This is a genomic window from Bacillus cereus group sp. MYBK30-2 (assembly GCF_051915945.1).
GTDB lineage: Bacteria > Bacillota > Bacilli > Bacillales > Bacillaceae_G > Bacillus_A > Bacillus_A paramycoides.
Genome location: NZ_JBQAFR010000008.1, coordinates 1 through 57,671, shown reverse-complemented (window position 1 = coordinate 57,671; position 57,671 = coordinate 1). Strand labels below are relative to the sequence as shown.

Here is a 57,671-nt window from a genome sequence, read left to right as displayed (position 1 = left end):
AAGCATTGGAAACTTGGCGGTATTCACCTATCTTATTGTTTAGCATTGGTATTTCAAGCGTTGGAAGTTGGGTTTACTTTATCACTCTAAACCTTATCGTTCTTAACATAACAGAGTCGGCCATTGCTGTATCTGGTTTATATATTATTAGGGGCTTTATCAACGCTGTTTACTAATATTTAGTCAGGAAATCTTGTAGATCGTTTACATCTAGTATCTTTTCTGTCTTCTATTCTTTTTAATGCATTCATAAATTTTATCCATGACAAACGCTTCATGTTCTGTCCAAATGGCTTCAGCTTCTTCTAATGTAACTACTCTAACTAGTTCCTCAATTGCTGTATCTTTAACTAAAAATGTAGCTACAGCTCCTGTAGATGTTGAATATTTACTGATAACTAAATTAATAATGTTATCAATCCCTAATACACTATTATTATGAGACTTATTCTCAATTTGGCTACTTGGGTTTGGTATTTCTTTATCAGACAGTTCTTTTAATCGGGAATTTAGAGTGAATTCTACATAACCGATTGGAGAATCAATATCTGAACGAAAACGTATATCCTCAATTATTTCTAATACAGTTTCTTTATGAGCCTCCCATTTTTTAAACACTTTAGGAAACACTTTTTCTTTACAGCGTTCTTCAAATCTTTTAATTTTTTGTTCAAATGTATTGGGCTGTTGAAATTTATCTAATTTCTTTTCAAAATGAACTAAATTGTGATCTTTCTTTTTCTGGCTACGGATAATAAATTTAATTTTTTGTACTTTCCTACCTAATTTAATTTCTTCATATTCAAAAGAAATATCTGTTTTTTGGTCCAATTCTTTTTGAGAAGGTTTCAATACACGTTGCTTAAAATTTGCATAGTTGGGGTATATATCCATCGCATCTAAGTAATACCTTAAATTTTCGAGACTAATTGTACGCTCCTTTAAATCTTCATATTGTTTAAGTAGTTCATAAATACGTATAGCGTATGTACTTTTCAATTTAATAACATTAGCTAGTCTATAGCTTGTAAACTTGTTGCTTAATTCTAATAAAAATGGCTTTAATAACGGATCGAAACGCATATCAATTGTTCCTTTATTCCTGTTATAAATTGCTGAAGAAAGCCAGGATACCTGTATCAGCTCTTCCCCAGCCCGAATTTCAATTACTTTTGATAATAATTCCTTTGTAATTTTACTTAACTCCGAATATTTAGTAGATCCATTTAGACCAAGTAGATCATGAAAATGTTTAATGGGGAATGTGTAAGTTTTAAAATCCCAATCATTGGGTTCAATATTACTAGCCAAACAAAGTAACATTTTTTGTTCCACTAAATTCAAACGTGAATTTGCTTCAATCAAAGTATTTGATTTTGAAACAATATTATTCTCTTTAATCTGTAAATCTTGATTTTTAGACATATCTACATACGTCCCTTCTTTCCTACCTCTACTGCTCTACTAACTATAACAAGTATATAACCAAATTTGCTATCTTTAGAACCATTTTCGCTTTAGTTAAGCAACCAAATTTGCTATCTTTAGAGCCATTTTTGCTTTAGTTAAGCAACCAAATTTGCTATCTTTAGAACCATTTTTGCTTTAGTTAAGCAACCAAATTTGCTATCTTTAGAACCATTTTTGCTTTAGTTAAGCAACCAAATTTGTTATCTTTAGAACCATTTTTGCTTTAGTTAAGCAACCAAATTTGTTATCTTTAGAGCCATTTTCGCTATAGTTAAGCAACCAAATTTGTTATCTTTAGAACCATTTTTGTTATGGTTAAAACCACATTTGTTACCTTTAAAACCATCTTTGTTATAGTTAAGCAACCAAATTTGTTATCTTTAAGACCATTTTTGTTATGGTTAAAACCACATTTGTTATCTTTAAAACCATTTTTGTTATAATTAAATGTCATAATCCCTTATGTATCAAGATATTTCATGCTCTTAAAACATATAAACATATAAAACATATAAAACAATTAATATATAAAACAAACAAAACATACAATGTTGAATGAATAAGAATATACTTGTTATCATTTTTTAAATAAAATTCCCACGTCATATAACCAAATTTGTTATCTTTATTTTACTTAGACATGTAAACGTCAATTAATTGCAAAACTCTTCGGACATACTTAAGTATAAAAAAGCCCTGAAAAAGGGCCCTTATGAGTTTCGCAAGAAAGGAATGTCTCCTACTATAATATACGTTTGTTTCAATAGAATGTGAAAAAAATAGGCAAATGTTTCATTTTGTAGAGAAGTGAGGTGGCTTAATCGGAATAGGGTGTATCGTTGGACGGTGTCCGTTGTGTGAAGATGCTATTTATGAAGATAAAGACTTAGTACCACGAACTTCTTCAGGAAAGTGCTCAGTAGCTAAAAAATAATAGCGAGAATAACCCGAATTGAGACTTCCACGACTAAAATCGCGAGCCCTAATCCTAACGAATTAACGGCTGGGATTCTTGAATGACAGAGCATTCGCATTCCATTTCTGTTGTAAATAGATTCCTATCTGTATATTTCTACAAAAAGAATCATATTTTCTGTGAATTATGATATAAATTTATCTTAGGTTGATGGTGATGTCGGCAGAATCCCGTTTCTTAATAAACGATGATCCCGCTCCATAATGTTATTTAGATATTTGACTTGTCTGATTGAGCTGCCTACGGGTATCTTTTTTTCTTTTTTTCAATTCTATAATTGCTATCGGAAAGATTGAACTCTGGCCTACTGTGATAACGCGAGGCTTAGAAACATGAAAAGACCGCAAAGCTTTTTTGAAAAAGTACTTTGCAGCCATATGATTTTTTTCTTGTTTAAATAAAAGTCAATTGTATTCCCTTCTGAATCAAAAGCACGATACAAATACGCCTAATTACTTTTAACCTTCACATGTGTTTCATCAACTCTTCAGGAATCGTTCATTGATTTCAAATGTATATTGGCTGAACCCTTTTCCACAAATTAATTCTTACTTGTTCTGTTTTGTCCATATATAAGATTAAGAAGCTGCATATATTCATCCTCTTGCCCGATATCAAATCGTTTCCCATCAATCATTTTTCCATATACTTTTTTAGTCATAATTAAAGAATGAATTGCATCTGTTAATTGATATTCCCCCCCAACACCAGGTTGAATATTTTTTAATAAAGGAAAAATATCAGGTGTAAAAACATATCTACCAAGTACGGCAAGATTAGATGGAGGATTTACTTTCGGCTTTTCGATAATATTTGTAATACTAACACAATTTTCTTTTACAGCCTTCCCTTCAATAATACCATACTTCTCTAAACATTCATCTGGTACCGTATGAATGCCTATTACACTATTTTTCGTCTCTTTATAAATACTAATCAACTGATTTAAAGCGGTTTCTTTATCCGAAACTACAATATCATCTGGCAAGAGTACAGCAAAAGGTTCATTACCAATAAATGTTTCACCTAATTTTATCGCCTCACCAAGTCCTCTCGCATATGGCTGCCTTATATAATGGATTTGAACATTAGGGATAGCAAGCCCTTTTAACAGATGTGATTTTTTTTCTTTTTCTAAAAAAGCCTCCAATTCTAATGAATAATCAAAGTAATCAACTATTAAATCCTTTCGGCTAGAAAGTACAATTAATATTTGCTCAATGCCTGACTTCACAGCTTCTTCTACAATATAATGAATCGCGGGTTTATTCCCTATTGGAAACATTTCTTTTGGAATCACCTTTGTAATTGGAAGACTCCTTGTGCCGTAACCAGCGGCTGGAATGATTGCTTTTTTAATCACTAACCTCTCTCCTTCACTTATTTAATATATTTATATTCATTCAACGCCTTACCTGCTCATGACGAAATCAAAAGGGGCCTTTACCTTTTTTTCTTTTTCCCTGCTTATATGAATAGGCATTTCACTTGTCACCAATCCAAGTTGTTCATCAATATACTGTAACAACTAGTACTAAGTACAGAAAGGTGACTATCATATGAATATATGTATTATAGGCTCTGGTTATGTTGGGCTCACATCAGCGGCGGTATTAGCAGAATTGGGTCATAATGTTATTTGTGTAGATAAAGATCAAGATAAAATTCATTCTCTCCAAAAGGGAGAATGCCCTATTTACGAACCAGATTTAAAAGAACTTATTCGAAAAAATCAAAATCGATTACAATTCCGTTGTGATATCGATAAGGCTATTCGACAATCACCTGTTATTCTTATCGCTGTAGGAACTCCTTCTACATCAAGTGGAAAGACGGATCTAAAATATCTTTATTCCGTTATTGATATACTAGTTCCAGCCATAACATCATATAAAACAATTATTACGAAAAGTACAGTTCCACCAGGTACAAATCAGCAATTATATGAAACACTCATTAAAAGTGGAGTTTCATCATCCCTATTCAATATTGTTTCTAATCCAGAATTTCTTCGCGAAGGTTCTGCTGTCCGCGATATGCTTATTCCAGATAGAACTATTATAGGTATCCAAAAAGATGACACAAAGTCGTTAGAAATTATGCAGGATATATATAAAGGGATTAGCGCACCTTTCCTTTGCACTGGATTAAACGAGGCGGAGATGATTAAATATACATCCAATGCATTTTTGGCTACAAAAATATCTTTTATAAATGAAATTTCTCGAATTTGTGATGCATATCACATTGATGTTGTTGAAGTGGCAAAAGGAATTGGCTATGACTTTCGAATTAACCCTCATTTTCTTCAAGCGGGAATGGGGTATGGGGGATCATGCTTCCCAAAAGATTTACATTCACTCATCTATACAGCAAATGATAGGCACGTAGCAGTTCCTATTTTACAAGCTGTACAATCCATTAACTCCACACAGATAGATCTCTATGTTGAAAAAATCAAAAATACTATAAAAGAACCCTCTTCAAAAAAAGTAACTGTTTTAGGAATTTCCTTTAAACCAAATACTGATGATATTCGTAGCTCCCTCGCTGTACTACTTCTTGAAAAGTTAATCCTTCTTGGCTACGATCTACATGCTTATGACCCAAAAGCTTTTCTCCCTCCACATTTAAAAAAACAAGTTACACAGCATGAGAACCTAGAATCCTCAATTACAAATTCTGATTGTATTATTATTGCTACGGAATGGAATGAATTTAAAACACTTAATTGGAAACAAGTCAAACAAGTTATGAAGGGATGCACAATCGTGGATGGACGTAATTGCATCGAAAAAGATGAAATAGAAAAATACGGATTACACTATATAGGAGTGGGTCGGTCATGAAAATCCTTGTAACAGGAGCCGCTGGTTTCATTGGCTCTCATTTGTGTCAAGCGTTACTTAAAAATGATGCATATCATGTAGTTGGAATTGATCATTTCATCGGTCCTACTCCAGCTATTTTAAAAACAGATAATATCCAATCTCTTCAATTGAATTCACGTTTTCAATTCATACGAGAAAACATTTTAACTACAGATTTATCGCAATTATTACAAGATATAGACGTAGTTTATCATTTAGCTGCTATACCCGGTGTCAGAACGAGCTGGGGAAAAGATTTTCAGGATTATGTAACAAACAATATAATGGTTACACAACATTTACTTGAAGCCTGTAAACATGTAAAATTAGATAAATTTATTCATATATCAACATCTTCTGTTTATGGTGAAAAATCTGGCGCGGTTTCTGAAGATTTATTACCTACCCCTCTATCTCCATATGGTGTTACAAAATTAAGTGGTGAACACTTATGTCATGTTTATCACAAAAATTTCCACATACCAATTGTTATTTTAAGATATTTCACAGTGTATGGGCCAAGGCAACGTCCTGACATGGCATTTCATAGATTAATTAAACAATTGTTAGAAGATAAACCTCTCACGATATTTGGTGATGGAACACAAACACGTGATTTTACCTATATCGATGACTGTATACGAGGAACTGTGGCCGCTTTAGAGACAAAAAAAAATATAATAGGTGAAATTATCAATATCGGTGGAAAAGAACAAGCATCCATTTTAGACATTATTTCTATGCTAGAAAAAATATTAGGTAAATCAGCAACTAAAAACTTTCTAAAATCAGTTCCTGGGGAACCGAAACAAACATGGGCAGATATATCTAAGGCCAGTACATTACTACAATATTCTCCAACCGTTTCTCTATTCGACGGTCTGGAGGCAGAATATCATTATGTAAAACAATTATACAAAGGAGATTAATTTATTAAAATTGCATATATATGTACAGAAAAATTACCATCTCCAGCGTTTAAAGGTGGAGCAATTCAAATGATGATTGATGGGGTGTCTTCCTATATAAGTCAAGAGTATGAGCTTACCATTTTCTCTATTTCAGATCCAAGTCTTCCAGAGCAAATAACATGAGATAATGTCAATTACATGTATTTTCCTCAAAAAGAATATGAGCAGAATGTTATAAGGACACTCCAAACCAATACCTTTGATATTATACATGTCTTTAATCGTCCCAAAAATATACCTCTATATAAACAAGCTTCTCCACACAGTAAATTTGTATTATGCAGGCAATCTTATTATTGAAAAGGTTACCGCCATCGTGACTGTTAGTAACTATATTAAACAAACTGTGATTGAGAGATTTCCACAAGCTGAAGATAAAATTTCTACTGTCTACTCTGGTGTTAATTTAAAACAGTCCCCTTCTATCTGGACACCAACAGGGCAAAAAATAAGAAGTGAATTTCGTACAAAATACGATATCCAAGATACAAAAGTGATTCTATTTGTTGGCCGATTATGTGAAAATAAGGGTCCACATTTACTCATTCACGCTATGAAGAAAATTATTCAAACACATAAAGATACGGTGCTTGTAATTGTTGGTGGTAAATGGTTTAGTGATAACAGAGTAAATAAATATATTAGAAAATTATATAGAATCGCTAAACCAATTAAAAAGCACGTAATTTTCACTAAATTTATTCCGGCAGATCAAATTCATAATATGTTTCTAATGGGGGATATATTTATTTGTAGCTCACATTGGAACGAACCATTGGCACTCGTTCATTATGAAGCAATGGCTGCAGGAATCCCAACTATTACAATAAACCGTGGGAAAAATGCTGAAGTTATAACAGATGAACATAACGGCTGTCTAGTAGAACAATATACTAATCCAATGGAGTATGCCAGACTCGTCCATGTCTTGTTATTTCAACGAGAATTTGCACAATGGATTGCTGAAAACGGCAGAAACGTTGTGGAAAAAAATTTTACATTTAAGCATACAGCAGAAAAACTACATCAGGTATATAAACAAGTAGCAGAATCCACTAATCAGCCTGCTAGAAATATTATGCGCCCCCTCAAAATTCAAATAATTTGAACTACTCATCATTTAACGTCCCGAAGGGCTGTTTGAAGTAGGAGATTCCTAAGTATGGAAACCTAACGATTTTAATTGAGTAAGCTATCCCTGTAGTTCCTACGGTTAAAAGAGGGATAGCTTCGTTTCTAAGATTTAGTCCTGCGTTACCATCTCTATCGTGATGTGTGCTACAAGAAAGGCAATCCCACTCACGAAGATTTAGATTTTTAACATCTTTATTTTGATAAATGTAACTCGAACATAGCTGATTAGAAATAAACGTTTTTGATACAACTACAACCTGCTTCCCGTACCATTTTCTTTTTTAATTGAGTAAGCTCGTCAGAAAAAATGATACGTTAATCCTTTCTCTATCTTTTTATAAGAATAACTTTATATAACAGAAAAACGATTAAATACAAAACGACTACAACCAATGAGTCTCGCAATTAAGGCTTTTTGTTCTTGATTTGGGTAAATACGAAATTTGTATGCCTTATTGATTAATATGGATTGTATCTCGCTTTTTTGTAAGGTTCCTGTATTAATAACAAAGGTAGGCTTACGCCTACCAACACTCATCTCCTACCTAAATTTGACGTTTTACACCTTCACATTTTTGAGGAAGGAGTCTTCTGTCGGAAAAAGATAAATACATGTATTTGATGCAAGAGATATATGAAGGATTTCTATCATGTATATGTTGAAGAATAAAAAACGCTTGGAAACCAAGCGTTTTTTTATTGCTCATTATTTTACTCGTCATCATCATCGTCATCTTCTTCTTCTTCTTCGTCATCATCATCTTCGTCATCTTCTTCATCTTCGTCTTCTTCATCTTCGTCTTCTTCTTCGTCATCATCATCTTCGTCCTCTTCTTCATCCTCTTCCTCTTCTTCGTCTTCGTCTTCGTCTTCGTCCTCTTCTTCATCCTCTTCCTCTTCTTCGTCTTCGTCCTCTTCTTCATCCTCTTCTTCTTCGTCTTCGTCCTCTTCTTCTTCCTCTTCTTCGTCTTCGTCTTCTTCATCTTCGTCTTCTTCATCTTCGTCTTCTTCATCTTCGTCTTCTTCATCTTCGTCTTCTTCTTCGTCTTCGTCTTCGTCCTCTTCGTCTTCTTCATCTTCGTCTTCTTCTTCGTCCTCGTCCTCTTCGTCTTCTTCATCTTCGTCTTCTTCTTCGTCCTCTTCTTCGTCTTCTTCGTCCTCTTCTTCTTCGTCCTCTTCTTCATCCTCGTCTTCGTCTTCTTCTTCGTCCTCGTCTTCGTCTTCTTCTTCGTCCTCTTCTTCATCCTCGTCTTCGTCTTCGTCTTCTTCTTCGTCCTCTTCTTCTTCGTCTTCGTCTTCTTCTTCGTCCTCTTCTTCTTCGTCTTCTTCTTCGTCTTCTTCGTCTTCTTCTTCGTCTTCGTCCTCGTCTTCTTCTTCTTCGTCTTCTTCGTCTTCTTCTTCGTCTTCTTCGTCCTCGTCTTCGTCCTCTTCTTCTTCGTCTTCTTCGTCCTCGTCTTCGTCCTCTTCTTCTTCGTCTGTAAAGATAACTTCTGTTTCATCAAGATATTGAATTTCAACCTCTACACCATTATGTGTGCCAGATTGAATCATTTCAGTTAGAGATTTTAGAACTTCCTGTATATCCTCATCCGAATTAACACTAAAGCCATTCTCAACATCTAGTTTTATTTTTGCTCTTTTCACATCGGCCATTTACCTAACTCCTTCGATATAGATTTATATATACTATGTTGAAAGAATATGAAAAGCTTAATATATTTGCGGAATTTTCATTATTCGTTTTCCTTAGCGTTCTTTACTAATTTCGCTAGCCATGGACTTTTTGATGATTGATCGTGAGGAATAATTTTGACTTTTACTTTCAGCTTTTTTATTTCAGTTAAAATGACCTCATTTTGTTCCTGGTTTCGCTCTTCTAGCTCTATTACATTTTGAATCCCTTCATCATTTATTTCATCAATTTTTGTAGTTTTTGGCGGGATTTGCTTTTCTAGCTCTATCAATCCATTTTTGGGTAACTCTACTGCTAGCCATGGACTTTTTAATGGTTGATCGTGAAGAATAATTTTGACTTTTACTTTCGGCTTTTCTATTTCAGTTAAAGCGACCTCATCTTGTTCCTGGTTTTGCTCTTCTATTTCAGTTAAAATGATCTCATTTTGTTCCTGGTTTTGCTCTTCTAGCTCTATTACATTTTGAATCCCTTCATCATTTATTTCATCAATTTTTGTAGTTTTTGGTGGGATTTGCTCTTCTAGCTCTATCAATCCATTTTTGGGTAACTCTACTAATTCTATTTCTTTAATAATCACTAAATTCTCTAGTACAGAAGATTCATTTAGTACAATATTTTTTTGTTGCTCATACTCGGACAATTCCCATCCCATTGGTCCAGGTGGAGAAAACACAAATTTCTCTAAATCTAAAATAGGAATCACTATCTCTTCCAGTTCTGGCTTCATTTTATTTCCCCCCACTATTGCTCTTGATTTCGTGGTAAATATCAGAAAAATTTTGTAAAAATTCTTCCTTAGAATCTTCAAGTGCAATGATATTTTGCAATGCCCAAATATACTTTTCATCAGACCAAGAACGCTTTTGTCCTAAATAGTATTTATGTGCAATTGAACAGAATAAGTGAGGAAACGATAAATCGGTCCAAAGAACACGAAATTGTTTTTCTGATAAGGAATTTTCCGAGTTATAGGCACTTAACATATGAATTGCTAAATTAGTATCCCAAACTGACATTTTTTTCATTACTTTGTTTAAAATAATACGTAGGTCTCTTACGGGTAAATCACTTGTAATAGAATGTAGCTCTTTCATAAACATAGCATCATCTATTTCTGCAAATCTTGCCAAAGTAAAATCCTGCTGACAAAAACTTTTAGATGCAATAACTTCTTTTGTCCATTGGTCATAATATGGCTCATTTATTTCTTGTAATGCTTTCTTACCACGTGCTAACATTTTATCGGCGTACTCTAAAAACATAGTTGAAAACAAATCATTTGGAAAAGAGAGTGCAATCCTTTTGTTTCCTTCTAATTCTTGTAATTTCCATCTGAATAATTTATGCCATTTTCCTAATCGACTTCGTATTTTACTTTCCTGCATCGGAATATACCCTTCCGATGCTTGATGAAATTTCCCTGCATATATTAGTACCTTCTCTAATTGTTCTTTATTATAATAAATGACTTCTTTCCCTTGATGTTTATCATATAGTACATACGCATACTCATCAGATCCAATACAAAATCCCCCTCTTTTTGTTTGGTGAATTTTTGTAATTGGTAATCCATTTTGAAGGAGATGTAAATGGGCTCCAGCAATAAATAGCATCCTTTTTGGGTGCATATGTGCTTGTTTTAATATTTTTAATCCTTCTTCTGTTTCAACTTCCCAAATCGTTCTCCCACTTCTGCTTGACTGGAGAATGATATTACTTACTTCAAATGGATAAAAGCTAAGTACCTTTTTTAAATGTTCACTCTCTAATCCAGTTGTTTCTTCCAATTTTCATCAGCCCCCTCTTAAATTCTATAAAATTTCCCCATACACTTTCATTAGATCCATGGCAACTCGGTTCCAACTAAATTCTTTTTCAACTTTCGCACGTCCATATTTCCCCATCTGTTTTCTGTTATTTTCGCTATTCAATAGATTAATTATTTTTTCTGCATATGCATCAGGATTCTCAAAGTCACTGACAATATATCCATTTTTCCCTTCTTCAATTACCTCAGGGTTACCACCTCGGTTGCTTGTAATAATTGGTAATCCCGCTGCCATTGCTTCGTAATGTACCCTAGCAAGAGGCTCTTGCCACTGTGAAGAACAGACAAAAATATCTGACATAGCGTAAAGTGTTGAAATATCCTTCGGCTTAACAAATTTAATAAAGACTACATTTTCTGGAAACATTGCGCCTAAGGTATATAAATGTTTTACATAATTATTTACATTGTCATCTCCAAACCATTTTGAACCAATAAAAACCATTACAATGTCTGGATTTTCCTCAATGATTTTAGGGAGAGCTTGTAGCAAAACATGAGGACCTTTTACTTTGCTCAAGCGTCCAACAAACAAAACCACTTTTTTATTTTGTAAATTTAACAGTTTTTGTACATGATTTTTAACTTTTGTACCATTCACGGTCCATGAAGGATAATATTCATTTACATCTACACCAGAATATACTGTTTTTGTCTTAGGTTTTGCAGTTTGAAAGCGCGAGGTTATTGTTTTTCCTATATAATCACTAACTGTTACAATTTTGGAAACAGCTGCAATACATGCTTCGCCCTCTTTATCACTTATCTTTTCATATGCAAACATTTCATTATGCACACTTAACACAAATTTGGTCTGTGGTGCCGCCTCACGTAAAATCGTAATCCAATTGGGACGATTACATAAATGAACCACATCATACTTTTCCTGTTTCAAATGTTTAATAATATAAGGCAGATATTCCTCTTCTGGAAAACGTATATACCTTACACCACCATTTTTTTCTTCTGGTTTTAAATTAGGATCTGTTATAGAAATAACTGTCACATTTTTTCCATTTGAAGCAATAATGGAAGCAACAGAATCTATATAAATTTGAATAGCTCCACCTCGTACAGCTGGCACAGGTAGCTTTTCAGTAGATATTATCGCAATTTTCACTTAATCTCCCCCCTGTTTCATAAAAATGCAATCCTCTTCATATATTACGAAGAAACCCTTATGTTTGTGAGTTATCAATTATTTTTCATTCTTTATAATTAAATTTGGTAAACATTACTTTTTCTTCTTAAAGGCAAATGGCTAGAACAAAAATGGCCATATACCATACAGTAATAAGAGAGTATAAAAGGATGGTGACATATTTGGAGAATCACAATGAAGATGCGGTATATACATTATCACCCGAAGAGGAGCAAAAATTAGTAGTATTGGCAGAGACAATGATTAAACATTGGGATATTGATGCGACTACAATCGAATTAGTACAAGGTGGACAACTGGCCTTAGTCTGGAAAATTCATACTACAGATGGACCATTTTGCTTAAAAAGAATTCATCGCCCTGAAAAAAAAGCCTTATTTTCCATTCATGCTCAAGATTATCTCGCCAAAAAAGGCATGCGTGTTCCAAGCATAATTCCAAGCAAACTGAATCAGTTATATACAAAACACGGTCCATTTTTATTTGTTGTTTATGAGTGGATTGAAGGAAGACCGTTTGAGCTTACAATGCAAGAAGATCTTGAAATGATTATGAAAGGTCTAGCGGATTTTCATGTAGCTTCTATTGGCTACAAACCGCCACCAGGCATACCTATCTTTACAAAGCTGGGACGTTGGCCCAATCATTACATTAAAAGATTTCAGCAGATGGAAATTTGGAAAACTTTATCCACAACTATGCCGGATGACCCATTTTCACAATTGTACTTAGCTGAAATTGATGCTTTCATTTTAGAAGCAAAACATACACACCAAAGACTATTGGAATCTGAATATACAAAATGGACTGATGAATTACAAACATTCCCAAATTTATGTCATCAAGATTATGGAACAGGAAATTCCTTATTAGATCCAAGTAATCAAATTTGGGTAATTGACTTAGATACAGTTTCTTACGATCTCCCTATTCGAGACTTGCGTAAAATGATTATTCCTTTACTAGATACAACTGGTGTTTGGAATGAAAACCAATTTCAAATTATGATTAACGCATATGAGTCAGTTTCTCCTTTAACAGCAGAGCAGAAGAAAATTATGTTTATTGATATGCTATTTCCATACGAGTTATATGATGTAATTCGTGAAAAATACGTCAGAAAATCACCATTACTTGCTGACGAACTTGCTGGAGCTATGGAATATGAAAGGATAAAGTCAAAAGCTTTAAATATATTAATAGAGGAATTTTAACGAACTTCAGCCAGAATTCTCCTTCCTCCACGCGCAGCATAGGTGGGAGATGAATGGCCCGACCTAACAAAAGTACTTCTGAGTGGTAAAGCATCGTAAAATTTGTTTATAGTAGAGTTATTGGAACAAACATTCGGAGGTGACGACATAATGAAATTGAACTACAGGTTTGAAATCTATCCTACAGAAGAACAACAACATACATTAGAGAGATGGATTTCCATTTGTCGTCAGCAATATAACTCCGCTTTGCTAGATAAACAACGATATTATAAACAAAAAAGACTTAACACGGTATGAATTACAAGATCAGCAAAAACTTGATAAAAAGATATATCATTTCTTAAAAGAGGTTCCTTCGCAACCTCTTCAAGAAGTGTTTGCGCGCTTGGAAAAAGCCTATAAAAAGTTCTTTAAAAAGGATGCTAGCTATCCAAAAAGGAAAAGTTTTAAAGAATATCGTTCTATTACTCTTACTCAATTTGGTATGTTCAAATATAAAAAGAAGGATGGTTCGTTGTGTACAAGCCGTCGTATGTGTTCTCTCACAAAAGGCGGTAAACTTCTTATCTCGAAATTAGGGGTCATTGATATCAAATGGCACCGTAAATTAGATGGTCGCGTTAAACAAGTTGTCATAAAGCATCAAGGGAACCGTTGGTTTGCGATTTTTTGTGTTGAAAAACACGTAAACCAAGGTTCTATTTGTAATGCAACTAAAATAACTGGTATTGATGTAAGCATCAAAAAATTTGCGGTTCTATCTAATGGAGAAGAAATTCAAAATCCTACGTTCCTACGCAAAGAAGAGCGTAAATTAAAACGTGCGCAATGTAAACATTCAAAAATAAAAAAAGGTTCGAAGAACTGGTACAAGCAAGTAGCCAAAGTACAACAAATTCATACGAAGATAGCGAATCAATGTAAGGATTTCTTGCACAAACTAAGCTTCAGATTAACCAACAGCTAGGGTGTAATTTGTATAGAAGACCTAAAAATCAAAAATATGGTACGTAACCGTCACCTAGCAAAATCCATCCACAATGCAGCGATTCACATTGAAAAAGCCGGCTTAACGCAAATTGCGTATCAGCCAGCTTATTAAATGTACATAACATCTATATAACTGTAGGGCAAGGTCTTGTCCGAACAGTATAATCTACGCCTGTGGAGAGCGTGTAAGACCGGATCTCGTAAGGGATAGGCAATGCTTGTAGAATCAGGAAGCCCCCACTTCAAGCGGTGATAACCGGTAAGTGGGGGGTAGTTCACTAGAGACATTTAACTTACACAGACTGTACAATTCCAAACAAATTATGTACAAACCAACTTTATTTTTGATGGAGTAGCTATTCCTGATTATGGAAGATATATTCAACAAAAATCCTTAAGTGCCCTTGAAAGATTATGAGTATAAAATAAATAGCAATGCTTTTCCTTTTCACATGGCACAGCTCTATTGCGGAATACATGTCCCTCTGAAAAGGAGTTGGTAGAATAGCCCCTTCAATATAGTATGTTTAACAATTCCTTATGTGCAAATAAAAAGAGCATCCACAATTGTTGGATGCTCTTATATATAAAGTGGCTTCCCCCACACTCCAGTATATGCTTGTCATTCTCACAAGGTGTAAACAAAAAGACAACTTATTCAGGCGCCTTCTCAAAATACAAGGGGAAACTCTAACGTACAGATTAATATTTCCCGATGTCACCGCTATTATATGCTTGATACATTTTCGATTTAATTTTGCTATATAATATAATTAAAAATCACTCGTTACCCTATTATTTTTTACATTTTAACGAGAAAACTATTCTGCATCACCAATTGCTTGAATAGACTCAAGTCTAACATTAATTTTGTTCGGAAAACCTATAATATTACCAGTTGAATTACTTGCTACTTCTATATTTGGTCCAATAACAGTAACTAAATTTCGACTCACATTCATTATAAAACCTCTAATATGAATTCCTTCTAAAAACAATACAGTACGTAAATGAAGCAACTGATAAGCATATAAAAGTTCTCTAATCTCATTTGTAAATTCTGCAAAATTATTACTAGAACTATTCACTACTGAATGATAAGAAGAAGATCCCTTTGATTCTAAAGAGGTGTTAGAGGACATTTTTGATTTTAATAAAACATCAGAAGATTGTTCTGATTCTAATACAGTATCAAAACTCCTTCTTGATTTAAATGGAGCGATAAGAGGAATCGGATTTATATCAAACAATCTAAATTTACGTTTGTTATTATCAGAATTTAAACAAAACTGACACATCTATATCCCCCCTATAATAAGTTATGTATTATATAGTAAGCACATTATATAAAAATGTACTGGGTATTTATAATACCCAGTACATTTTTAATTTATTATGCTCCTCGATCATCACTTACCGCTAAAATGCTACTAATCATAACACTAATTTGGTTTGGATTTTCAAGAGCCCCACCATTTGCATTACTTTCTACTTCAATAGCTTCCCCATTACCACGACGAAGAGTAACAAAATTTGTTCCAATTTGTGTAATAATTCCTTCTACGTGAAATGATGGTAAAAATAATACAACTCTCGCCCCTACCAATTGAAATGCTTGCAACAGAGTTAGAATTTCAGTATTATCCATATTATCCATTCTCTATACCTTCCTTTACTTTTAATTTGGACACCTAACAATGTAATTCTATTAAATTAACTTATTATTAGTTATCAAAATAGAATATGTTCGAGCATAAGAATTGAAATAGACAAGTTGGCAAATTTTTTCAATAACATATTATTGGTATGTAATGTTTAAGGGATAATATATAAAAAGATCTTTATTAAACAAATTTCATAATTAAATAAAAAATCCACACTTAACTAGACTCATATACTCACACCATCCTTTCTAGACGAGCATAAAATGTACTAACGAACGAAAGGGGGTAATATTATGGGTTTTGGTTTTGGTGAAGGTTTTGATTTCGACAGATGTGATGATCGGAGAGATCATCACAGAAAAGAAGAAAATAAAAGACAGGAGAATAAAAATCCAGAATTATTACAATTCTTAAGAACATTAACTCCTGGTACTTGTATTGTTATTCAATATGATCGTCAACCGCCTACAAGTGCAACATTCCAAGGCTTTCAAGGAAACAACGTCATTATTTTATCTGACTTTGATTGTTTCCCAGGATTAGCACGTATTGCGGTTAATAGAATTAACGTAATCTCTATAAATTCACCTGATTGTGATCGTTTCTGTTGCAAACGTCGCAGACATTGCAGAGAATGTGATGAGCATGAGCATAAACATGAGCGTAGAGATGATTTTTAAAAATTAATTAATAGAAAAATCTTTCCTTTAATTTTTAAGCCAACTTGCAAGAAAAACACCTAACTGAACATAAATAACAAACCATTTTATATATCGGACATATACTATTGTAAGGTCGGCATCCAAATGACCCAAATAAATACCCATGCCAAGAAATAAAACTACAAAGTATTTCTTGGCACCTTCTACATAAAATATTAACAACAATAAATTTAATAAAAAAAGAGCACCCATGGCAGTGGGCGCTCTTTTTTTGATAAGGAGTTTTAACTGCGTATCAAAATAGAATAAAAGCGGTTGAACTCGTCCTACACTTTAATATATGCTTGTTCTTCCCGAAAGGACACCTTAATTAGGTGTCCTTTCGGGATCTAAGGGGTAACTACATGTTAGAAAAGCCTTTCTGTATCATTGTATGATTATCAATTCAAATAGGTTATAAAAGAGTTTAGCTCAATACAGGTCACGGCCTGTTATTCTTCAAATGAACAACTTTCAGATAAAGTCATGTTCTAGTTAACTCATATAAAATTGTTACAAAATAAAAGAACGTAATTAGAAAAAAATTCAAAGTTACGTTCTTTTATTTAATATTAATTATTCATTTTCTTTATTAAAATCTCTAATATCATCCTTAAAGATTTTCTCTATTTTTCCATCTAGAATAGGTCTCTTCTATTATAATCGATAACGTTTTTAACCGCACTGTCTAAAAGAATTTTCCTCCCTCAAAAATTCTTGAAGGGACGAAAGTCCCGATTTTAGATAGGAGATAAACTGTTCGTAAAAGCCGGATTGGTAAAGGCTAATAATTAGTGTGGGATGAAGAAAACACCCCCTGATTAAAGTTTCACTTTATTTTTTTCGTAATTGATGAAGCCTTTTCTTCACCCTTTTTACAAAACTTGAAAAAACGGTGGAAATACGCATGATATTAATATAGGTAATATCCCTTATTGCTATTTCTTGTGTATTACTACGTTTCCTTAAATAAATATGTTCATTCGTAACTTTTGTAATCCGCCCTGTATAAACTTCTTTTTGATCGTATAGTTTTATATATGTCCCTTCCCATAATTGCAAATGATTTATAAATGCTTCTTCAAAAAATTGTTGTTTTAAATTCACTTGTTCTGCTACGGTTTTTCCAAACTGCAGCATCAATTTTTTTCGGAGATTTTCATCATATATTAAGTGCTGATGAGATGTAGAAATATTAGGTATTGCATACGGGATATTCGCGTTTTGAATCGCTGTATATGGGATAAAAATACGCTCCATTAATGTTGTAAGCACAACAAAATCTCGGCCAATTTCATTTACTTTCGCTACTGTATGTAAGCTACTCCCACCCCGATTCGAAAAAACTTCCACGCGCTGATAACGTTTATGCTTAAAAAATTTCATTAGCATCATGACTTGTTTTCGCTCTGGTAAGCATTCACCAAGTACTTTTAAATTAGCACCATGCATGTATTCTTGGAGCATCTTTAATTCATGAGTCGGTAAAGCACTAGCTGGAGATGTATATCCTTCTTCTCTTTTTTCACTATAATCGAAAACAAGACGATCCTTATCACGAACTTTTATTATGTCCTTCTGCATAAAAACCTCCTATTTCTTCATTCATCATAGATATTTTATGATGGTAACTCATAGTTTAGTATGGAGGTGAAAACACAAATGAATTTTTTAAATGCAATTCTTTTATTTAGCTATTTTTTTATAGCAGCTATTTCATACGTCTACTTATACAAATCTCGGCATCTGATTGGTTATCACTTAGGTATGAATATTGCAATGTTATCTAGTACAGCTATTGGTTTATCTGTCGGTGCCGTTCTCGGATCACAATTCCCTTTAGATGAAGGCGTCATTACAATTGTCACAACGATAATCGCTGTTACTGTTGGCATTGTATTTGGAGCATTAGTTGATTATCAAACACTGCTAACAGGTGTAGCAAGCGGTATTATGTCTGGACTCATGGGACCTATGCTCGGTTTACATTCAACACAGCCCGCTTTCTTAATTATTTGCACAACTATAGTCGTATTTTTATCTTTCATTTTGCTACGCTTTTCCGTTCGAAATTAACGAGTTTTTAGTGGAGGAGCGATTTAGTTATGTGCAAACTTCTTAGATGGAAACATATAATCATTTTATTTAGTTTTATCTGTCTTTTTTTTCAAACAAAACATGTTTTTGCAGAAACAAACATCATACAAACAACTCCTAAGTCAAATCAGAAATTAACAAATTCTCCATCAAATCTTTCAATGACTTTTTCAGCTCAAATCAATACAGAAAAAGCTACTGTTCAAATTTTTGATGAAAAAGGAACGAATAGGGTTAAAGAATCGATTGAATTTTCGAATAACGAAGCAACTTTATCTATACATTTACCTCCATTAACAAGCGGTGTTTATACAGTTATTTACTATATACCTTTGCAAAATGGGGAAATAATTCGTGATTCTTACATATTTACAATTGATACACTGTCAAAAGACAAAAAAAAACAGTCCATCTTTTCATTTCTTTCACTCTTTCAACTTAAGTATGATTCTCAATTTTGCGGAAATATTTTCGCAACCGTTTCAAACAACACTTGGATTACACTTCTTTATTTGATGAACATATTTCATTACGTTAGTATCATTATGTTAATTGGATGGATTATTTGGGGAAGTTTGCTTAAATCTACTGATTCTACACCCCAAAAAAAATATCAAACTAATCTGTTTATTTTCCAATTATTTTTTTTGCTCGTGACATTACTTTTACTTATAATCCAATCTATTAATACAATTGATTTCAATATGAATCAAAAAATATTAGCAATACCTATAGATATATTGTATGGAGTTTCCTGGATTTTCTTACTTTCACTTGCTTTCATGGGCTTTTTCTTTCTTTCTCGCTCAAATGTAGTCCGTATTTTATGGATAATTCTTATACTGTTTATTAAAAGTATGACAGTCTATACTTTAACTATATTCCCATCTCCTTTTACAATATTTTTTGAAAATATCTATTTATATATTGTTACTGTTTTAGGAGGAGGTTATTTATTTATGGCTGCTTTTCAAAAGCAACTCTTTGTTCAATCACTTCTCCCTAAATTCCATCTATATGCTTGTATTTTGGCAGCCATTTTATTCACCTATAATCTGTTTATTTATTTTACTTATATAAATTTAAATACATCTGGAGCAACTTTCTTCACAATTCAATTACTAACCATTCTCCTTTGTTCGATACACCTATACATGTTTATCAAACAGAAAAAAAACACCTTTCTTTCGCTTTGTTTTCAGGCAATTCTATTATTATGTAATATAATAATTCACGACTGGATAGGAATATATAATCATCTATTTTTGTAAAAAAACACCAATAAAGTACGAATATTTTTTCACATCATTTTTTATATTTGAGATAGAACGCAATTCTTTTTAATTGGAAGGGGGCTTGATATAATGCTGAGGGAATATCATGTGGTTGCCATTCCAATTCGCATTGTTATTAACAACTATGGCGATCACGATCCTGAGGGTAAGATATATGTTTTAAAAGAAAATGTCAGTAAAGTAAAAAAGCTCGTAGAGGAAAATCCTTTTTCAACAGTAGACCTCGTGCAACCACTCGTTATTCGTGCCAATGTAGGAGATACCGTAAAAGTAACCTTTGAAAACCAATTACCTTTTAGCACTTCCATGCATATTCAATTAGCAGAGTACGATGTACAGACTTCAGATGGAGCATTTGTTGGAAATAACAAAAACACTACTGTTCCACCTGGTCAAAAACGAATCTACACTTGGGAAATCATCCGTGAAGAGATTCACCTTTTCTCTGATTTAGGCAATCCACTTTCCAGCGAAGAAGGAAGTAATGTACATGGCTTATTTGGGGCATTAATCGCACAACCAAAAGGGTCTACATGGACAGATCCTATAACAGGCTTACCTATTAACAGCGGCGTTTACGCTGATATCCATAATCCACTATTACCTTCATTTCGGGAGTTCGCATGGTTTTTTCATGATGAGATGGAAGTAAAAGATTTAACAGGAGCAAAACCAATTGATCCCCATACATTACAAAACAGTGCGACACACTCCGTTAACTACCGGTCTGAACCAATGCGAAATCGTGCTCGCCTTATCCAAGAAGGTATTGTTTGTCCTGATTGTGAAGGTGAAGAAGTTCATCATGATTCCTGGGTATTTGGTGATCCAGCCAGCCCTATTTTACGTGCTTATGTAGGAGACCCTCTTAAAATTCGTGTTATTCATGGCGGGATAAAAGAAACACATGTCTTTCATTATCACGTCCATCAGTGGCTATTTGAACGTAACAATATCGATTCATTAGAGGTCGATTCATTATCTATCAGTCCACAAAATTCGTTGACCGTTTCACCTTTATACGGTGCCGGAAGCTTACAAGGTGCATTTGGCGATGTTATTATTCATTGTCATCTTTATCCTCATTTTGGTGAGGGAATGTGGGGAATGAATCGTATTTTTAATACATTACAAGACGGAAACCAATTTTATCCAAATGGTGTCCCTATTGCAGCATTACAGCCGCTTCCTGATCGACCAATTCCACCTGCGCCTACACGCGAAAAGCCCGGATTTCCAAACTTTATTCCTGGTGTTTTTGGTTGTAAAGCTCCCCGTCCACCACTTGGAATTGTAGGTGGCCGCAAATCAACAGAGCTTGAAATCAATCAATTTGATCCAAACGCTCGTCCGGGTGCCGTATTTGTGAACCCTTGTCCCGAAGGCACAAAAGTAGAACGGGTTTTTAATGTCGTTGGTATTCAAGTACCTATTATATATAACGAAGAAGGCTGGAATGATCCAGAAGGTCGTATATTTGTATTAGAAGAAGATGAAGAAGATGTGTTATCTGGTCGTAAAAAACCAGAACCCTTTGTCATACGTGCGAATGCCGGTGAATGTATTCGTATTAACTTTACAAATAAGTTTCCAGAAACATTAGGCGGAAATGCATTTCAACTTGTAGAACGAACATATGAAGCAGCTACTCACGTACACTTCGTCAAATTCGATCCTCTCGTTGCCGATGGTGCTAATGTTGGCTGGAATTATGATAGTAGCGCTTTACGAGGTGAAACAATTCGAATGCAGTGGTTTGCAGATGTTGAATTGAAGGCTGTTTTCTTTCATGATCATTTATTTGCGAATTCACACCAACAGCATGGTTTATTTGGAGGAATATGTATTGAACCAAAGGGATCACAGTTTCTCGATCCTCGTACAGGAAAAATTTTACCGTCTGGTACACAAGCAATCATTACAAATCCACTCATACCTGATTTTCGTGAATTTGCCTTGTTTGTTCATGATTTTTCGCTTTTATTTGATCGTAGGGGTAAACCACTTAATGCACCTGAATTTTCAGGTTCTGAGGGTGACCCTGGCGTTATGGCAATTAATTACCGAAATGAACCGCTATCAGCACGATTAACAAATCCTGAAACTGACCCAGCTTTTGTTTTTAGCTCTTTCCTTCATGGAGATCCTGTGACACCATTATTACAAACTTATAATGGTGATCCAGTACGCATTCGATTATTTCAAGGCGCCCATGAGGAATCTCATAGCTTTAACTTACACAGACAACGTTGGCGTAGAAATCGTCCGGATTTAGAATCAGAATTTACTCAACAACAAACTATTGGAATATCAGAAGCTTTTACAGCGGAATTTGCGGTTGAAGGCGATGGCGATTTTGATATGCTGTACTATTACGGTGGAATTGATGATATTTGGCTCGGAGCTTGGGGAATTTTCCGGACATTTAAAGAGCGGGTTCCGAAGCTATTCCCTCTACCAGACCGACCGCAACCACCAAAAAGAACAAAACCATTGCCAAAACCTACTGAGGAGCAACCTCCACCAGCAACAGATCCTGGTGAGCCTTGTCCACCAAATGCACCAGTTCGAAAATTTGAAGTTGTTGCATTTCAAACCAAAATTAAATATAACAAAGCTGGTGATAATGATCCCGTTGGTATTATTTTCGCTTTAAAAGAAGATGTTGAAAATATAAAGAACGGGAAAATAAATCCCGAACCACTTATATTACGTACGAATACCGGTGAATGTGTAGAAGTTACTCTCCACAATCAATTAACAGAGCCATTTCATAACGAAGGAGAACTTCATGGTTATCCAGAAGTGCCCGATGAAGATATTATTTTCACACCATCCAGACGAATTTCTCTTCATGCACAAATGGTCGCATATGACGTTCTTGGCTCAGATGGTGCTACAGTTGGATTTAACCCTGATCAAACCGTAGCACCAGGGGAAAGTATTACGTATCGTTGGTTTATTGATCGTAATATTGGTGCTTGTAATCTCTGGGATATGGCTGATTTACGTAATCACCGGCACCACGGAGCTTTTGGTATGCTAATTACAGAACAAACTGGCGCTCTTCATCTCGATCCTATAAAGCGCACGCCAATCCGAACGGGTAATCAAGCAGTTATTTCACATCCACTTTTCCCAGAATTTCGCGAATTTGCTTTATTAATGCATGATGGTGTTCGCCTTGTAGATAAAAATGGCAATCTTATTATTGATCCCGAAGTAATTTTTATAGCACCGGAAGAAGGACTAGAAGATCCAGAAGATCAAGGATCTCGCGGCTTTAACTACCGCTCAGAACGTATCATTCATCGCTTAAAGCAAAATCCAGATGTTTCAGCAGTATTTAGTACAAAAATTCACGGAGATCCTGCTACACCAATCTTTTTAGCACATGTAAATGATCCAATTATCTTTCGTTATACTTTCCCTGCTGACAAACCACGAGCACATGCTTTTACAATACACGGACATTCATGGCTTCGAAATGAGACTAATTTAGACTCAACCTATATCGCTGTCCAAGGAGAAAACAGCGTTGGTTCCAGAGCAAATTTAGTCATTGCACATGGAGCTGGTGGTCTAAACGGCAGACCTGGAGATTATATGTACCGTTCGGGTAATATTCGCTGGGACATTGAACTTGGTATGTGGGGGATACTTCGGGTACTAGGAAAGAGTAATAACAAACTCCCCCCTTTACGAAATCCCTAAAAAATAGGCTATCCCTGCTTTTTAGGGATAGCCTTCATATTCTCTGTATCAAATACACTCTAAATCACTTCTTCTGCATCAGGTTAATCAATCACAATTACATCTCCATCTTTAAAACGAATTTCTCTTATATTTACCCATAGTATTGTCACTATTACTTTTCGTTTCTGCAATACGCCGATAAAATCTGTTCCCACTTCTTGAATCTTCCCAACAATAACCTTTTCATCATTCTCATCACAACGTATTGTTACTTCTATTCTATTTCCGATATTTTTTAAAAGCTGGAAATTTAATCTTTCCTTTAAACCATTAAAATTCAATGGGACCAACTCTTTACATATAGGATTTCTATTACCTATCGATTTGTTCACTTGTGATTCTTTAACAATGGGGACTTCTATTTTTTGCTCTAAAGTATTCTGTTCCATTTTCCGATTTTTACCTTCTAAACTTTCTTTCTTTTTTACTGATCCAGGAATATTTAAATTTTGTTTATCAGACCGCAAAAGACAACCTCTCCTTTGACTCATTCTCTTCTTAGCTTATGAAAAATTGAATAAAAAAGAGACATACCAAAAACAAAAGGTGGTTTTTTCTTTTTATGGAAATAAAAGTACAAACCCCTGCATAATAATAAATTGATAGTAAAAATTCATAATGAAAGGGGGATATGCGTATTTTCTCTTGGTACATACCATGAGATTTAACGCTATACGTATGTCAAAAAACAAATCAAAACAACAACATGAAAAACGACCACCTGAAACAGTAGATTGTTCACCACCCAAAAAAATCCCTTTAGAAAATACAGCAACTCTGCCTGAAAATCAAGTATTTGTCGATTTATTAGGAAAAAACATTTTATTGTCTACACGTTCTGATCAACTAAATCTTTTAGGGCAAACATTTCGTCCTATTTTCACTGGGAAAATTGTAAAAGTAACAGATGGCTTCATTACACTTTATCCTGTCATCATTAAAATGAATAATGCACCATTTTTTCAATTCCCTACACCTCTCAATTTTGCAATTGAAATGATCGTCTTCTTCTTACCCTTTGATCCTAATACTAAGTTTCCAATTCCATAATAATAAAGGTGGTGTAAAAAATGAAAAATCAAGATCAACTTAAAGAGAAAAATCCGCTTCCTCCGGTGTGTAGAAGCTCAGTTAACAATTCTTTAATTAATGAATTACGCCGTGCTAATGTTGCACAAGAATTTGAAAACCACATCGGTTCTCGGGTTTTCATTCTAATTGCACAATTCCCTTTTATGATTATCGGTACCATTGTTGAAGTGCAGGGGGATTACGCTTTTATTAAAATTGAAACAACTCATATTAATGAATTTGATAATATGACGGGTCGTGTACATATTGACGAGATTGAAGTATTCTTTATTGAAGACGGGAAATTTAAGATTCCAAACATTCAACAAATCCCAGGAGTTTAAGCTAGCAGGCTATCCCACTTGTAAAGAGCAGGTGATAGCCTTTTTTTCGTATGCAACGGGATGAATGATGACACAGAAAGTATGACAACTGCATTTATTATACTAATCATATTTTATGAAACGAAAGGAGCCCTCAACTTATGAAAATGGACAACCCAAACCCAATATGGACTCCAACTTATTTTAATACCACTCCCTGTCCTCCATTATCTACTTGCTTTCCGGATGCCCCACCGGTCTTCCCTTCTCCTAACAGCTCACTTCCACAAGAAGAATTAGATCAATTACAAGTGTGCATTGAAGAAGCAAATAACTTACTCCATATTATTTCAAATCCAAGAGATCCAGAAAACACAAGAGCTTTACAGCTTTTTCTTTTAACACTTCGTGGTTTAAAAGTACAAGCAATTATTGCATGTGACAATACACAGGAAAAGCAAATAGGCACTTTAACAAATGCAGGGAAGGATTTCATTGAGTTAACCAACGAAAAAAAAGGAAAAATACTGATCCCATTTCTACAACTTTGTTTATTGAAACGGGATTGTAATCAAAATCCTATACCTCAACCTTTACCATTTAACTTTACTCCACCTATTCGACAAAATTTAATATTACATTTTGGAAAAACAGTAGCAGCAAATCCTCTTTTAATTAATACTTTCTTTGGTATTTCTTTAGCACTTTACTTACAAGGATTTATTGGAAAGAAAATCACAATTCGACTACAAAATGAAGAAAACCTTATACAAGGGGTTTTAATTGATGTTCAGGAGGAAAATGCAGATAACGATTTAAGACCTCCAGCTAAAATAAAAATAAAAGTTGCTAATAAGATTGTAGACGTTGATTTAGATGCCGTATGTTTTATTTCCGTCTGTTCTCGGTAAAATGATTAGCAAAGTCAAGTGCTTTTTAGCTACGCCAAACCGAAATTCATCTCCCACCTACCGTTGGGCTATTGCCCTACACACGCTTGAGGAAGGAGAATTCGTTAAATCTATAGGATGTTTACACCATCTGAAAAAAATTTATTTTATAGGTGATCAAACATCCTATGATTGCTAATCAATCATCATTAACTCCTTGATTACTTTAATATTATTAAGGGTCTCCTCATCAGTTAGTAAGAAACTAAGAACCATTTTATTATGATGATAAGTCTGTTTATAGTCTTTTAGCTGAAAGTAGCAAAACGCTAATTGTTTATGCGGTAACCACCTTTTAAAGGGTTGTTGTTCAATGAAATGAACGGAATTAGCTGAAGGTGCTTCTATAGCTTGTTTATACCAATAGGCAGCTTGAGAAAACTGATTATTCTTAAGAAAGAATTCACCTAGGCGACAGCTGAATTCCGGTTGAGGAACATCGTATTCTAAAGACTGAAATGTGATTTCTTTTTCTTTTTTAAAATTTCCGATTAGATGATAACAACTGGATAATTTATGCATAACAAAAAGCCTGTGTTCTAATTGGATATCTTTGTAGTCTAAGAACTTGTTATAAAATTCAATGGCTTGTTTATATTTTTTTATGTTTATGTAATTCTCTGGCATAATGAAATATATCGTGAACTGTCATTTTACCTTTATTCTTTTTCAAAAATTGTTCATATAGTTTGAGATTTCGATCTGATTCATTATTGGTATAATTTTTTTGGTTCTGGTGCAAAAATATTTGTTAGAAACATAGAGTAGACATTTTCTCTTCATTTCTATCTTATGAAGCTAAGCCAAACAATTTATGAATAAATTGTTTCTGGTTTTGGACAGACTTGTCCGGTAAAACAAGTTGCCTCTTTTTCATCATATGCATGGCTTCAACACCACTCAATATAGAGATTGCTGTTTTATATGACTTTAATCCTAACATAGAACAAACTCGTCTTTTAATAAACCGGTGATCTTGTTCCACTATATTATTGAGATATTTAACTTGCCTTAGTTGTATGCCTTCAGGCATATGTTTCTCTTCTTTCAATTCTTGAATCGCTACAGGATAGGCAGAGTTCTTATCTACTGTTATTACACGAGGTTTAGAAACATACGAAAAAGCCAAGGCCTTCTTGAAAAAGCGCTTGGCTGCTTGTTTATCTCTCGATTTACTTAGATAAAAATCAATTGTATTACCCTCTGAATCAACTGCACGATATACGTACATCCATTGACCTTTTACTTTAATATAGGTTTCATCGACTCTCCACGAATCATTTGTTGATTTAAGATGATGTCGTACTTTCTTTTCTAATTGAGGACCATATTGATGAACCTACCGCATAATGGTTGTGTGAGCCATTGATAATCCTCTTTCCTCCATCATTTCCACCAGATTACGTAAGCTCAAATTGTACCGTAGGTACCACCTTACTGTTAGTAAGATGAGTTCAGGCTGATAATGCTTCCATTTAAACAAATTTTCCCTTTCCATGTCACGCACCTTTTCTAGAGTAGTACTATCAATATGTCCAAGTTTAAGAGATTTTTTGCACCAGAACCAGTAAAATTGTTGTCTCCGAGCTTACATCAAACCATCTCAGTGTATTCCATGTAAATAAAAATGGTACGGTTACAAGACCAGTCGTTAATGATTCTTACAGTCAAGGACCATTGGGGGCTTATTTTTTATCGTCTGGAATCCTCTTAGTTACAGAAGCAGTTTCAAATACACTGTCATCTTATTCATTGAGCAACGACGGTATCATTCATGTGATCAGCGGCTTTGTACCAAACGGATATATAACTGCTTGTTGGATTGTAACAGCGAAGGATGAACGTTTCACCTACACTATCAAAACCTTTAGCGGCACCATCCCCACCTACCGAATCGATCGCGATGGAGCACTGTCGGTGGTAAGGGCTATTACCAGTACAGTACACCGTCAGGTACAAGTACCAGGTCTTCCGATGGATGTTGGAGTGAGTAAAGGTGGAAGGCAATTTTACACCCTTAATGGAAATCAGGGTACAGTTTCAGGATTTAATATCCAAGATGATGGTAGTCTAGTAAGATTGCAGGTTGCTGGCTGGACTAACTTCCCTTACTTTGGATCGCAAAGTTTAGCTGTTCTTTGATTGGGTTCACCATACTGTGTGGAATAGAAAAATACAAGGGTTACATAGTACACCACAAATCACACTGGAATATATTGAAATAAACAAAGAAAAAAAGATGATATATTAGACAACTTTTATCTTTAAATAAAAAATCCACACTTAACTAGGCTCATATACGCACACCATCCTCTCTAGACGAGCATAAGATGTACTAACGAACGAAAGGGGGTAATATTATGGGTTTTGGTTTTGGTGGAGGTTGTGATTGCGATAGATGTCATCGTCGAAGAGAAGATCATCGAAGAGAAGATCATCGAAAAGAAGATCATCGAAAAGAAGATCATCGAAAAGAAGATCATAATCCCGAGTTACGACAATTTTTAAGAACATTAACTCCTGGTACTTGCATTGTTATTCAATTTGATTCTCAACGACCTACAAGTGCAACATTCCAAGGTTTTCAAGGAAACAACGTCATTATTTTATCTGACTTTGATTGTTTCCCAGGATTAGCACGTATTGCGATTAATAAAATTAACGTAATCTCTATAAATTCACCTGATTGTGATCGTTTCTGTTGCAAACGTCGTAGACATTGCAGAGAATGTGATGAGCATGAGCATGAGCATAAACATGAACGCGAACATGATCGTAGAGATGATTTTTAAAAATTAATTAAAAGAAAAACCTTTCCTTTAATTTATAAGCCAATTTGCAAGAAAAACACCTATTAAAAAATAGGTGTTTTTCTTTTCTAAATGTTACCCAACTGAACATAAATAACAAACCATTCCATAAAGCAGACATATACTATTGTAAAGTCGGCATCCAAAAGACCCAAATAAATACCCATGCCAAGAAATAAAACTACACAGTATTTCTTGGCACCTTCTACATAAAATATTGACAACAATAAATTTATTACAAATGTACAAGCCAATTACCAAATTATTCATATTATATAACTAAGGATTAATAGATCCTATACCACCAACCCATAAAGTTACCTACGTATATTTAAATGTCCAAATGTACAAACCTAATTAAAAATCTACACATATAATGTACCCTACCTTTCTATTATCTTATTAAAGGAATTTATTTTTATATAAATTCCTTCTTTTTTAAGTATTTGAATACTTAATTTAATCTACATAACATAATCAATCCCAAAATAATTAATATAATAATCCTTAAAAAAAAATAAGATAAGGGCCCTCTCCCTTATCTTTTACTGGTATTTATTTAAAATACTATTAAACTACTCGTCGGACACTAATAACATCTAGACTTGTCACATTAAGGTTCGCATTATTATCAACCCAAATAAGAAATCCATCCTCTACACGAAGAAAGACCCCTGTTCCATCGATCTGATCTCCACCGGAAAAAACATTAATTCTGTCGCCTTCTCGTATACCATCTAATCTTCTTCGTCCTTCAAAATTACCCACTTCTCTCACCTCCTCACATTCACATTATTTAAAATACTATTAAACTACTCGTCGGACACTAATAACATCTAGACTTGTCACATTAAGGTTCGCATTATTATCAACCCAAATAAGAAATCCATCCTCTACACGAATAAAGACCCCTGTTCCATCGATCTGATCTCCACCGGAAAAAACATTAATTCTGTCGCCTTCTCGTATACCATCTAATCTTCTCCGTCCTTCAAAATCACCCACTTTTCTCACCTCCTCACAGTCTCTTCTTTTTCTTCGGTTTCTATTACGTTCATCACATTCACATTATTTAAAATACTATTAACGTACTCGTCGGACACTAATAACATCTAGGCTTGTCACGTTAATGTTCGCACCAGCATCAACCCAAATAAGAAATCCATCCTCTACACGAATAAAGACCCCTGTTCCATCAATCTGATCTCCACCGGAAAAAACATTAATTTTGTCGCCTTCTCGTATACCATCTAATCTTCTTCGTCTTTCAAAATTACCCACTTCTCTTACCTCCTCACATTCTCTTCTTCTTCTTCGGTTTCTATTACACTCATCACATTCACATCTACGTTCAAAAGACATTTAACATAACCCCTTTTTCCTAAAAATTTATTTACACCATATTTTATGAAAAAAGTAAATTAATTGATTAGACTTTTTTCCTCTATCAAACATCCAATTAACTAATTTATAAAAAAAAATTACTAATTCCAACAATTGTACAAGCCATTTTTTATTACTTACATAGATTAACAATGAGATGATAATCATCTTACTATACTCCAAAACCCTAAATTACCTGTTCGGTAACTATCTTTAAAAAATAGAAAAAGGGACAGTTTTTCAACTGTCCTTTTTTCTTATTTGTAAAGATATATTTTAAAAATTAAACACCCCTTACTAATAAATACATACATTATATAGTGCTCCAACACACTACTAAAAAACACTCCACTAACAAAAAAAGAACTTATTTTCTATCTGTCAAGAATTTAAGTTCTTTTTTAACTATTTAATATCCCTTTATTTTCATATTAATATATAATTTTCTTTCCTTGATGCTTTTCCTCTTCGATGGGCTAATTGGTATCCTGGTGGATTCCGAAGATGTTTTTTCTTTTTACGCTTCATCTCATTAATCTCTTGTTTAATCCATCCACGTAAAGATCTAGAAACTTTTTAATCAGTTGCTAATTGTCTTAATTTGGTACTTCCCCCTGCTCTTCCTGCATTTTTAACTACGGCTTTGGCAGCTTTAACTTTAACTCTACCTCCACCAACTATACCTAAGGTTCCAGCTATTAAGATTTGTTTTCTACTCGCACCAGACTTATAAGCTTTATACGCATCATATGCTGTAAAACCTGCACCTATTGCAAACCATACCCAGTGCCCATCGGGATCAACATCCATTACAGAGTTATTATCCACATACTTATCAAGGTTTATTAAGTTAATTTAATCAAACTTTATTCCAAGGCTACAAATATATCAAAGACTGTTTTCTTCTCATAGCGATGAGACTTTCGCCCATTTTTATGCAAGAGATTGAACAAACAAAGGAAGATTTTTGATAGTTCTTGGGCATTTTGTTGTAGAGATTGAAATATAAATAGTAATCCTTAATGATTTAGATTGCTTTACATTCACTTAGTTCTCGCTTCTTTTTGTTGAGGAGTAATTGGCGCATTTTGTACACAGTAGAAGAATAAAATTGTTGATGAAGTAAATGTGCTAAAAGTTGTTGTAAAAACTGAACAGCCTGAGAATTAAAGCATTGATTGAGTCTTTCTGGGCTCATAGAAATGCCTGTGTTAGCTTCTAATCAACTACATAATTGTGTCAATAAAGTATGAACTATGTTTTGACTTAACCAAATACATAGGGCCACTAAGTCTTGTGCGCGGTATTTATTTTTTGTTTCACAAATCCTGTATTTCTAGCTAATTGCTCTAAAACATCAGGTGACATATATCGTTGCAATTCTTTAGAAAACAATTCTAATTCATCAAAAGCTGATAATTAGTAATAATTAATAGTCCAATAATCCCACTTATGTAAGCAAAAAATCCCTTCAGATCTACTGGAGAAATTTTTAAGGATTTTATGCTACACAGAAAACACCCTTTCAGTCTAAAATTATTTTCTAAGATTATCACCCTTAGTTTAACAGTAGCTTTTATCAACAAACGGATGCATTAGTAAATAGGATATGTGGATTAAATACCCTCTACAATTGATGGACATGGTATGTAAATATTTTCTTGCTATTGGAGGGATTTCCTAGTGGTTGATAACATACAACAACTTATTCAAGAACATAGACAATTTTTCCATCATGATCATACAAGAGGTCTTCAATTTCGGCTTGAACAGTTAGAAAAGTTAAAAAATTCTATTCGAAAATATGAAACTCAAGTACTGAGCGCATTATATCAAGATTTACACAAAAGCGAGTTTGAAGCATACGCTGCAGAAGTTGGTTTCGCATTTAACAGTATCAATTTTATAATGAAATACCTAAAACAATGGATGAAACCTCAAAAAGTAAAAACACCTATTCATTTTGCCCCATCCAAAAGCTACATAATAAAAGAGCCATATGGTACCGTGCTAATTATTGGACCTTTTAATTATCCATTCCAATCATTAATTGAACCTCTCATTGGGGCAATTGCGGCAGGAAATTGTGTAGTTCTCAAGCCTTCAGAAAATGCACCAAATGTTTCAGCTGTAATTAACAAAATAATAAGTGAAACGTTTGATAAGCAATACATTCGTGTAATTGAAGGAGGCAGGGAAACAACTTCTTTATTGATTCATGCACCATTTGACCATATCTTTTTTACTGGTAGCGTTCAAGTTGGAAAAATTGTCATGGAAGCTGCGGCGAAAAATCTTGTACCAGTAACATTAGAACTTGGTGGAAAAGGACCAGCTATTGTCGATGAAACTGCTAACCTCGATATAGCAGCCAAGCGCATTATCTGGGGAAAATTCATAAATGCTGGGCAATCCTGTATTGCACCTGATTATGTTATTGTACACAAATCTGTCAAGGTAAAACTGATTTCGAAAATGAAAAAAATCATTACAAACTTTTATGGATCAGATGTATTTAAAAGCAATGATTACGGTCGAATTGTTAATGAGAGACAATTCGATAGACTTACTTCTATATTAGGGCAAGACAAAAATTATATAGTATTTGGTGGAAATTCATCTAGAAGCCATTTATATATTGAACCAACACTTCTTGAAGTAAAATCATGGGATGATGCAGCTATGAAAGAAGAAATTTTCGGACCGATTTTACCAATTATGGATTACAATGATTTAGATGAAGTCATTCATACGGTTAACAACCATCCCAAACCGTTAGCTTTGTATGTGTTTACTGAAAATAAAAATGTTGAAAAGCAGGTATTAGGACGAATTTCTTTTGGAGGAGGATGCGTCAACGATACAATGTCGCATATGGCTAATCTCCACTTACCTTTTGGTGGAGTAGGAAATGCAGGATTCGGCGCCTATCATGGGAAACATAGTTTTGATGCTTTTACACATCGTAAAAGCATTTTAAAGAAAAGCTCAAGGATAGATTTAGGGTTTGTATTTCCACCGTATAGGAACAAAATTAAAATTTTGCGAAAGATTTTTAAGTAATACGATTTGTTAAACATTAATGTGGATAATAAAGGAAATCCAGTAGAATGGACTCCCTTTACCTTGTAACAACCTAATCCATTTGTTTAGCGATGGCTCGACCGTCACCTGTCTGGAATGGAGCAAGGACGACCAGGGGGAGTATTTGCTGGTCAAACATAATATCAGCCTGAATGGTGCAATCAACGGACCGCATTGGTATCCTTCGCTGACGGAGACGTTTACCATAATACAGGGGAAACCATGTGCTTCAGGGTGGACGGGAAAGACATCTGGTCCGGTCCGCGTGAACTTTTGACGGTTACTTATAAAAAAGTTTGATTAAAACTTATATAGAAGTCTCATTTTTAGATACATAAAATATTTTATACTTTACGCTCTTTAAAAAAGTTAGACGCAATGCAACAAGCTATTCCAGCAATAAGAACACTAAATGATAATACTTTATTTGTATTTTCAAACTGTATAATATCTGTAATCATATTAAGCATAATTAGTCCCAAAACAAATAAAATCGGCCCCCAAAAAAGCAATATTTTTCCTAACAATGAACGTTTTCTCATAACCCTCACCTTTCCTATATATGTAAATTTTATCATGCTTTTAATTGTTAATTAATAGTTTAGGGGCTAGTTTTTCAAATGTTGATTAGATTATTTTGGTTAATCTTTTTTATAAATGGTTACACTTTTTTCAAAACGGTGCGACTTTGTTTTAAATCTACAGGGGATTCCTAAGTACGGAAACCTAACGCTTTCTAATTGATTAGGCTATCCCCGTAGTTCCTACGGTTAGAAGACGGATTGCTGCATTTCGATCTCTATCGTGATGTGCGCCACAAGAAGGGCAATCCCACTCACGAATTGTTAGATTTTTAACGTCTGTGTTTTTGTATTCGCAATTGAAATATAATTGACTAGGAGCAAATGTTTTAAAGAGTAAGTTTTAATCAATCTTTTTTAAAACGTGCTCTTCATACTTGTTTTTACATCAATGTTAAAAAGGAATTATGGTGATGCCGCATGTTGAATTGCTGAGTCCTAACTCTCATGTTGCAAAAGTTCTTTGAAGATGAGAGGGATTTTCATGGTCATGGAAACGTGGAATAAAAAGCGTAGTATCGATTATAAGAAAAGAATTATATCTATTTATAAATATAAAAGGAAATTAAATTCTTGACAGATAGAAAATAAGGCCTTTTTTTGTTAGTGGAGTGTTTTTTAGTAGTGTGTTGGAGCTCTATATAATATATGTATTTATTAGTAAGATGTATTTGATTTTTAATATATATATTTGTAAATAATAAAAAAAGGACAGTTAAAAAACTGCCCTTTTTTCTATCTTTTAAAGATAGTTTCCGAACGGGTAATTTAGGGTTTTGGGGTATGGTAAGATGATTATCATCTCATTGTTAATCTATGTAAGTAATAAAAAATGGCTTGTACAATTGCTGAAATTAATAATTTTTTTTTATAAATTAGTTAATTGGACATTTGATAGAGGAAGGAAATCTAACCAATCCATTAATTTCTTTCATATAAGTTAAGTAAAATTTAGAAAAGAAAAACACCTATTTTTTAATAGGTGTTTTTCTTGCAAATTGGCTTATAAATTAAAGGAAAGATTTTTCTATTAATTAATTTTTAAAAATCATCTCTACGATCATGTTCGCGTTCATGTTTATGCTCATCACATTCTCTGCAATGTCTACGACGTTTGCAACAGAAACGATCACAATCAGGTGAATTTATAGAGATTACGTTAATTCTATTAACCGCAATACGTGCTAATCCTGGGAAACAATCAAAGTCAGATAAAATAATGACGTTGTTTCCTTGAAAGCCTTGGAATGTTGCACTTGTAGGCGGTTGACGATCATATTGAATAACAATACAAGTACCAGGAGTTAATGTTCTTAAGAATTGTAATAATTCTGGATTTTTATTCTCCTGTCTTTTATTTTCTTCTTTTCTGTGATGATCTCTGTGATGATCTCTCCGATCATCACATCTGTTGAAATCACAACCTCCACAAAAACCTCCACCAAAACCAAAACCCATAATATTACCCCCTTTCGTTCGTTAGTACATCTTATGCTCGTCTAGAAAGGATGGTGTGCGTATATGAGTCTAGTCAAGTGTGGATTTTTATTTAAAAATAAAAGTTGTGGGTTCTGGTGCAAAAAACCTATAAAACTTGGACATACTGATATTACTACTCTAGAAAAAGGTGTGTGATCAGTATGAAAAAGGAAAGTTTGTTCAAATGAAAGCATTATCAGCCTGAACAAATGTACCATGATTCATCTGACTCTCCCTTCTATATAATTAACGTTTGAAAACGTAAAATGTATACAAACTTTGTAAAAAAAAATCAAAATAAAGTACATCAATGTATGATTTACAATACATATTTTCTATATAATTACATTTAACATAACACCACTTAGCGGAAGTCAATCTATCTAGAAGCATAGAAGAGTTACTTCAAATCTTCTGAAGAGAATATTCGTTCACATAATCACCGTTATCAGTAGTTAGTCTGCCTAATTATAAAGGAGAATAAGCTCCTTTATTTTCTTTAAGCATATCATGTAAAAGAATATGAAATATTTATAAAAAGTAGGTGACAACATGACATTCGATTCTCACCGTATTATAGGTTTCCCTGGAATGGGTATGGGTGGCTTCCCTGGAATGGGTATGAGCGGTTTCCCTGGAATGGGTATGGGCGGTTTCCCTGGAATGGGTATGGGCGGTTTCCCTGGAATGGGTATGGGCGGTTTCCCTGGAATGGGTATGGGCGGTTTCCCTGGAATGGGTATGGGCGGTTTCCCTAGAATGGATATACCAGTTAACTATAACCATCATTTCTAATACTTTATATTTGAATGTAGATGACAATAGATAAGATTAACCCTTGCATCAATCCGTTATGGGCATCTTACCTATTGCCATCTATTAACTTGTACCAACGTTCTTACATAACATCACTTATTCATAGTAAACCAACAGGAACATAATTTCTCTGTTATCACGAGCCTTTACAAGACTACTAAGTATAGTTGTTTGAATAAGATGAAATGGAATTCGGAAATATGATAGTGATATATCTGTCGTGTTTGCCGTTTCTGCAGCAGTATGGTTGTACAGTACATAATCTACAATTTCATATACAGTACGATTTCCAACAGGTGTCTCTTTTACGAGCCTACGATCCAAGCAAACTTGAAATCCTGTATAAATTGTTGTGTAGGGAATCCCACTTTTCTTAGCAAGATCCATAATTTGAAATTCACGTGGTAGCATTCCAATATCATTACATTCGAAATGAAGCAAGATATAAGTAGCTAAAGCTGAAGATGATAACTCTTTTCGTTCATTTTCAAGCTTGATGATGTTAAATAGACCATCAAAAAACTTAACCCCATGAATATTAAAATTCTGTTTGGAAAATTTCATGTGTGTATTCACAGTTTTCTTTTACTCCCCTCCAAAAAATACAAAAAAGACACACCAATGGCAGACTATGTGCCTTCGGTGTGTCCGTTTAGCAAGAATTATAAATTTGTTTATTTATATATAAATCTTAAACAATCGATATTTATGTACAAGATTATCTTTATAAAACTTAAATGTCAATACCTCTTCTCATTTAAGTTCTATAAGAAATACAACCTATAATTAGTCTAAATAAAAATTGGAATTGCACCATAGATAACTTCTTATTATTAATAATAATATGCATTCAGGTTCTTGTCACTTTCATTTAAACAAACTTTCCCATGTCAATCAAACATTTTCTAGCATAATACTATTTCTAGGAGATTGCTTACAAGAAATTTGGAGTTTTTGTACAAAAACCTTACAATCTTTATATACAGTCGAATTCTCAAAACTGCTTAATATATAATTAACTTCCATATTAATGTTATGTAAACAATAAAAACCCCTGTTACAAAACATACTCACATTAACATATCAACTCGCATTAACATGTAATCAAACCTACGAAGAGAGATGTTAATTTTATATCGACATTTCTAATACAATAAGTATACATATTCATTTGATATCATTAACAACCTTATAAGGTACACTTCTTAATAGAAAGAATTATAAATAGCTAAAGGGCCTAACACTTGGAATTGCACTATAGATAACTTCTTACTATTAACAATATGCATTCAGGTTCTTGTCACTTTCATTTGAACAAACTTCCCCATGACAATCAAACATGTTTTAGCATAATACTATTTCTAAGAAATTATTTACAAGAGATCTGGAGTTTTTGTACAAAAACTCCAGAATCTTTATATGCAGCCGATTTTTTAAAACTGCTTAATATATAATTAACCCCCATATTAATGTTATGTAAACAATAAAAATCCATTTTACAAATACATTCACATTAACATATCAACTAACATTAACATGTAATCATACACGAAAAGAGAACTGTTAATTTTATATCAACATTTTTAACACAATAAGTGTACATATTCATTTGACATCATTAGCAACCTTATAAGAAACACTTCTTAATAGAAAGAATTATAAATAGCTATAGAGCCTACAACCTGGACTTGCAACAAAATATAAAACTTCTAATCAAATACAAACTTCAATCTATTGATAACCTATATGACATCTCGCAATTGTTTTTTTGACATACTCCCATAAACATTGTAGTTTCATAAAATTTAGATTGGATACTACACTGTTAATATTTTATCTTTTTAGTTGATATGAAATTAACAATAGATATGGTGAAGTGTTTAAATATCAATCTCATGTTAATGATAATATTATAGGTATTCTTACCAGGATCGTTTGACAACTGATGCGTATGTTAGTTTTATTCTCTTTATTTATTATGTTATTTGTACCCACAATTAATTAACTAACATTAAAGAGGTATCAAAAGACTTGTTTAATTGATTGGAATAGAATTTTAGTACATTTGAACTTCATATTAATTAAAGTAATTACTAAACACACTATATAAAAGGGCGCGCTTTAAGAAAGATACCACAAATACAGCAGTCCCCAATAGTCTTTCGGTTGATAAGACATTAACAATTAACAGAGATCATCACTTCACAATCCTTTCTATGTCAATTTCATATCTCATGTTAATCTCAGTACTAAGCCGAAATCTAGTCCTAAATCAGATGATTTCCGCCTTTAATATAAAAAATGCTGTTTTATATTAGATAAACGACGTCATTAGGCTGTTTAGAAATCACTGGTATTAACGTAACTACATAAATCTACCCCAAGTATTCCATACCGTATTAAAATACTCATACATATCATATTAATCGCAGCATAGAGCGGGAATTAACTCTTAAAGTTTATTTATGTAGATTCTGGTCCTAGATCACGAAATACTACTAATTTAGTAGTATTATTGCCTTTTTTTCTAGCTTTTATACATTATAATTTAAGTTTCCTAGTTTAATCTGGTTGTTTTTCCATAACATCATTGATTATATCCTTATAACTTGTTTACAAAACACCTATATTTCCTTATCATTAATATTAAGTAACATGATTTGTTAATCTCATGGCAACTATCAGTAATGTAACAAACATAAAAGATAGGCATTTCCATTGATAGAACATTACTATTTATATACTTAGAGTTAACAATAACATCAACAAATCAAGTACATTCTGTATCAACAGTTAATGTTTTGTTAACAAACATTCAATCACATGTCAATTTTACATTTCATGTGAGTTACTGAATAAGTAGGGATTCACATGAATATTATCGAAATACTGTCTAACATGTTAATTTCAGTTCACATGTTAATTACAAATTGGGTGTTCATGAGTTGATTTTTAAGGAGGTAGTTACAATGATTGAGCAAAAAAACGAAACACAAGACCATCAAATTAACGATGATGACATATTAAATGATAATGTTTTCGAAAAAGCATGGCGGATAACGGAATTCTCTAAACTAGTCGGACGTCATCATAATACAGTTTATAATTGGTTCAATATTCTAGAGGAAAAAGGGCTTCACGAAACGTTAAGAACCCAAAATACAAACGAAAAACTCTATAATACTTTAGATCTTGAAATTGCTCTATTTATAAAGCAAAAAAGGGATGAGAAATGGTCTTTAGATGCAATTATTGACCTTTTACCACACCAATTTGATTTAAGACCAGTATCACCAGAGCATCAAACAAGTGAAGTATCTACTGAATTAAACCTTCAAGCCACTGCAGAAATTATTGAAAAAATGGTAACTAAACAGTTAGAAGAAAAAATAAAACATATTCAATCTCATTATGAAGAGAGGGTAGAAAGTATACTAAAACAGTTACCGCAACCAGAAGATGCAGAAACCCTAAAATTACGTCAACGCCAAGATAGACTTGATAATTTCATTATTGAGCATAGAGCACGTCAGGAATTAAGAAAACAAGCAGAGAGCCTATGGAATAATAAACCTGAAGAAGAACGTACTAGAAAGGCAGGATGGTTTAAAAAAGAGGAAGATTTGGGTAAAAAGCAACTCTTCATTGAGCAGTACATACAGGATAATATTATTGATTACATAAAATCTCTTATGAATACTGTGGAATAATAAAAAAGTCTGGATAAAGATCCAGACTTTTTTATTATTTTGTAGTGCCGAACATCTTATCTGGATCTAGAAAATCCGCTAATTCAGCATCTTCATTTGCTCCAGCATTATTATTTTCTTCGTCACTACCCATATCGATAAAATCTCCAAATGCAAAACCTAAATCCTCATCCTCATCTATACTCTCGATAGTACTAATTTGAGACTTTGTAAACTGAATTTGGCTTTGTCTTTCTTTAAACTCATTAAATTCTTCAACTAACCCTTTAGATAATCTCGATGGTAATGCATCAGTTTTATAGAACGTATATACACTTCCTAAGAAATCATTCTTACTTACCAAATATCCGTTAAAAACTGTACCATTTATAGGTAGATTATTTGAAACTTCTACCTTAGCATCATCCATAAAGGAATCATTAATGTTTTTTTGCTCATCTAAGATAGCGAGCATACCAAAATGATGTACTTTTGACGCTTCAACAGAACCGTCGTTATTCTTCTTCATTAAATCAATTGGGGGATGGAAAGAGCTTCCTCTTAATGATTCTTGGAACATCTCTATAATTGCATGGCTATTTTCTATCTGGTTCATATTACGTGAAACCTTATTAATTACTAAACAGCCCGTCTTCTCAAGTAAAATACGTTTAAAGTCTTGAGAATCGAGTATTACAGATGTACCAGATCCATTGGCAGCTGTATTTAACTCATGAATAATTTCACTAATGCGTTGATTTGCATAATCTCGTGAATTGGCGATACCCTTTTTCTCATTTTCATTTAATTCCTTAAATTCATCGTAAAAGTGCTGGTTATCAGCAAATACTACAAATGCTACACCTTTTGATTTATCATTTGCTAATTTCCAAATCTCCTGTGAAAATTTATTTACTTGTCGTAATACATCCGGCCCATCTGCTCGGACAGGAAGTGTTACAACAATCCCCATTTTAATAAAGTCTTTGCGCTCAATAGCATTTTCAAAGGCAATTCTCGCAAACTTTGCTTGATTTGCTTTGATTTCAGCCATTGGATATTCCTGCGCAACTTTTTGTAATTCTTGTCTGATTACTGGCTTGTTATGAAAAGCCGAAAATTCTTCAATAGCTTTAATGATTGTAGAAGTTCCTGTTCCTCCACCTAAACCTGCAAAGAATAAAACAAGTTCATCAGAAGGTCTTACACGCTCAGTAATAAATTCTTTTAATTTTTCTTTTGCTTCCTCATTTGAATCAAGAACTTTTACCGCACGCTCAGGGTTCTTACCTAAACCACCTAATTTAAGTGAAACTTGATTGCTTTTTGGTACATTTTTTAATTCAGCTAGATCTCCATCATTACTATTTAGTGCTAAGCAATTATATACTGCTGTGCCATCTGTATGTGTATATTCCGCAAATTTATCTACCATTCTAGTACCAGCTTGACCAAATCCAACCATCGTCATTTTAACTGCTACTTCATTCTTCAAGAAGTTTTTTGCCATTATTTTATCTCTCCTTATTTACCTTTTTTCTTTTCCCTAACTCAATAAGTACTTGTTGTCCTCTATAAGTTGAGATTAAAAATTTATATGGGTGCATAGTCTTTTCATAGATTAAAGACATTGATGATAGCGTACTCACACTTATTTCTGCTGAACGTCTAGATATATTTGTACGTTCAACTTCTAATGAATAGGATTTTCCTTTTTTCTTCTTTACTCTCCTATCAATAACTACATTTTCCACTATTTCATTAATAGATATGCCCCTCATGTACTTTGTCTCTTGAAATTGTTTATTTACTACGTTTCCTATGTATAGAAATACACTGTAGAGTATCTCATCTTGTTCAAGTATATCAGCAAACATGTTTACTACTTCATCTACAAACTTGATTGTTTGATATTTTTCACTTAAAACCTCGTTCAAGTTGTCCCCCCCTTAAAGCATTGGTTAATTATTCCTAGAAATATAGTACCTCATTACACGTTGTATATCAAGTCATTATAAATAAAACTTATATATAGGACTTATATATAAGACTTATAACAACTAAATCAGAAATACTCTATATTTTATAAGGGTTTATATATACGACGTATATATAACGCGTATACATGTTATATCAATCTTAAATTTCATGTGATTTACATTTTAATAAAGAGTACTAAAATATCCGGAATAAAATTGATAAAAACACATAAAAAATAACCTCTTCTTATTAACATGAAACTCACAAATATTATTATACGACTTATATGCAAATCTTATATATAAGTCGTATATACAAGTGCTGTTATATCAATGATAAATTAAATATTATATCTCAATTACATGTTAATACTTTTTATAAGCCGCTTATACAAACTTTATATATAAACCTTATTTATACACCTTATATAAATCACGTTTGAAATCTTTAATACTCAAACAACTACTATCAGACATATGTATTTATATTACTAAGGAGATTTCATGAAGATCTTATAACAATTCATACTAAGTTTTTTTTTATTACCTAGTTGTTTTAACAGGATTTATCTCTTATAAGAACGATAATTGTTAATGTTATGTTAATGCACTGTTCTTCACTTAGTACTTGTTAGCTCACATTACTGTATATGTTGTCAGAAAAAATATGCTCTGTGCCTCATTTGAATTCAATTTCTTGTCAATTTCAGTCATTCCTAGAAAGTCATTAGGAGAGGTTGTTAATTTCATATGAACAACAGAAAGCATCTCAAGTTATATTCAACATGTTAAAAAGAGAGTCCAAGGTTAAGCTGACTGATGCAAAAGTCCTTAAAATTCCTGTAAATAATCTCTTACACCTGGACATTCTAATAGTATTACGCTAAAAAATTACATCACTGCTATGAAAAAGGAACATTTGTTCAAATTGGATTATTAACAGTCAGGTCTTATCTTATTAACATCAAAATGATACTTACATTACAATAAAAGTTTTCGTAATGTAGTAGGAATGATGATAGCAATTACAACATCACATAAAATTAACAACTGATTAATTTCATGTGAATGAAACCTATATGTTAAGAACCTGTAGACACATTTTTAACGTACTAATGATTTAGTAGAAACAACCATTAATTTTTGTCTAAGTGAATTCATGATCCTATACAAGAGAAAACGCCTAAAAGAAAAAGTTGAATTTTTACACTGAACCAGTAGCAGAAGTAGGAGAGGGCACTTCACCACAAACAAGAAGTTAACTTTCGAATAAAAGATAGAAAAAATTACTCTTTGTTATCAAAAAGCCTTTTTATAATCCTTGAATAATATGCATTTACATGCTCCGATTGATTTGGTTCCTTCACTTGAACTTCATCAAGCTGTAGAACCAAATTCGGTCTCGTTTACTATACAAAAAGGTTGCCTCATAAAAGGAAATCCTCAATATAACGAGGTTGGGATTGATGTTTGGGAAAGCATTCTTCAGGTATCATTAATTGATCATGGAGAGTTTTGGAATGCTCTAAAAAACTTTTTACACATTAATGTACTGTCTGTATTCGAATTAGAACAATTAATAAAGGTTAAGGGAAATAGGTGATAATAATGGAATTCGAAGAACTTATGAAATATATAGAAGAAAATAAAGAAGACCATTTTCAAGATATAATCAGTGAGAACGAACTTGTGATTAGAAAGAGAGGCATAAATGTAAACGTCAAGTAACTCCAAAATATACGACAAAAGTTAATTTTGGAGTTATTTTTTGTTTTCTTTGTACTGTGATAATAAAGTTATTTAATACACAACATAGTCATTTGAAAATCTTTCTTTCAAGCAGTTCAAAAGGTGTTTTCAACTTAATACAGAACTATGTATAGTAGGTGGACATAAATTGGTTCGGATAAAAGTAACATGAATAAGGAGAAAAATTCCGATGGATTGCTTAGTTGCAAAAGGTAGTATTTATTATGAAAACGTAGGTAATGGTTTTCCAATATTAATAATGCATTCAATGGGTACAGACCATAAATCTATGAAAGCTTGGATAGAGCCAATTTTTGATGAGATTCAGGGTTTTCAGAGAATATATATAGATTTACCTGCTCACGGTCGAAGTTTAATTGACGAAAATTTCAACTCTTCAGATGATATGCTTTTAAATATTTTGGATTTTATCAATATGACAATTCCTAACCAAGCATTTTCTCTTATTGGTTTTTCATTTGGAGGATATTTGGCACAAGGTGTTTTGCACCATAGACATAAAAATGTAAAGAGTATTTGTTTGCTGGCTACTTCACTTCATTTGAAAGATAGAGATCTTCCTAAAAAAATAGTCGTTACAAAGGATGAAGATTTATTGAAAGAATTGGATTCTGATATAAGAATGGCTTTTGAAACATTGATGAATTATCAAAATAAAGAGAACCTTAACTACTTTTTAAATGAAATCCAACCTGGACGATTGTTAGCTAATAAAAATTTTTTAATGTCAAATTGGAGAGAGAAAGGGTATTTTCTTTCTGAAGAACCACTTAATAATGTAGGTACACTTACACAACCTGCACTCATCATTCTAGGGAAACAAGATTCTATCTGTGGGTATAAAGATCACTTCTTTCTTCTAGAAAAATTTCCGAATGCTACGTTTTCCATTTTAGATGGTGCTGGTCATATGCTTCAGATAGAAAAACGAAAAATAGTACAAGGACTAATCAAAGACTGGCTAATTAGGAGCAATTCGGTTTGCAAATCAAGCGAGTAAATGCAATCACTAACTTCTTTAACCTAATTTCCATATCTATTGCTTGTCAGTTCATTTTGTTGTGCTTTAACTAACACTTTAGTTCAATAGGAATTAAATAACTTTATTATTAATTTTTGAGTGCAAATATAATTAAATGGATAGAAATTAAACAACTTTAAAGAGCCTTGCTACAATAAAATGTGCAAGGCTTATATATATTTCATAACAAAATTCAATAACTTTATTATTGCTTTATATGCTTAACTTTTTTCTTAAAAAGGACTTTTGAGATAGCTTCTATTGTTCTGTCCTAAGGATAACAACTCGAAAAAAATCCCAGTTATTGTTTTTTTATTCTACTACTAAAGTTGTAAAAAATCTAGTCAATATGTAGCAAGTATCATTAATTGAAAAAATGTAAAATAAATTTAAGAATCAAAATGTTGAAGGGAGAGAGAAACCAATTGGATAGGGAAAATAATAAAAAACTTGTGATAATCACTGGGGTAACACAAGGATTAGGTCGGTCATTAATTGACCGTTTTTCTGAACTAGGTTGGTTGATTGTTGGATGTGGTCGTTCCAAAAGTAAGATAGAACAAATCAAGAGACATTTTGACAACAAACATGATTTTCAATCCATTGATGTTTCGGACGATAAGGCTGTTAAAGCTTGGGGAGAATATATTCTTCAGCGATACGGTGCACCAGATTTACTTATTAATAATGCCTCTATTGTAAATAAAAATACAACGCTTTGGACTATTTCTTCAGAAGAATTTGCAAATGTTATGAATATCAATGTGAATGGTGTAGTCAATGTGATAAGGGCATTTGTACCGGCTATGATTCATAATAAACGCGGGATCATAATCAATATTAGTTCAAGTTGGGGACGGTCCGGTGAGGCAGAACTTGCACCGTATTGCGCGTCCAAGTTTGCTATAGAGGGTTTGACCCAATCAATGGCACTAGAATTGCCGAAAGAACTGGCAGTAGTTGCACTAGATCCAGGCGGAGGCATTCATACTTCGATGTTACAGTCATGTGCACCAGAGTATGTATCGAGTTCTCCAACAGCTAAAGCTTGGTCACATGTTGCTGTACCGTATATGCTAAGTATCACATCTAAAGACAATGGAAAATCACTTACTTGTCCCAAGGTTTCCTAAAGTATTATACCTTTATTAATACGAATATACACTTTGGTTTGGTGGTGAATTTTGTAAAAGGGGGTTCAATGTAAAATGGGAGACTGCTGCGGCGCTTCGAAAGGTGTAACTGTGGCCTAAAGATACCATAGCGGCGGATCGTCGTCATACCGTTGGACTTAAATCTGACAGCACGGTGACGGCTGTGGGTGATAATAAATATGGCCAATTTGATGTAAGCGGCTGCCGCGATTTTTGAAGATTGAAGGCAGAAAATGATCAAAATTTTTTATAAAAGGATGATTCAATTGAATATAGAAAAAGTGTGTTTTGATCAATCTTTTTTTCAAAACACGCTTTTTCTATTTGCCTCTTTTATCAAGGTTTATTAGGTTAATTTAATCAACCTTTATTCCAAGGCTACATAAACCATTCTAAGTGCGTTTTGATTAAACTTTATTTTAAAGGTACACCTGAAGAAATACTTCTACCACAGTAATAGAACGAATAATCAACTTAACCGAATGTTAAAATTTTCATCCTCATATATTCAAATTCATTACGAAATGATTTCCCTTCCATCTCGATGTAGTTACTAAGTTCAATTAGAATTTCCAATCGGTAAGGACTATATGTTTCAGGAATAATTCTTGGTTCCCAATAACCAAGTCTAACTATGCCTATTTTATCATTGATTTGAACTTTCGCTATAATATGCTCGTGGTCTTCTAATTCAGCATATAAAACAACAACATCTTCTCCTGTTGTATGATTTAACATAATAGATATATCCCTTCTCATTTTTGGAGTGTCTAATGTTCAACAAAACATACCCTAGAATAATTAAACATTTTTATAAAAATTCCCTCTGTATCTAAAACTGTAGAATCTATTTTAATCGATTTTTTTCAAAATACATTTTTTGAGTCTTCCGTAAAATACAGGTTCGTACGTTATTTCAAATTAAACTTTATTTCAAAGCTACACTTGTTGTAGATATCGGAAATATCTTTTTAGGGATATCTTAGTTTTGAATCCCATTCTACTTACCAATTCATCTTCATTTATTCCTTGCTTAATAAGACGGAGAATAAATGTGTTCCTCATCTGCTAGGCAGAAATACGCCTATTTAACTCCGTTCGTTTCACTTCAAGTCGTATCATCTTTTGTATAGCAACGTCGGATAATGCCTTTGATGCATCATTTTCATATACCCATCGATATGTTCCCCCGATTAAAATCAAATGCTATAAACAAAGGATTATCTGTATACTGTCTAGGTCTTACGGGTTCCGGAATAGTTTTATAGTATTTTTAGAGCTGCTTCTTATCATCCTCTGATAATGATATAGATCTATTTATGTCATTTTCTCCAGGAACAACTAAGGTATTTCTAGCAAACTGTATATGACTCATATTAAGCGATACAAGCTCTTGCAAGGACAATCCATAGTTTACTACTAAATTTATTATACAAGCGTTTCTATCCATAATTAGAGGGCGATATTTAGCTTGTCTTTCTGTTAATCCCTTTGTTGAAAGTATAGTTTGTTGTGAACTACTCACCACTTAGCAAAGCTTGAAGTGGGAGCTTCTCAGTTCCACGACGAAAGTAACCTTTCGTCTCCCTGAGCGTTACTTCGGGGTGTTCCACCCCTAGATGTCCAACGCTTGGATGCTCTCTTGGTACGGTTGATATTTTACGCAGGAACCGAATGGCTTGGTTTTCGCACGCTATTTTCTTCCTGCAACCTCATATATCAAGTTATCAAAGAACTTCATATAGCTAGTTTATCAAGACTATTAGTATCCATTTGACCAAACATTATTCCAAATCTCCCCCCCTTTGCATTTTTGATATGTTGATTATTATTTACAAAACCAAATGAATAAGGCTATCAGAATACTTCAAAAAGGAATTACAAGGACTAATCCCCAAAAAATCCCTTTGAAAAATCTAATCTCGTTATAAGTATTCATTTCTATATAAGTTGTATCTTTTAGTACAGCCATGTTTAATCCTCCCAATATTTATTGTTTACTAAAATGAAAAAAGGACAAACCTTGCCCTGGTAGGGATACGTAGGTTTGTCCTTTTTTATGTGGGTAATGATACATGTATTTACCATTATTATAACTAGATCAACAAATACTCCCAATTGCGTCTGACATCTTATTAACAAGCATACTAGTAATATTAAAATCTATTATAAATATATATCTTATATATTAAAAAGAAATAAAGATAAAACTTTTATAGGTTATCAAAAATAGGGAAAAGACCTACTCCCACAAGGGAAAATTAGATATAAGAACGTAAAAAATCATAAATAGTAGAAAATGTATCCGTGGATTTAAGGATTATTAGACTTTCAATTCTACAAAAAAGCAGAAAGAAAATTATATGTTCCTACATGAAATCGGAAAGAAATTGATACAAATCACATTATATTTATTCAACCATGTAAATAGGGCTTATTTTCTTTATTTTGGTAAATGGAGCAGTATTTAGCGTTCAATTATCCACAATTTATTCAGATAATGCAGCTATTTGTTAACATTACTCAGTATTTACACATAACTCACATTATTATTGATGATTTTTATTAGATGAATTCAACGACACTAGTATTCTCAAGGGTATTGGGAAAATATTATTCACATTTGATCATATTTGTCCTCATATCCACTATTTTTATAAATATCCTTCTGATTTTTTGTAGATATAAAATCATATGTTTTACTACACATGAAGAATATTCACATGTGTAGTGTGGAGATTCTTCTATAGGTAGAAGAGGATTTGTATAGAAGTGTATAAAAAAAGACTCCATTTTACATGAAGTCCTTCTGATTTGGTATTTATAAATAGAGTAGTAGAAAAGGGGTGTTAATGAAACAAATACGAATAGCCCTCCACTTTCGATTTTTTCAAAAATAGAGAGCTCGTTGCTATTATTTTATTTCCATTGCGGTTAGCACCTGATCTGGAGCTGTTATTGTTACCCCAGCACGTGCTAAACGTTCGAAGGTACGCATAAACGCTAGTAAATTAAACTGTTTTGGTAGCTCAATAACACGAAGCTTTTCTTGTGGCAGCTTATCAATTGCTTCGATAAACCATTCACGTACATCACTTGGAATTGTGCGTTCTTTATGGCCACGAACTTTTAATTTTTCACGCATTTCAATTTCTAAAGCGCTATATGCATGGAGATTCACTCCCTGATCATATGCATATTTTCTAAATAACGTTTCTTCCTGGTATTTTAGATAATTACGGTGATAAGATTCTTCAGTCACTGGTACCGCAAATTTTTGTTTCAGTAGTGCATGCACATTTTTAAACATCTTCTTAATGTTGTGAAGAGAGTACATTGAATAATGTAGACCAAAATTAAAGACAGCTTGTTCACGGTCACTATTTCTCTCTTTTGGTATATGTTGCGCAATAAGAGGGTAGATACCTTCTTTTGCTGCTGTATCAAGAATTTGATATTGAGATGTTTGATGCAATAGTTTTTTCAATGTATATACAATTTTCTTTGGATATCCTTCTTTTCGATCAACCATGTCGCGAAGTCCACGAATTACACTGCGAATTTGACGATGACAAGTATGCTTTAAAACATGAATGAATTTATTCATGTCTGCAGACAGTTCACCGATATTCATTTCTTGTAGGACTGATTCAATGAATTTCGCTTTACGAGCATATGTAGCTTTTGGTGTAAATGGATCCCTATGTTGTTCTTCTCCAGATTCTTTCGTACATAAGAAGTCCGAATGGATAGATAGATATAATGTTGTATATCGTTTGGTATGCTTTACACCTTTTTGTATTTTACAAATTTTAAATAGGGGATTTCCCGTACATGGTAATGCAGTTGTTAATTCTTCGATAACCACATGGATCTGGTGCGGATATTTTTTATGTAAGAAACGATACATTCCACCAAAGTGAGTTTTGTTTCCTCTTTCATCCTGCTTGTCCAAAGAACGCTTTAAGGTTGTTTCTGTATGTTGCTGCATAGCGATGTCTAAGAATAGTTTCTTAGCTGCTACAGATAACTTAAAGAACGCTTTTGTAAATACAACAGGACTAATATATACGTAAGGATTTGCCTTTTCTGTTTCCTCATTCATAAAATGAGTGAGTTTAATTGTATAACGGCCATCAACTCCATTTTCAATGGAGATAATGTTATGTAAGTTTAATTTTTTCAAAGCAATATAGAATTGGGAGTGCTGGATATAAGCAAATTCTTCTTTATATTGCTTGTAATCTTCCCACATCATATGTATTGTTACATTTGGAATGACACCATTTGTAAAGCATTTTTTATGTAGATATAAGAACACTTCAAGATCTGCATTCGTAATTCCATATAATTTATGTTTTCTTCCTGTTTTCTCTGTAAGTACAGACTTTGCTCGACGTGAAAAAGATGGTTTAGCTTGTTCGACAAAGCCTTCTACATCCGCAATACGTTCTTCGTATGTCATGTGCTGCAGAATATCTTCTAAATATGTATCTTTATAGCTGTAGTATTTTTCCTCAAATGTTTCCACAAACTTTTGCCAAGATTTTAGTGTTACTAAAACTGCGTTTGTTGTTTTTCCATTTAAGCTACGCTGATTTTGAATAATAAATGATTTCCCCATCTTTTTCACCTCCGTTCTGCAAAATTCGAAATGTATGCCAAAATACTATAAAATATACCAATTTTGATTATAGCAAATCGAAAATTGGTGCAAGGTGCTCCTTTAAGAGGAAAGATAGCAACTTGCAACAGCTTATAAAGCTAGGTGTATCAAGGGATATGAGAATTTTATTAATTTTTTTTGTGTTAAGGATACCGCAAACGTGTTGCAAGTTGAATTATATGTATAAAAATAAGTGAAAAAACATCTCCTCCCTTGATATATAAGGGAGGAGATTGAAAATAGAAAAAAAGTTAGGGTAAGGATATCGCAAACGTGTTGCAAGTTAAGAAGTACAATTATTAATTATGAAATATACCAATTATCGCTGATATGATAGGCTTAATTAGGTTTTTATGAATTACGATAGGGTAAGGATACCGCAAACACTGTTGCATCTTATGCGAAAAATAAGGGTGAGGATACCGCAAACGTGTTGCAAGCTGAGTTATATGTACATGAATAAGTAAAAAGCAGTTAATTCCTTGATATATAAGGGATTAGATTGAAAATGGAAAAAAAGTTAGGGTAAGGATACCGCAAACATGTTGCATTTTATTTGAATAACTTGCTATAAGTATAAAAAAATCACTTGAAAATTATAAAATAGAACAATTTTTTGTGTATTGTATTAGGTTGAGAAAAAATTATACTGTTGCAAGTTGGACGAAATAGGGTAAGGATACCGCAAACATGTTGCAAGTTGTAGAGGTAAGGAAAGAAAAGCGCAAAAGGAATGCAAGTAAAGAGGAATAGGGAAAAGAAAGAGCAGACATGTTGCAAGTTGTAGAGGTAAGGAAAGAAAAGCGCAAAAGGAATGCAAGTAAAGAGGAATAGGGAAAAGAAAGAGCAAACATGTTGCAAGTTGTAGAGGTAAGGAAAGAAAAGCGCAAAAGGAATGCAAGTAAAGAAGAATAGGGAAAAAAAGAGCAAACATGTTGCAAGTTGTAGAGGTAAGGAAAGAAAAGCGCAAAAGGAATGCAAGTAAAGAAGAATAGGGAAAAGAAAGAGCAGACATGTTGCAAGTTGTAGAGGTAAGGAAAGAAAAGCGCAAAAGGAATGCAAGTAAAGAAGAATAGGGAAAAGAAAGAGCAGACATGTTGCAAGGTAAGCGTCAAATATTCCCCACCTACTATTTGTAAATAATCCCTGAGATAATCTTCTTACATAATACATGTGAAGGTTTATTCAAAACAAATCCAAAATGTTACTATAAAAAAGAACCCTAATCTTAGGGTTCCAACATAAATCATTTAAAGTTTTTTATAAACCTACTTTGTCGCTTTTCGTCCCACTAATACCCAGTACAGCGATAAGCTGAAAAAGACAATCAGTACGAGAATGAATAGGATATTACTAAACATGGAAGCATCCGCATTGTTTATCATTCCTAGGAAGCTTTTTTTCATTGCGGAATGGTCCATCATCGCAGCTGTGTAGGCAATTCCGATTGACATCGCGACATTCAGTGTTAAGTTATAAAATCCGATTGCTGTTCCTGTTTTTTCTTTCTCGATTGTACAAATGCAAGAATTAAGTAATGGTGCATACAAGAATGCAAAAGAACTGGAAAATAAAACCATAGATATTACGAATACAACAACAGAAGTTTTGATAAAGAATCCACCTAATAGTAAGCTGATCATAATGATACACATAGCGAGTGTAATACATTGCTTGCTTCCCATAACCTTTGCAATTTTTCCAGAAAGAGCCCCAACTATAGTCGCTGCTATATAACCTGGAATCAATAAAAGTGAAATTGTATCTAGCTTCAAACCATAAATCTTTTCAAGCAAGAATGGAAATAGGAAAATATATGCTAGTTGTACAGAGTAAATGATAAACGCAACGCCAAGTAATGAGATAAACTGCTTATTTTGGAAGAATGAGATGCCAATAAAAGCTGTTGATTTCTTACTGATATATGTAAGGAACAAGGTAATTGCAACAATAAATAAGATCAGGTAAAGCCAATTGAAATCTGTAATATATAGTAGTAGGGACGCTGAAATAATTCCAACTAGAAATAATCCTAATACATCTATATTACTATTTTTCGCTTCTTCCTTAGGAAAATATTTTAAAATAAAAGGAAGAGTGAAAAGTGTTACTAAAGATAGTAAAAATAGGTTTGTCCAATGGAAATATGTTGAAACATAACCTCCAGTTAATGCACCGATAAGCTGTGAAAGAGCAAAACTACTTGTACTAAATCCTAAATATTTCTTTTGTTCCTCTATAGGTAAATGCTTTGTGACAAATATGACATATAACGTTTCAGCTGATGCTAAACCAGCAGTTTGGATAATTCGTGAGATAACGACTAGTAAAAACGAGTGTTGAAAAATATATCCCATGACTGAACCGGCACAGATTAAAATAATCCCAATACTAAGAAGTTTTCTAATACTAACAGAATCCGCTAAAGCCGCGTAAACGACAGCTCCAATTCCAATCACAAGGCCAGCTAATGTTGCTTGCCAGCTAACTGTTGTCGCTGAAATTTGAAAATCCTTTGCTATATCAACAGAAATAATCTTAAATGAATTGTCAATTACCAAACATAATAGAAATAACAGTAAGGTAACAGGTACTGCTTTATTGGCACTATATTCCTGAGTTTTCTTCATGCTTACATCTGAATTTATTGTAGACATAGTGATATTTCTCTCCTTTTGTAATTTAGGAAATCGTCTTCTTGAATCATAATTGTCTAACTATTAATTGATGATTGGATGGCCCAGTAGTTTCTACGCTATTTGTTTCATATGCGAGATTTCCTTGTGCACAGTTGTACCCATATTTGTTTTTTCCTTTTTATGATATTTAAAAAAGGGAACGTTTTCATGAATGATTGAAAGTAAATTGATGACACTTTCATAATTACGCGTGGTAACTTTTTACAATATTGTATAATTGTCTAAAGAACCTGTATACATCTAAAAAAATGACAAGGATACCACATACCTTGTTTGTATGATGTTTACAAGGTAGCATTTGCTTGAATAACGAAAAATATTTTACATTTTGACGACACTTTCTATTAGCGGTACCGCCACACATCCATCAACGTAAGGATTTAGACTATTTTTGAAGTTAAAAGCACGTCACCCTTTCTCATTAAAATAAGGTAAACGTAAAGTAACTCTGCATCTAGGAGGTAAATCCGTTGACCACGGCAAGACTTTATCAATTTCTTCTTTATTGTTTAAATCGATATTAGGAAGTGTTTCAAACAAATAAAGAAGATAATGATAGGGACTTAAATTGTTCTCTTTTGCGGTTTCAACCACACTATACATGATGGCACTTCCTCTAGCACTTCGCGGTGTATTTGAGAACATCCAGTTTTTTCTCCCAATTACAAACGGTTTAATAGAACGTTCACTTCTGCTGTTATCGATTTCTAAATGGCCGTCTAATAAAAAGGCTTCATGATGATTCCATTGATTCAAACAATAAGTGATGGCTTTTCCTAGAGCGCTTTTTGGCAAAACAAGATCTTTCTGTTCATGAAGCCATGCCGAAAAAAGGTCCAGAATGGGCCTGCTTTTTTTGACGCCGCTCATATCACTCGGTAGGGTTGACATGTTTGCGCTTCCTTTCAATCGAATCGAGTTGATTACAGAAGTGTAAGCCTTCACTTGTCTTCACTTTTTTCCCCCTTCTGTGAATCAGGTAAAGCTTTTAAGGCTTCATCAAACTTCCGTCTGGCATGCGCCCAACATCCCACAAGAGTGACATCCGGTACTTAATGATAACCGCTATATCCATCTACTTGTAAATACCCTTGAAAACCAGTTAAAAAACGCTTCGGATGTTCCCCTGTTCTTGTGGGCTGATAGTCATAGAGAACAATAGGGATATCCTCTCGCCCCGTATGGTATAACCACAGATAGGACTTGGTTGTTGCGGCCCAACCAGGTTCACGTAAGACTTGGAAGGTTGTTTCATCCGAATGAAGGATGGTTCGAGTAAGTAGATATTCATGCATCCTTTCATACAGAATCGCTAACCATCGATCAGCCCCATATAATAACCAATTTCCCATCGTTTGTCGTGATAGCAAGATTCCCATCCGTTCAAAATGCTTTTCCTGACGATAAAGAGGAATAGGGAAAAGAAAGAGTAGACATGTTGCAAGTTATAGAATTAAGGAGAGGAAAGCGCAAAAGGAATGCAAAGTAAAGGAGAATGGGAAAAGAAAGAGCAAACGTATTGCAAGTATTGAATTAAAAAGAAGAAACCGCAAAACTTTTGATTATCTGTTACAATAGATTAAATATAATTGTAGAACAGATTTTTATTAACAAAACTAATTTGTTGGGATCCATGGTTTAGGGAGGAGTATGAAGTGGATAACTTATTACAAATGTTCCGAGATGCCTTGTTGATCTCTGAGCCAATTTATAAATCAAATGAGCCTTTATGGACAAAATGGAATGCATACTTTAATGATGTTGAAAAAAATAATAATAAAGTATTAACTTCATCTTATGCTTCCCCCTCATTTACTGCATTAGTATCGTGGTTAGAGAAAAAGCAAGAGTCCGGAATTACATTATTACAAATTTATGCAAAAATTGATTCTTATAAGGAAGAAATATATACGGAAATTGAAGGATTTATAGAAAAAGAATTTCAGAATGTAGCACCTTCAAATTCCATAATATTAGAAAATGATCAAAATATAGATAAGACAAATATAGTGAACCATGAGGATTATTACGAGGTAAATAACTCTGCTGTTTATTATAAACTAAGAGATGGAATTGCAAAGAATCAATTTGAAGAAGATGAAAATAGAAAAGTTTTACAATATCCCATTGAAACGAAGTCTTCTAATGGCGTTGCGCAACTTTCTTCACACAAAGATGAAGATTTAAGACTTACAAACACTGAAGAAGCGGCTCGATGGAATACCCTTGTTGATGATGTAATGAGTAATATGGATGATTTAACGGCAGATTGTTTAGATGCAATTACAATACAGTGGATAAACGAAGCAAAATCTCCAGATGAGTTCATTGATTTTTCTTATGAGCAAGTTTTAGAGATGTGCAACATCCCAAAGACAATCGTCAAAAATAAAGAATATTATCGAGCTGAAGATAAAATTAAAATAGCAAAGAGAATTGCTGCTTTAGCGAGTATATTTATCTATTTAAATGATGATAACGAGGTAGTAGTATTAAATGATCGAGATGATGAAGGAGAAAGATTAGAATTAAAGCGTGAGGTTATTAAAAGGTTATTTGTATTAGATTCGGTTGTATTGTGGAGACATAGTGTTACAAATGAATATATGGGTATTGAATCTTGTCGTATTAAGCCCGGCAGCTTTTTAACTAATTACTTATATGGATCAAATAATACAACGGCTTTATTGTCTAAAAAAGCACTTGAATACAATAGTTATAGACATAAATATCATAAAAGGTTAATTCGATATTTAACGTGGCAATGGAGAATTAGACAAATGTATTCATCATTGAAAAAGCCTTATTCTATAGGAGGGGACAAGGGATTACTATCAGTAATGGACATTCCAAAAGATTGGAAGCCGAATCGTATTAGGGAACAGTTAGAAAATGTTCTAATGGATTTAGAAAATGAGAAAGTAATCTCTCATTGGGAGTATAGTGAACCGCTTGATGAACAACAAATTGGGAGACGTAACTGGTTTAAAAATTATTACGCTAACTTAGGAATAACTATTTTACCACCTGAGGAAATGTTACTATCAATGGATAGGGTAATCGGAAAAAAGAGTATAGAGGAACCACAAGAACAATTACCTGAAGTAACAGTTGTTGAAGAGGTAAGGAAGACTGTAGAATCAGTCGAACAAATAGAGAAGAAGATCCGTGACCAAATACTGAAAGTGCATAATGAAAAAAAAGTAAGCATTCGTGAAATAGCAGATGAAATTAGTATTTCGCCATCTACGTTGTCTAGATTTTGTAATTATAAAACAAAACGTCTGTCTAAAAAAGCATTAGAAAAGTTGACAAAATGGTGTGAAAGACAAGAAATATTAGAGAAGATGTAACGTAGACTAAAGACTCCTTTTAAAATAAGTCAAATTAAAAATACACATACATTATGTATGTGTATTTTATTTATTATCAATTATAAGAGGCTGAAATACCTTTATAAGTAGTAATTTTGGCGGGCTAAGGTCCTGGAATTAAAAAATTGATATGGTTATTCTGTTTAATCGACTACAATTAAATTTCTTGTCTTATCGATATGGTTAAGTAACATATGATACTCTTCTTCATACATAGTTAAACGTTGTAGAAGGGATTGATTCTCTGCTTCTAAATATTCAATTTGATTTTGTAAATTTGTTAATTCATTCATTTCTTTATAATTTTGTAGAAAGAGAATAATGTCGTCTAATGTCATAGACAAAGAGTTTGTTTCTTTTTCTGGTTGGGAGGAGGAAATATTGTTTCCAACTTTTTGATTTTGTTTTGCTTGTTGTATTTCTTCTTCGTATTGTTTTCGAACGTATGAATTCCAACGAAACCCGCAAGCTGCGGGTGTCCTAGCTAATTGCTTTGCTACTTCTTTGAATGCAGCTAACTGTGTTCCACCGTTACGAATATTCTGAAGTACTATTGATGCGAGAAATAAATCGTTATCTTTAGTCCAGGAATCTTGTCTTGAAATTACCATTTTTTCAACCTCCCTTATATGTTTTATATTACATATATGCAAGTACTGAAAAGGATAGAAGTTAAAGAACTTCTATTACCATCATTTGTATTTGAAATGGAAGATACTTATGATAGCTTACGTCCTTCTAAATTCTCTGTAAATTGATTACTTTGAAAATCCCAAAATAAGAAATTATTAGAAGGGATTTTATTGAATATGTTGAACTACTCACCACTTAACATCCTTACGGACTGTTTGAAGTGGGAGATTCCTAAGTACAGAAACCTAACAGTTTCTAATTCAGTAGGCTATCCCCGTAGTTCCTACGGTTAAGAGACGAATTGCTTCGTTTCTAAGATTGAGCGCTGCATTTCGATCTCTATCGTGATGTGTGCCACAAGA

The 57,671-nt window shown here is 33.3% G+C and carries 41 protein-coding genes and 17 pseudogenes (1 of these 58 running past the window's edge); 24 read left to right on the top strand and 34 right to left on the bottom strand.

Translation table 11 applies throughout. The annotated features are described in order from the left end of the window. Window positions 1–180, top strand: a pseudogene (locus tag ACTFQM_RS24830) (hypothetical protein); its annotated part reaches 37 nt to the left of the window's first position; the annotation flags it as partial. A gap of 30 nt (window positions 181–210) precedes the next feature. On the opposite strand, the gene ACTFQM_RS24825 reads toward ACTFQM_RS24830, so the two are convergent. From ACTFQM_RS24825 to ACTFQM_RS24815, 3 genes and pseudogenes are all read right to left on the bottom strand, one after another. Further along, window positions 211–1,425 carry a replication initiation protein gene (locus ACTFQM_RS24825; protein ID WP_440036693.1) on the bottom strand — a complete coding sequence of 405 codons (1,215 nt, stop codon included), beginning with the start codon at window positions 1,423–1,425 and terminating at the stop codon, window positions 211–213. 1,187 nt (window positions 1,426–2,612) lie between these two features. Beyond that, window positions 2,613–2,960 (bottom strand): annotated as a pseudogene (locus tag ACTFQM_RS24820) (DDE-type integrase/transposase/recombinase); the annotation flags it as partial. A 27-nt stretch (window positions 2,961–2,987) separates the two neighbouring features. Beyond that, on the bottom strand, window positions 2,988–3,809 hold the full coding sequence (locus tag ACTFQM_RS24815; RefSeq protein WP_440036691.1) for a UTP--glucose-1-phosphate uridylyltransferase: 822 nt from the start codon (window positions 3,807–3,809) through the stop codon (window positions 2,988–2,990). 196 nt (window positions 3,810–4,005) lie between these two features. Between ACTFQM_RS24815 and ACTFQM_RS24810 the strand changes: the two genes are divergently transcribed. The 3 genes and pseudogenes from ACTFQM_RS24810 to ACTFQM_RS24800 all read left to right on the top strand — a co-directional run bounded on the left by ACTFQM_RS24810 (window position 4,006) and on the right by ACTFQM_RS24800 (window position 7,395). Continuing rightward, the gene (locus ACTFQM_RS24810; RefSeq protein WP_002174977.1) at window positions 4,006–5,295 is read left to right on the top strand and encodes a UDP-glucose dehydrogenase family protein; all 1,290 of its coding nucleotides are present in this window, start codon (window positions 4,006–4,008) and stop codon (window positions 5,293–5,295) included. Beyond that, the gene (locus ACTFQM_RS24805) at window positions 5,292–6,245 is read left to right on the top strand and encodes an NAD-dependent epimerase/dehydratase family protein (RefSeq protein WP_440036690.1); all 954 of its coding nucleotides are present in this window, start codon (window positions 5,292–5,294) and stop codon (window positions 6,243–6,245) included. Before ACTFQM_RS24810 ends, ACTFQM_RS24805 begins: the two co-directional genes overlap by 4 nt. A 3-nt stretch (window positions 6,246–6,248) precedes the next feature. Then, window positions 6,249–7,395 (top strand): annotated as a pseudogene (locus tag ACTFQM_RS24800) (glycosyltransferase family 4 protein). Between the two features lie 82 nt (window positions 7,396–7,477). On the opposite strand, the pseudogene ACTFQM_RS24795 reads toward ACTFQM_RS24800, so the two are convergent. The 6 genes and pseudogenes from ACTFQM_RS24795 to ACTFQM_RS24770 all read right to left on the bottom strand — a co-directional run. Continuing rightward, a pseudogene (locus ACTFQM_RS24795) lies at window positions 7,478–7,702 on the bottom strand (zinc ribbon domain-containing protein); the annotation flags it as partial. Between the two features lie 68 nt (window positions 7,703–7,770). Then, window positions 7,771–7,959, bottom strand: coding sequence for a helix-turn-helix domain-containing protein (locus ACTFQM_RS24790; RefSeq protein WP_440036688.1), 189 nt, complete (start codon window positions 7,957–7,959; stop codon window positions 7,771–7,773). Window positions 7,960–8,132: 173 nt separating this feature from the next. Then, window positions 8,133–9,074 (bottom strand): hypothetical protein, encoded by a 942-nt coding sequence (locus ACTFQM_RS24785; protein ID WP_440036687.1) that lies wholly within the window; start codon window positions 9,072–9,074, stop codon window positions 8,133–8,135. 80 nt (window positions 9,075–9,154) lie between these two features. Beyond that, entirely contained in the window at window positions 9,155–9,844 is a 690-nt protein-coding gene (locus tag ACTFQM_RS24780) for a hypothetical protein (protein WP_440036686.1), read from the bottom strand. Between the two features lies 1 nt (window position 9,845). Beyond that, window positions 9,846–10,904 carry a spore coat putative kinase CotS gene (cotS, locus tag ACTFQM_RS24775; protein WP_025151162.1) on the bottom strand — a complete coding sequence of 353 codons (1,059 nt, stop codon included), beginning with the start codon at window positions 10,902–10,904 and terminating at the stop codon, window positions 9,846–9,848. 24 nt (window positions 10,905–10,928) lie between these two features. Next, on the bottom strand, window positions 10,929–12,065 hold the full coding sequence (locus tag ACTFQM_RS24770; RefSeq protein WP_025151163.1) for a glycosyltransferase family 4 protein: 1,137 nt from the start codon (window positions 12,063–12,065) through the stop codon (window positions 10,929–10,931). Between the two features lie 152 nt (window positions 12,066–12,217). Here ACTFQM_RS24770 and ACTFQM_RS24765 point away from each other — a divergent pair, with 152 nt between their 5' ends. The 3 genes from ACTFQM_RS24765 (at window position 12,218) to ACTFQM_RS24755 (ending at window position 14,291) form a co-directional block, all read left to right on the top strand. Further along, window positions 12,218–13,321, top strand: coding sequence for a CotS family spore coat protein (locus tag ACTFQM_RS24765; protein WP_048374828.1), 1,104 nt, complete (start codon window positions 12,218–12,220; stop codon window positions 13,319–13,321). A 150-nt stretch (window positions 13,322–13,471) separates the two neighbouring features. Next, on the top strand, window positions 13,472–13,621 hold the full coding sequence (locus tag ACTFQM_RS24760) for a helix-turn-helix domain-containing protein (protein ID WP_231595898.1): 150 nt from the start codon (window positions 13,472–13,474) through the stop codon (window positions 13,619–13,621). After that, window positions 13,578–14,291 carry an RNA-guided endonuclease InsQ/TnpB family protein gene (locus ACTFQM_RS24755; RefSeq protein ID WP_440036724.1) on the top strand — a complete coding sequence of 238 codons (714 nt, stop codon included), beginning with the start codon at window positions 13,578–13,580 and terminating at the stop codon, window positions 14,289–14,291. The genes ACTFQM_RS24760 and ACTFQM_RS24755 overlap by 44 nt, the downstream gene beginning before the upstream one ends. An 844-nt stretch (window positions 14,292–15,135) precedes the next feature. Here the strand turns inward: ACTFQM_RS24755 and ACTFQM_RS24750 are convergent. Beyond that, window positions 15,136–15,612: a hypothetical protein gene (locus ACTFQM_RS24750; RefSeq protein ID WP_440036684.1), complete on the bottom strand. Its 477-nt coding sequence runs from the start codon at window positions 15,610–15,612 to the stop codon at window positions 15,136–15,138. A gap of 95 nt (window positions 15,613–15,707) precedes the next feature. Beyond that, a complete protein-coding gene (locus ACTFQM_RS24745; RefSeq protein ID WP_440036723.1) occupies window positions 15,708–15,962 on the bottom strand; it encodes a hypothetical protein in 255 nt (84 codons plus the stop codon). Window positions 15,963–16,271: 309 nt separating this feature from the next. On the opposite strand from ACTFQM_RS24745, the gene ACTFQM_RS24740 reads away from it, so the two are divergent. Beyond that, window positions 16,272–16,658, top strand: coding sequence for a hypothetical protein (locus ACTFQM_RS24740; protein WP_440036683.1), 387 nt, complete (start codon window positions 16,272–16,274; stop codon window positions 16,656–16,658). A gap of 855 nt (window positions 16,659–17,513) precedes the next feature. Here the strand turns inward: ACTFQM_RS24740 and ACTFQM_RS24735 are convergent. Next, window positions 17,514–18,263 carry a hypothetical protein gene (locus tag ACTFQM_RS24735; protein ID WP_440036682.1) on the bottom strand — a complete coding sequence of 250 codons (750 nt, stop codon included), beginning with the start codon at window positions 18,261–18,263 and terminating at the stop codon, window positions 17,514–17,516. Window positions 18,264–18,341: 78 nt separating this feature from the next. Here ACTFQM_RS24735 and ACTFQM_RS24730 point away from each other — a divergent pair, with 78 nt between their 5' ends. From ACTFQM_RS24730 to ACTFQM_RS24720, 3 genes are all read left to right on the top strand, one after another. Then, complete coding sequence (locus ACTFQM_RS24730; RefSeq protein WP_440036680.1) at window positions 18,342–18,755, top strand: hypothetical protein; 414 nt, start codon at window positions 18,342–18,344, stop codon at window positions 18,753–18,755. Window positions 18,756–18,784: 29 nt separating this feature from the next. Next, entirely contained in the window at window positions 18,785–20,047 is a 1,263-nt protein-coding gene (locus ACTFQM_RS24725; RefSeq protein ID WP_440036679.1) for a copper resistance CopC family protein, read from the top strand. A gap of 93 nt (window positions 20,048–20,140) precedes the next feature. Beyond that, window positions 20,141–23,785, top strand: a complete 3,645-nt coding sequence (locus ACTFQM_RS24720) for a multicopper oxidase domain-containing protein (RefSeq protein WP_440036677.1) — start codon at window positions 20,141–20,143, stop codon at window positions 23,783–23,785. 83 nt (window positions 23,786–23,868) lie between these two features. Here ACTFQM_RS24720 and ACTFQM_RS24715 read toward each other — a convergent pair whose 3' ends face one another. Then, entirely contained in the window at window positions 23,869–24,294 is a 426-nt protein-coding gene (locus ACTFQM_RS24715) for a hypothetical protein (RefSeq protein WP_440036676.1), read from the bottom strand. A gap of 211 nt (window positions 24,295–24,505) precedes the next feature. Between ACTFQM_RS24715 and ACTFQM_RS24710 the strand changes: the two genes are divergently transcribed. The 3 genes from ACTFQM_RS24710 to ACTFQM_RS24700 all read left to right on the top strand — a co-directional run bounded on the left by ACTFQM_RS24710 (window position 24,506) and on the right by ACTFQM_RS24700 (window position 26,132). Further along, entirely contained in the window at window positions 24,506–24,877 is a 372-nt protein-coding gene (locus tag ACTFQM_RS24710; RefSeq protein ID WP_440036675.1) for a hypothetical protein, read from the top strand. Between the two features lie 20 nt (window positions 24,878–24,897). Next, window positions 24,898–25,242 (top strand): hypothetical protein, encoded by a 345-nt coding sequence (locus tag ACTFQM_RS24705; RefSeq protein ID WP_440036674.1) that lies wholly within the window; start codon window positions 24,898–24,900, stop codon window positions 25,240–25,242. A gap of 140 nt (window positions 25,243–25,382) precedes the next feature. Next, window positions 25,383–26,132, top strand: a complete 750-nt coding sequence (locus ACTFQM_RS24700) for a hypothetical protein (protein WP_440036672.1) — start codon at window positions 25,383–25,385, stop codon at window positions 26,130–26,132. Between the two features lie 174 nt (window positions 26,133–26,306). Here the strand turns inward: ACTFQM_RS24700 and ACTFQM_RS24695 are convergent. Both ACTFQM_RS24695 and ACTFQM_RS24690 read right to left on the bottom strand, forming a co-directional pair. Beyond that, window positions 26,307–26,904: pseudogene (locus ACTFQM_RS24695) on the bottom strand (tetratricopeptide repeat protein); the annotation flags it as partial. Window positions 26,905–26,961: 57 nt separating this feature from the next. After that, window positions 26,962–27,669 (bottom strand): annotated as a pseudogene (locus tag ACTFQM_RS24690) (IS6 family transposase). A gap of 68 nt (window positions 27,670–27,737) precedes the next feature. Between ACTFQM_RS24690 and ACTFQM_RS24685 the strand changes: the two are divergent. Next, window positions 27,738–28,313, top strand: a pseudogene (locus ACTFQM_RS24685) (lactonase family protein); the annotation flags it as partial. 218 nt (window positions 28,314–28,531) lie between these two features. Next, complete coding sequence (locus tag ACTFQM_RS24680; protein ID WP_440036671.1) at window positions 28,532–28,963, top strand: hypothetical protein; 432 nt, start codon at window positions 28,532–28,534, stop codon at window positions 28,961–28,963. 588 nt (window positions 28,964–29,551) lie between these two features. Here the strand turns inward: ACTFQM_RS24680 and ACTFQM_RS24675 are convergent. From ACTFQM_RS24675 to ACTFQM_RS24645, 7 genes and pseudogenes are all read right to left on the bottom strand, one after another. After that, window positions 29,552–29,749 (bottom strand): hypothetical protein, encoded by a 198-nt coding sequence (locus ACTFQM_RS24675; RefSeq protein WP_400487681.1) that lies wholly within the window; start codon window positions 29,747–29,749, stop codon window positions 29,552–29,554. A gap of 39 nt (window positions 29,750–29,788) precedes the next feature. Next, window positions 29,789–30,049: pseudogene (locus ACTFQM_RS24670) on the bottom strand (hypothetical protein); the annotation flags it as partial. A gap of 15 nt (window positions 30,050–30,064) precedes the next feature. Then, complete coding sequence (locus tag ACTFQM_RS24665; RefSeq protein WP_082183346.1) at window positions 30,065–30,343, bottom strand: hypothetical protein; 279 nt, start codon at window positions 30,341–30,343, stop codon at window positions 30,065–30,067. Window positions 30,344–30,790: 447 nt separating this feature from the next. Continuing rightward, a pseudogene (locus tag ACTFQM_RS24660) lies at window positions 30,791–30,928 on the bottom strand (polymorphic toxin type 8 domain-containing protein); the annotation flags it as partial. A 12-nt stretch (window positions 30,929–30,940) separates the two neighbouring features. Next, window positions 30,941–31,174 (bottom strand): hypothetical protein, encoded by a 234-nt coding sequence (locus tag ACTFQM_RS24655; RefSeq protein ID WP_440036669.1) that lies wholly within the window; start codon window positions 31,172–31,174, stop codon window positions 30,941–30,943. A 56-nt stretch (window positions 31,175–31,230) separates the two neighbouring features. Further along, window positions 31,231–31,472, bottom strand: a pseudogene (locus ACTFQM_RS24650) (IS4 family transposase); the annotation flags it as partial. After that, window positions 31,461–31,732, bottom strand: a pseudogene (locus ACTFQM_RS24645) (IS4 family transposase); the annotation flags it as partial. The pseudogenes ACTFQM_RS24650 and ACTFQM_RS24645, both read right to left, overlap by 12 nt. Window positions 31,733–32,047: 315 nt before the next feature. On the opposite strand from ACTFQM_RS24645, the gene ACTFQM_RS24640 reads away from it, so the two are divergent. Continuing rightward, on the top strand, window positions 32,048–33,427 hold the full coding sequence (locus ACTFQM_RS24640; protein ID WP_440036667.1) for an aldehyde dehydrogenase: 1,380 nt from the start codon (window positions 32,048–32,050) through the stop codon (window positions 33,425–33,427). Window positions 33,428–33,792: 365 nt separating this feature from the next. Here ACTFQM_RS24640 and ACTFQM_RS24635 read toward each other — a convergent pair whose 3' ends face one another. The 3 genes and pseudogenes from ACTFQM_RS24635 to ACTFQM_RS24625 form a co-directional block, all read right to left on the bottom strand. Next, window positions 33,793–33,990: a hypothetical protein gene (locus tag ACTFQM_RS24635; protein ID WP_440036666.1), complete on the bottom strand. Its 198-nt coding sequence runs from the start codon at window positions 33,988–33,990 to the stop codon at window positions 33,793–33,795. Window positions 33,991–34,192: 202 nt separating this feature from the next. Continuing rightward, window positions 34,193–34,369 (bottom strand): annotated as a pseudogene (locus ACTFQM_RS24630) (zinc ribbon domain-containing protein); the annotation flags it as partial. 701 nt (window positions 34,370–35,070) lie between these two features. Next, window positions 35,071–35,487, bottom strand: coding sequence for a hypothetical protein (locus ACTFQM_RS24625; protein WP_440036665.1), 417 nt, complete (start codon window positions 35,485–35,487; stop codon window positions 35,071–35,073). Window positions 35,488–36,060: 573 nt separating this feature from the next. Here ACTFQM_RS24625 and ACTFQM_RS24620 point away from each other — a divergent pair. Next, window positions 36,061–36,303 carry a hypothetical protein gene (locus tag ACTFQM_RS24620; RefSeq protein ID WP_440036664.1) on the top strand — a complete coding sequence of 81 codons (243 nt, stop codon included), beginning with the start codon at window positions 36,061–36,063 and terminating at the stop codon, window positions 36,301–36,303. Window positions 36,304–36,435: 132 nt separating this feature from the next. Here ACTFQM_RS24620 and ACTFQM_RS24615 read toward each other — a convergent pair. Continuing rightward, a pseudogene (locus ACTFQM_RS24615) lies at window positions 36,436–36,900 on the bottom strand (hypothetical protein); the annotation flags it as partial. 2,393 nt (window positions 36,901–39,293) lie between these two features. Between ACTFQM_RS24615 and ACTFQM_RS24610 the strand changes: the two are divergent. Beyond that, complete coding sequence (locus ACTFQM_RS24610) at window positions 39,294–40,034, top strand: MerR family transcriptional regulator (protein WP_002175002.1); 741 nt, start codon at window positions 39,294–39,296, stop codon at window positions 40,032–40,034. 34 nt (window positions 40,035–40,068) lie between these two features. On the opposite strand, the gene ACTFQM_RS24605 is transcribed toward ACTFQM_RS24610, so the two are convergent. Then, window positions 40,069–41,523, bottom strand: a complete 1,455-nt coding sequence (locus ACTFQM_RS24605; protein ID WP_002175003.1) for a cell division protein FtsZ — start codon at window positions 41,521–41,523, stop codon at window positions 40,069–40,071. 4 nt (window positions 41,524–41,527) lie between these two features. Continuing rightward, entirely contained in the window at window positions 41,528–41,950 is a 423-nt protein-coding gene (locus tag ACTFQM_RS24600; protein ID WP_002175004.1) for a hypothetical protein, read from the bottom strand. A 1,366-nt stretch (window positions 41,951–43,316) separates the two neighbouring features. Here ACTFQM_RS24600 and ACTFQM_RS24595 point away from each other — a divergent pair. The 4 genes and pseudogenes from ACTFQM_RS24595 to ACTFQM_RS24580 all read left to right on the top strand — a co-directional run. Continuing rightward, window positions 43,317–43,595: pseudogene (locus ACTFQM_RS24595) on the top strand (hypothetical protein); the annotation flags it as partial. A 336-nt stretch (window positions 43,596–43,931) separates the two neighbouring features. Then, window positions 43,932–44,762 carry an alpha/beta fold hydrolase gene (locus tag ACTFQM_RS24590; RefSeq protein WP_440036661.1) on the top strand — a complete coding sequence of 277 codons (831 nt, stop codon included), beginning with the start codon at window positions 43,932–43,934 and terminating at the stop codon, window positions 44,760–44,762. A gap of 422 nt (window positions 44,763–45,184) precedes the next feature. Beyond that, on the top strand, window positions 45,185–45,916 hold the full coding sequence (locus ACTFQM_RS24585; RefSeq protein ID WP_328046359.1) for an SDR family oxidoreductase: 732 nt from the start codon (window positions 45,185–45,187) through the stop codon (window positions 45,914–45,916). 109 nt (window positions 45,917–46,025) lie between these two features. Further along, window positions 46,026–46,148: pseudogene (locus ACTFQM_RS24580) on the top strand (RCC1-like domain-containing protein); the annotation flags it as partial. Window positions 46,149–46,411: 263 nt separating this feature from the next. On the opposite strand, the gene ACTFQM_RS24575 reads toward ACTFQM_RS24580, so the two are convergent. The 5 genes and pseudogenes from ACTFQM_RS24575 to tnpC all read right to left on the bottom strand — a co-directional run. Next, window positions 46,412–46,675 carry a hypothetical protein gene (locus ACTFQM_RS24575; protein WP_440036660.1) on the bottom strand — a complete coding sequence of 88 codons (264 nt, stop codon included), beginning with the start codon at window positions 46,673–46,675 and terminating at the stop codon, window positions 46,412–46,414. Window positions 46,676–46,876: 201 nt separating this feature from the next. Next, window positions 46,877–47,450 (bottom strand): annotated as a pseudogene (locus tag ACTFQM_RS24570) (site-specific integrase); the annotation flags it as partial. A gap of 1,401 nt (window positions 47,451–48,851) precedes the next feature. Then, entirely contained in the window at window positions 48,852–50,561 is a 1,710-nt protein-coding gene (locus ACTFQM_RS24565; RefSeq protein ID WP_440036658.1) for a hypothetical protein, read from the bottom strand. 1,310 nt (window positions 50,562–51,871) lie between these two features. Then, window positions 51,872–53,260 carry an MFS transporter gene (locus tag ACTFQM_RS24560; RefSeq protein WP_440036657.1) on the bottom strand — a complete coding sequence of 463 codons (1,389 nt, stop codon included), beginning with the start codon at window positions 53,258–53,260 and terminating at the stop codon, window positions 51,872–51,874. Window positions 53,261–53,710: 450 nt separating this feature from the next. Then, a pseudogene (tnpC, locus tag ACTFQM_RS24555) lies at window positions 53,711–54,717 on the bottom strand (IS66 family transposase); the annotation flags it as partial. Window positions 54,718–54,957: 240 nt separating this feature from the next. On the opposite strand from tnpC, the gene ACTFQM_RS24550 reads away from it, so the two are divergent. Then, a complete protein-coding gene (locus tag ACTFQM_RS24550; protein WP_440036656.1) occupies window positions 54,958–56,655 on the top strand; it encodes a helix-turn-helix domain-containing protein in 1,698 nt (565 codons plus the stop codon). Window positions 56,656–56,819: 164 nt separating this feature from the next. On the opposite strand, the gene ACTFQM_RS24545 is transcribed toward ACTFQM_RS24550, so the two are convergent. Beyond that, on the bottom strand, window positions 56,820–57,287 hold the full coding sequence (locus ACTFQM_RS24545) for an RsfA family transcriptional regulator (protein WP_440036655.1): 468 nt from the start codon (window positions 57,285–57,287) through the stop codon (window positions 56,820–56,822). Between the last annotated feature and the right edge of the window lie 384 nt (window positions 57,288–57,671).

Coding starts and splice junctions, on each gene's coding strand:
- ACTFQM_RS24740 (WP_440036683.1), top strand. CDS start 16,272: ATGGGTTTTGGTTTTGGTGAAGGTTTTGATTTCGACAGATGTGATGAT.
- ACTFQM_RS24765 (WP_048374828.1), top strand. CDS start 12,218: ATGGCCATATACCATACAGTAATAAGAGAGTATAAAAGGATGGTGACA.
- ACTFQM_RS24665 (WP_082183346.1), bottom strand. CDS start 30,343: ATGTCTTTTGAACGTAGATGTGAATGTGATGAGTGTAATAGAAACCGA.
- ACTFQM_RS24605 (WP_002175003.1), bottom strand. CDS start 41,523: ATGGCAAAAAACTTCTTGAAGAATGAAGTAGCAGTTAAAATGACGATG.
- ACTFQM_RS24805 (WP_440036690.1), top strand. CDS start 5,292: ATGAAAATCCTTGTAACAGGAGCCGCTGGTTTCATTGGCTCTCATTTG.
- ACTFQM_RS24725 (WP_440036679.1), top strand. CDS start 18,785: ATGTGCAAACTTCTTAGATGGAAACATATAATCATTTTATTTAGTTTT.
- ACTFQM_RS24625 (WP_440036665.1), bottom strand. CDS start 35,487: ATGGGTTTTGGTTTTGGTGGAGGTTTTTGTGGAGGTTGTGATTTCAAC.
- ACTFQM_RS24680 (WP_440036671.1), top strand. CDS start 28,532: ATGGGTTTTGGTTTTGGTGGAGGTTGTGATTGCGATAGATGTCATCGT.
- ACTFQM_RS24810 (WP_002174977.1), top strand. CDS start 4,006: ATGAATATATGTATTATAGGCTCTGGTTATGTTGGGCTCACATCAGCG.
- ACTFQM_RS24790 (WP_440036688.1), bottom strand. CDS start 7,959: ATGAGTGTTGGTAGGCGTAAGCCTACCTTTGTTATTAATACAGGAACC.
- ACTFQM_RS24745 (WP_440036723.1), bottom strand. CDS start 15,962: ATGGATAATACTGAAATTCTAACTCTGTTGCAAGCATTTCAATTGGTA.
- ACTFQM_RS24785 (WP_440036687.1), bottom strand. CDS start 9,074: ATGGCCGATGTGAAAAGAGCAAAAATAAAACTAGATGTTGAGAATGGC.
- ACTFQM_RS24730 (WP_440036680.1), top strand. CDS start 18,342: ATGAATTTTTTAAATGCAATTCTTTTATTTAGCTATTTTTTTATAGCA.
- ACTFQM_RS24590 (WP_440036661.1), top strand. CDS start 43,932: ATGGATTGCTTAGTTGCAAAAGGTAGTATTTATTATGAAAACGTAGGT.
- ACTFQM_RS24750 (WP_440036684.1), bottom strand. CDS start 15,612: ATGTGTCAGTTTTGTTTAAATTCTGATAATAACAAACGTAAATTTAGA.
- ACTFQM_RS24610 (WP_002175002.1), top strand. CDS start 39,294: ATGATTGAGCAAAAAAACGAAACACAAGACCATCAAATTAACGATGAT.
- ACTFQM_RS24760 (WP_231595898.1), top strand. CDS start 13,472: ATGAAATTGAACTACAGGTTTGAAATCTATCCTACAGAAGAACAACAA.
- ACTFQM_RS24735 (WP_440036682.1), bottom strand. CDS start 18,263: ATGCAGAAGGACATAATAAAAGTTCGTGATAAGGATCGTCTTGTTTTC.
- ACTFQM_RS24620 (WP_440036664.1), top strand. CDS start 36,061: ATGACATTCGATTCTCACCGTATTATAGGTTTCCCTGGAATGGGTATG.
- ACTFQM_RS24635 (WP_440036666.1), bottom strand. CDS start 33,990: ATGAGAAAACGTTCATTGTTAGGAAAAATATTGCTTTTTTGGGGGCCG.
- ACTFQM_RS24710 (WP_440036675.1), top strand. CDS start 24,506: ATGTCAAAAAACAAATCAAAACAACAACATGAAAAACGACCACCTGAA.
- ACTFQM_RS24720 (WP_440036677.1), top strand. CDS start 20,141: ATGCTGAGGGAATATCATGTGGTTGCCATTCCAATTCGCATTGTTATT.
- ACTFQM_RS24655 (WP_440036669.1), bottom strand. CDS start 31,174: ATGGATGTTGATCCCGATGGGCACTGGGTATGGTTTGCAATAGGTGCA.
- ACTFQM_RS24700 (WP_440036672.1), top strand. CDS start 25,383: ATGAAAATGGACAACCCAAACCCAATATGGACTCCAACTTATTTTAAT.
- ACTFQM_RS24545 (WP_440036655.1), bottom strand. CDS start 57,287: ATGGTAATTTCAAGACAAGATTCCTGGACTAAAGATAACGATTTATTT.
- ACTFQM_RS24825 (WP_440036693.1), bottom strand. CDS start 1,425: ATGTCTAAAAATCAAGATTTACAGATTAAAGAGAATAATATTGTTTCA.
- ACTFQM_RS24705 (WP_440036674.1), top strand. CDS start 24,898: ATGAAAAATCAAGATCAACTTAAAGAGAAAAATCCGCTTCCTCCGGTG.
- ACTFQM_RS24780 (WP_440036686.1), bottom strand. CDS start 9,844: ATGAAGCCAGAACTGGAAGAGATAGTGATTCCTATTTTAGATTTAGAG.
- ACTFQM_RS24560 (WP_440036657.1), bottom strand. CDS start 53,260: ATGTCTACAATAAATTCAGATGTAAGCATGAAGAAAACTCAGGAATAT.
- ACTFQM_RS24585 (WP_328046359.1), top strand. CDS start 45,185: ATGTTGAAGGGAGAGAGAAACCAATTGGATAGGGAAAATAATAAAAAA.
- ACTFQM_RS24575 (WP_440036660.1), bottom strand. CDS start 46,675: ATGTTAAATCATACAACAGGAGAAGATGTTGTTGTTTTATATGCTGAA.
- ACTFQM_RS24565 (WP_440036658.1), bottom strand. CDS start 50,561: ATGGGGAAATCATTTATTATTCAAAATCAGCGTAGCTTAAATGGAAAA.